Below are 56,751 nucleotides of genomic sequence, written 5' to 3'. Positions count from 1 at the left end.
AGCTTGAACAGATCGAAAAGACGATCGAGGAACTTGACCCCAAGGACTTCGAGACGTTCAGCAACTGGTTCCAAGCCCTCGTGGCCGAGCGCTGGGATAGGCAGCTGGAGGCAGATGCCGAAAGCGGAAAGCTCGACGATCTCGCAGCGCGGGCGCTCACCGCCCATCGCGCCGGCAAGACAACACGGATGTGAGACACTTCGCGACGCCAGACTTTTGGCATGCCTATGAGGCTTTGCCTGTATCGGTACAGAAACTGGCCGATCAGAATTTCGAACTGCTCAAGACCAACCCGAGACACCCCTCATTGCATTTCAAACGGGCGGGCCGCTTCTGGTCCGCACGCGTGGGGCTATCGTGGCGGGCCCTCGCGGTCGAGAACACCGACGCGATGATATGGTTCTGGATCGGTTCACACGCGGACTACGACAAACTCTTGCACTAACGGCTCTCCACCCGACCGCAAAACACATCCCTGCCCTCGAGCGTTACGGCCGTCGCCGTCGATTTCGGGTTGAAACCGGGCATCGGCACGACCTCCCTCACCGTCATCTCCTGCGGAAGCAGCATTTCAGCCGGCTCGCCGTCGAGATTGAAGATGAACAGCAGCGTCTCGCCGTTCTTCTCGCGGGTGAAGGCGAGCACGTCCTCGTTGGTCGGCAGAAACGTCAGGTCCCCGTCGAACAGCATCGGGTGCTGCCGGCGGAAGGCTAGCGTCTGGCGATAGTGGGCGAGAACGGAAGCACCGTCCTCCTCCTGCCGGTCGACCGCCAGCGTCGCATGCTGGTAGGGCACCGGCAGCCAGGACTTTTCCGCCGTGCTGAAGCCGGCATGGACGCGTGCGGCTTCCCAGGGCATCGGCGTGCGGCATCCGTCGCGGCCCTTGAAGGCCGGCCAAAAGCGGATGCCGTAGGGGTCGCGCAGATCCTCGAAGGCGAGATCAGCCTCCGGCAGGCCCAGTTCCTCACCCTGGTAGAGGCAGATCGAGCCGCGCAAGGTCGAGAGCAGCGAGATCGCCAGCTTTGCGACCCTTGCCCGCTCGGCTTCGGTCTCGGCAAAGCGGCTGGCATGGCGGACGACGTCGTGGTTGGAGAAGGCCCAGCAGACCCAGCCATCCGTCACGCTTTCCTGGAAGGAACTCACGCAGCGGCGGAAATGCGCCGGCGTGAACTCCGGTCCGAGCAGGTCGAAGGTGTAGCACATATGCAGCTTGTCGCCACCAGACGTATAGGCCGCCAGCGTCTGCAGCGAGCGTGCGCCATCGCCGACTTCGCCGACCGTGGCGCGGTTGTCATAGGTGTCGAGCAGCGCCCGTAGTCGCTTGAGGAAGCCGATGTTTTCCGGCTGCGTCTTGTCGTAGAGGTGGTTCTGCATGCCGTAGGGGTTGGTGTCTGGCGCATCAAGCCCGGACGCGTCGTCGCTCGGCAAGGCCGGTGGATTGTCGCGCAGCTGCTTGTCGCAGAAGTAATAATTGACCGTATCGAGACGAAAGCCGTCGACGCCGCGATCGAGCCAGAACTTGACGGCCGCCAGCACCGCGTCCTGAACGCGGGGATTGTGGAAATTGAGATCCGGCTGCGATGTCAGGAAATTGTGCTGGTAATACTGGCGGCGGATGCCGTCCCATTCCCAGCCGGGACCGCCGAAGATCGACAGCCAGTTGTTGGGCGCCGTGCCATCCCGCTTCGGGTTGGCCCAGACATACCAGTCGGCTTTCGGATTGTCGCGGCTCGCGCGGCTTTCGACGAACCAGGGATGAACGTCCGACGTGTGGGAGATGACCTGGTCGATGATGACCTTGATGCCGAGCGCATGGGCTGCCGTCATCATCTCGTCGAAATCGGCCAAGGTGCCGAAGATCGGGTCGACGTCGCAATAATCCGAGACATCGTAGCCCATGTCGGCCATCGGCGAGGTGAAGAACGGCGCGAGCCAGATGGCATCGACACCGAGCGACGCGATATAGGGCAAGCGCAGCGTGATGCCCTTGATATCGCCAAGGCCGTCGCTGTTGGTATCCTGGAAGGAGCGCGGATAGACCTGATAGATCACCGCGCCGCGCCACCAGTCCTTTGCCGCCGTCCCGCTCATTGAATTCATTTAATAAATCCGCCTTCGATTGAACACTTCCCTCGTGGCGCACACTAACCTGCGGACGGCAAATTTCAAATCGAAAGCGCCATGCCGTCGCAGAGTTTCTGCGGCCGGGTGTTTGCTTTGAAAGCAAACGCCGTCCACAGACAAATGCATGTCGTTTTCCATATCGCATTTTTTGGGGTTGAAACGCCGGATCGCTGCGGTAGGTTGCGCGTTGACTTTAACGTACAGGTCAACCCTGCGGGAACAAGAACGACCTTGGTCACAAGGCGAACACAGAAAGATTGGCATCCATGACATATCTCACCAAGGCATTTTACGCATCGGCGCTCGTCGGAACGCTGATGTCCTTCTCGGCGCATGCCGCCACGCTCAACGTTCAGAACGGTGGCGATCCCCAGTCGCTCGACCCGCAAAAAATGTCCAGCGACTACGAAAACCGTATCGCCGGCGATATCTTCGAAGGCCTCACCACTGAAGACGCCAAGGACAATGCAATTCCCGGCCAGGCCGAGAGCTGGACAATCTCTCCGGATGGCAAGGTTTATACGTTTAAGCTGCGCGACGGCATCAAGTGGTCCGATGGCCAGCCGGTCACCGCAGAGGACTTCGTCTTCGCCTTCCAGCGCCTCGTAGACCCGAAGAGCGCTGCCGAATATGCCTATCTGCAGTTCACCATCAAGAATGCCGAGAAGATCAACAAGGGCGAGATCACCGATTTCAGCCAGCTCGGCGTCAAGGCCATCGATCCGAAGACCCTCGAGATCACCCTCGACAACGCCACGCCCTATTTCCTCAATGCGCTGACGCACTACACCGCCTATCCGCTTCCCAAGCACCTGATCGATGCCAAGGGCGCCGACTGGGTCAAGATCGGCAATATCGTGACCAACGGCCCGTACAAGCCGACCGAATGGGTCCCGGGCTCCTATGTCACCACGGTCAAGAACGACCAGTACTGGGATGCCAAGAACGTCAAGATCGACGGCGTCAAGTTCTTCGTGATGGAAGACCAGTCGGCTGCTCTGAAGCGTTACCGCGCCGGCGAATTCGATATCCTGACGTCCTTCCCCGCCGACCAGTACCAGTGGCTGAAGACCAACATGCCGGGCCAGGCGCATGTCGTGCCGTTCCTCGGCACCTATTACTACGTCGTCAACGCCACCAAGCCGCCCTTCAACGACAAGCGCGTCCGCCAGGCCCTCTCGATGGCCGTCAACCGCGAAGTGATCGGCCCGAAGGTACTCGGCACCGGCGAACTGCCGATGTATTCCTGGGTCCCGCCGGGCACCGCCCATTACGGCGAGCCGGCCCAGATCAAGTGGAAGGACGAGCCCTACGCCCAGAAGGTCGAGGAAGCCAAGAAGCTGCTGAAGGAAGCAGGCTTCGGCCCCGACCATCCGCTGCACGCCCAGCTCCGCTACAATACCAACGACAACCACAAGCGCATCGCTGCCGCGATCGCCTCCATGTGGAAGCCGCTCGGCGTCGAAATCGAGCTCTACAACACCGAGACCAAGGTGCATTACGACGAGATGCAGCATGGCAAGGTGGAAATCGGCCGCGCCGGCTGGCTCGCCGACTACAACGACCCGATCAACTTCCTCAACCTTCTGTCGACCGGCGTCGACATGAACTACGGCCGCTGGAGCAATGCGCAGTACGACGCGCTCTTGAAGCAGGGCAACGAGGAAACCGATCTCAACAAGCGGGCCGCGCTCTTCAAGCAGGCCGAGCAGATCGCCCTCGACGACAGCGCCGCGATCCCGATCTACTACTATGTGTCGCAGAGCGTGGTGTCGCCGAAGATCGCTGGATATGAAGACAATATCCAGGACATCCACCGCACCCGCTGGCTGTCAATCAAAGAGTAAGGGACACGGGCTCCCTTCGGCCTTGCCGGAGGGAGCCTATCCACGCCCATGATCAAATATGCATTCCGTCGTCTCCTGTCGACAATCCCCGTGATGTGGATTGCCGTGACCTTGAGCTTTTTCGTCCTGCGCCTGGCGCCGGGCGGGCCTTTCGATGGCGAGCGGCCTTTGCCGCCGGTCATCCTGAAGAACCTGGCAGCGCACTACAATCTCGATAAGGCGTTGATCCAGCAATACTTCATCTACATGTACGATGTCGTCCACGGCGACCTCGGGCCCTCCTTTGCCAACCAGGACTTCACCGTCACCCAGCAGATCATGTCCGGCCTGCCGTACACGCTGACCATCGGCAGCGTCGCCTTCGTGGTGGCCGTGCTGGTCGGCGTTCTCGTCGGCTGTCTTGGGGCGCTGTATCAGAACCGCCAGGCGGATTACTGGCTCGGCGGCACCCTGCTGATCGGCCTTGTGCTGCCCGGCTTCCTGATCGCGCCGATCCTGCAATTGCTGTTCGGCATCAAGCTCGGCATCCTGCCCGTCGGCGGCTGGGGCGATGGCTCGATCAAGTTCCTGATCCTGCCGGTCACAGTGCTGGCCCTCCCCCATGCCGCCCGCATATCGCGGCTGATGCGCGGCTCGATGATCGAGGTCATGAACCAGAACTTCATCCGCACCGCCAAGGCCAAGGGCATCGGCCCCCGCCTGACGGTCATGCGCCATGCCTTGAAGCCTGCCCTGATGCCGGTCATTTCCTATCTCGGGCCGGCCGCCGGCTATCTGCTCACCGGCTCGCTGGTGGTCGAAAGCATTTTTGGTCTCCCCGGCATCGGCCGCTACTTCATTACGGCAGCCCTCAACCGGGATTACGGCATGGTCCTCGGCACGGTGATTTTCTACATGGCCCTGATCGTCTTCCTCAATCTCCTCGTCGACATCGTCTACGCCTGGCTCGATCCGAAAGTGAGAACCTGATGATCCTCAATCTCGCCCGTCGCGAACAGCTGGCCGAAGAACTCAAGGCAGCCGAAGGGCTCGCTCCCGAAAGCCGGTCGCTGACCCGCGACGCCATGCGCCGGCTGCTGCGCAACAAGGCCGCCGCGATTTCTCTCGTCGTCCTGGCGCTGCTCATCCTCGCCGCCCTGATCGCCCCCGCCCTCATTCCCTTCGGCTATGAGGATCCGGACTGGGCAGCCTTCCGCACGCCACCGGATTTCGCCAGCGGCCATTATTTCGGCACCGACCAGAACGGCCGCGACCTGCTTGCGCGCACCCTTTACGGCACCCGCGTCTCGCTCGCCGTCGCCCTCGTCGCCACCCTCGTCTCGGTGATCATCGGCGTCCTCTACGGCGCCGTTTCCGGCTATTTCGGCGGCAAGCTCGACAGCATCATGATGCGCTTCGTCGACATCATGTACGCCCTCCCCTACATCCTCTTCGTCATCCTCCTGATGGTGATCTTCGGCCGCAACGTCTACCTGCTGTTTGCCGCCATCGGCGCGCTGGAATGGCTGACCATGGCCCGCATCGTGCGCGGCCAGACGCTGTCGCTGAAGCATCGCGAATTCATCGAGGCAGCGCGGGCGTCGGGCCAGCGTCCGTTCAAAATCATACTGAAACACATCGTCCCCAACCTCGTCGGCCCCGTTGTCATCTACGCCGCCCTCACGGTTCCGGAAATCATCGCGACGGAGAGCTTTCTGTCCTATCTCGGCTTCGGCGTGCAGGAGCCGCTGACGTCGCTTGGAACGCTGATCGCCGACGGCACCAACTCCATGGAAACCGACCCGTGGCTGCTGGCCTTTCCCGCCGCCTTTCTCGTGGCGCTGCTGATGAGCCTGCTGTTCATCGGCGACGGCCTGCGCGACGCATTCGACCCGAAGGACCGCTGACATGTCGGACGCCGAAAAGAGCGAAACGCTGCTCGAACTCAAGGACTACTCCATCCGCTTCCAGACCCCGGAAGGCGATGTCGCCGCCGTCAACGGTCTCAACCTCACCATCCGCCGTGGCGAACGCATCGCCATCGTCGGCGAAAGCGGTTCCGGCAAGAGCCAGACCTTCCTGGGCCTGATGGGATTGCTGGCGAAGAACGGCCACACCAGCGGCCAGGCGCTGCTGGAAGGCCGCGACGTGCTTTCCCTAAAGCCCCGCGAGCTCGACCAGATCCGCGGCAAGGACATGGCGATGGTCTTCCAGGATCCGATGACCTCGCTCAATCCGACGCTGAAGATCTCGCGGCAATTGACGGAGCAGCTCGAGGTACACGGCGGACTGACGGCCCGCGCCGCCTCCGCCACCGCCCTCGACATGCTGAAGCGCGTCGGCATCCCCGACCCGGATCGCCGTTTCAATCTCTACCCGCACGAACTGTCGGGCGGCATGCGCCAGCGCATCGTCATCGCCATGGCGCTGCTCACCAAGCCGAAGCTGCTGATCGCCGACGAGCCGACGACGGCGCTCGACGTCACCATCCAGGCGCAGATCCTCGATCTCTTCAACGATCTGACGTCGGAGATGAACACCGCGCTGGTCATCATCACCCACGATCTCGGCGTCGTCGCCGGTCTGGCCGAACGGGTCGCCGTCATGTATGCGGGCCGCATCGTCGAGGACGCGCCGGTGGACGACCTGTTCGACGACCCGGCCCATCCCTATACCGCCGCGCTCCACGCCTCGATCCCGAGGCCCGACCAGGATGTCGACGATCTCGCCGTCATTCCCGGCCGGCCGCCGAACCTCAAGCACCTGCCGCGCGGCTGCAGCTTCTCGCCGCGTTGTGCCCATGTCGAGGACGATTGCGTCGATGCACCGCCGCCGCTGGGGCTTCTGGCACCGCAGCGCCGCGCCGCCTGCTTCCACCCCCTCCTTGGTCACCAGCAAAGGAGCCCCGTCCATGGCTGAACAGACCCTGCTCAAGGTCGAGCACCTGACGACCCAGTTCGAGATCCCGTCGAAATCCTTCTTCAAGCCGGCAACCATGCTGACGGCCGTCAACGACGTCAGCTTCGAGCTCAAGGCCGGGCGCACGCTCGGCATCGTCGGCGAATCCGGCTGCGGCAAGTCCACTCTCGGCCGCTCGATCCTGCGCCTGATCCACGCCCAGAAGGGCCGCATCCTCTGGCAGGGCAAGAGCCTGCTCGACCTGTCGAGCGAAGAGATGCGCGCCGCCCGCCGGGACATGCAGATCATCTTCCAGGACCCGATCGCCTCGCTCGATCCGCGCATGACCGTCGGCGATATCATTGCCGAGCCGCTGACCGTGTTCGAGCCGAAGCTCAGCCGCGCCGAGCGGCAGGACCGCGTCCGCGAGATCATGGCCGCCGTCGGCCTGGTCCCCGAGATGATCAACCGCTATCCGCATGAATTCTCCGGCGGACAGGCGCAGCGCATCGGCATTGCCCGCGCCGTCGTCACCCGCCCGAAGCTGATCATCTGCGACGAACCGGTCTCCGCCCTCGACGTCTCTATCCAGGGCCAGGTGATCTCGCTGCTGCGCAAACTGCGCAAGGAATTCGGCCTGACGCTGATCTTCATCAGCCACGACCTCTCCGTCGTCCGGCTGATCTCCGACGACGTGCTGGTCCTCTACCTCGGCCGCATCGTCGAAGCCGGCGATTGCGCCACGGTGTTCCAGAGCCCCGCCCATCCCTATACCCAGGCGCTGTTCTCGGCAGCCCCCGTGCCGGACCCGAAGGTCGCCCGCACCCGCAAACGCATCCGCCTGCAAGGCGATCCGCCCTCGCCGATGAACCCGCCGCCCGGTTGCGTCTTCGAGCCGCGCTGCTGGAAAGCCACCGACATCTGTCGCACCGCCATGCCGCCGATCGAGACCGTCCGCGCCGGCCAGACGGCCGCCTGCTACCACATGGACCGCCCGGAAAGCTGATACCGAGCGTCCCCTTCCAGTCCGGGGCGGTCTTGCCCGCCCGTTATCGAAGGCCTAAAGCAGTCGCAGGAATGCGATAAGGGAGAGTATCGTGGGCGGACGTTTTTTGTCGATCGGGGAGTGCATGGTGGAGCTTTCGCAGGCGGGCAATGGCCTCTTGCGCAAGGGCTTTGCAGGCGACACGTTCAACACCGCCTGGTACGCTCATGCCTGCCTGCCATCGGACTGGTCGGTCGATTATTTCACCGCCGTCGGCGATGACCCCATGTCGGAAGAGATGCTGGCTTTCATGGCGGATGCCGGCATCGGCACCTCCTATGTCAGGCGCATCCGCGGACGCACCCCCGGCCTCTATCTGATCAACCTGAAGGACGGCGAGCGGACCTTCAGCTATTGGCGCGATTCTTCGGCCGCTCGACAACTGGCCGTCGATGCCGACCGGCTGCGCGAGGCGATCGAAGCCTCCGACGTAATCTACTTCTCCGGGATCACCCTTGCCATCCTGTCGCATGACGGGGTCGAAACGCTGCTGTCGGAACTGCGCCGCGCCAAGGCGCTCGGCAAGCTGGTGGTGTTCGACCCCAATCTACGCCCGCGCCTCTGGCAAAGTCTCGACACGATGCATGCGACCATCAGCGAAGGCGCCCGCGCCTCGACCCTCGTCATGCCGAGCTTCGATGACGAGGCCGCGCATTTCGGCGATCCCTCGATATCGGCAACTATCCGGCGCTACCGACAGCTCGGCGCCGCCATGGTCGTCGTCAAGGATGGCCCCAACGGCGTGACAATAGGAACCGCGGCCGGCGAGACGCTGGTGGACGCCGAGGCCGTTCAGACGGTTGTCGATACGACCAGTGCTGGCGACAGCTTCAACGGCGGATTCCTCGCTGAATATCTCCAGTCCAAGGACCCCATTGCCGCAGCCCGCTTCGCCGTTAAAATCGCGGCCAGGGTGATCAGCGAGCATGGGGCGCTGGTCGCGCCGGAGAAGCTTGTGACCGCGACCGCCGAGTGAGAAGCTAACTGCCAAGCTGTGCTTCGATCGCCATCTTGTCGATCACCGACCACACCTGCCAGATCTTGCCATCCCGGAATTCATAGAAGACGTTTTCGACGAAAGATACTTTCTGTCCGTTGACGGGAAGGCCGAGGAACGTGCCCTTTGGTGTACAGTGGAACTGCAGGCGGGCAGCGATCACGGGTGGATCGCAGACGAGCGTGGCAATATGGAACCGAAGATCGGGGATGGAATCATAATCCCCTTCCAGCATCGATCGATAGCCCGGCAATCCGAACGGCCGGCCGTTGTGATGGGCATCTTCGCCGACGAACTGACCGAGTGCCGGCAGATCGCGCCGATTGAGGCATTCGATATAGGCTCGGTAGAGCATTTCCAGTTCAGCTTTCTCCATCCGTTTCAGCTCCCTGGGATCTTGTCACACGCACAAGGACATATAGAGGGCGGGCCGCATCCGCATACCCGCAGCTGTAATATTTCCATCATCGACAACAGTCACAATGGTTGTGCCCGGAATCAGCGGGAGGTGCGGGATGTCCCGTGCCGCTGTCGTCGAACGGGTGGAACAGTCGACAATGCTGCAACGTCTACCGGCCGAGGCCAACCAGACATCTCCGGCCTCGGAAGCCTCCCTGGGCGAACGGCTGCTGATCGTTACGGATGCCTGGCATCCGCAGGTCAACGGCGTGGTACGTTCGATCGAGAATACCAATCGCGAGCTGGCGCGAATGGGCGTCACAGTCTCGATGCTGACGCCGGAGGGGTTTCGCAGCATCCCCTGCCCCACCTATCCCGAGATCAGGCTTTCCCTGGCAAGCTATAGACGGGTCGCCGCCGCTATCGAGGCGACGCAGCCATCCTATGTCCACATCGCCACCGAAGGCCCTCTTGGGCTGACGGCTCGCCGCTGGTGCGTGCGCAACGGCATGCAGTTTTCCACCACTTACCATACCCGTTTCCCGGAATATGTCGCGGCCCGCCTGCCCATACCGAAATCCTGGCTCTACGCCTTCATCCGCTGGTTTCACAATGGCGGCTTCGGCTGCATGGTGGCAACGCCAAGCCTTGCAGCCGAACTCGCGGCAAAGGGTGTCAACAACCTGCTTGCCTGGTCGCGCGGCATCGATGCCAACCTGTTTCGCCCGCAAGGGCGGGAAGAGACACCGTTCGGCCTGCAGCGCCCGATCTTCATGACCGTTGGCCGCGTTGCCACGGAGAAAAACCTGCCGGCCTTCCTCGATCTCGACTTGCCCGGTTCCAAGGTCGTGGTGGGTGGCGGTCCCGACCTCGAAGACCTGAAGAAACGCTATCCGCACATCCTGTTCACCGGCGCCAAATTCGGCGAAGAGCTGGCGCAGGCCTACGCCCAGGGCGATGTCTTCGTCTTCCCGTCGGTGACGGACACGTTTGGAAATACCATCCTGGAGGCGCTGGCGAGCGGCGTGCCTGTGGCCGCCTATCCGGTCACCGGCCCGGCGGACATCCTCGGTGGGAACACGGACGCCGGCGCTGTCGATACGGATTTGAAAGCGGCCTGCATCAGGGCGCTATCCTGCTCACGCGAGGCTGCACGCGCGCTGGCGCTGACCTACTCCTGGGAATCGGCAACCCGGCAATTCCTTGACAACATCAGGATCGCCAACGGCAAGATCAAGCGCCGCTAAGCGGCACACCGGCGAACGATGTCTCGCCTGCGATCAGGCTGCTTTCAGTGCTGCTTCTTGCGCTTGCTCGGATAGGGGTTCTTCCGCTTGCGGTTTTCAAACGGGTTTTCCGACGCATGGAAGTGGATTCGGATCGGCACGCCCGGCATGTCGAAATCCTCGCGCAACCCATTGGTGAGATAGCGGATATAGGATTCCGGCAGGGAATCCGGACGCGTGCAGGAAATCATGAAGCCGGGCGGGCGAGCCTTGACCTGCGTCATGTATTTCAGCTTCAGGCGGCGACCGGACACGGCGGGTGGTGGATGCTGCACCTGGCGGGCATCGAGCCAGCGGTTGAGCTTGGCCGTCGCGATGCGCTTGTTCCAGACCTTGTCGGTATCGATGATCGACTGCATCAGCCGGTCGAGGCCATCGCCCGTCTGGCCGGCAATCGTCACCGCACGGATGCCACGGGCCTGCGGCAGCAGCCGGTCGGTCTTTTCGCGCAACTCGGCAAGCACTGCCTGGCGATCCTCGATCAGGTCCCACTTGTTGAAAGCGATGACTGCGGCACGGCCTTCGCGGATGACGAGATCGACGATCTGCAGGTCCTGCTTCTCGAACGGGATCGTCGCATCGAAGACGATGACGACTGTCTCGGCAAAGCGGATGGCGCGCAGCGTGTCGGCGACCGACAGCTTTTCGAGCTTCTCGGTGACACGCGCCTTGCGGCGCATGCCAGCGGTGTCGCACAGCTTGATGGTGCGGCCACGCCAGGCCCAGTCGACCGAGATGGAATCGCGGGTGATGCCGGCCTCCGGGCCGACGAGCAGCCGGTCCTCACCGAGGAAGCGGTTGATCAGCGTCGACTTGCCGGCATTCGGGCGACCGACGATGGCGACGCGCAGCGGCTTCGTCTCGTCGTATTCCGGCTCTTCTTCCTTCTCGTCGTCGAAGACATCGTCGCCATCGAGCGGCAGCAAGACGTCCGTCTCAGCGACGTCGTCTTCGTCTTCCTCGATCTCAGGCGGATAGGCCCGGTCCTGGCCGATGGCAGCGACGATCGCATCGTGGAGATCGATCATGCCCTGGCCGTGCTCGGCCGAGATCGGGCATGGGTCGCCGAGGCCGAGGGTGAAGGCATCGTAGAATCCGCCGTCGGAACCTTTGGCTTCGGATTTGTTGGCAACCAGCACGACCGGCTTGCCGCGGCGGCGCAGAAGCTCGCCGAATACCTTGTCGAGCGGCGTCAGTCCGTATTTGGCATCGACGACGAACAGCGTCAGGTCCGCCTCCTCGATGGCTGCTTCCGTCTGGGCGCGCATGCGGCCCTCGAGTGAATCCTCGTGCGCCTCTTCGAGACCGGCCGTATCGATGATGGTGAAATGCAGGTCCATCAGCTTGGCATCGCCCGGACGGCGGTCACGGGTGACGCCCGGCGTGTCATCGACGAGCGCCAGCTTCTTGCCAACCAGGCGGTTGAAAAGTGTGGACTTGCCGACATTCGGGCGACCGACGATCGCAACCGTGAAATTCATGGCGATTGGTGTTCCTTTAGCCCTGGGCTTGCGGGGCTTTGCCCGACGCCGCGATATTATCAAGCATCATCTGGGCACGATTGGCAACATTGCGGGGTGATTGCTGGTCGCTGACGATCGCCTGGAACCACTGCTTGGCCTTGGCGAAATCGCCGGCCTTGTAGGCGGCAAGGCCGAGAACCTCGCGGGCGGAATGGCGGAAGGCGTTGGCCGGTACGGCCAGTTCCTCGGCAAGCGCCGAGACCTGTTCGTAGGTGCCTGTCTCGACCAGCAGGAAGGCCGCGCGCAAGCGGGCGGCATCCCCGATCACGGCGGGAACGCCCGACTGCTTGCTGATTGCGGTAAAGGCGGAGACGGCACCCGCCGTATCGCCTTTCTGTGCCTGCAGCGAGGCGGCGCGCATGCTGGCGAGCAGCGGATACATGCCCTTGCCATCCTTCTCGATGGCCGTCAGGGCTGCAAGTGCCTCGTCGCTCTTGTTCTGATCGGCCAGCGCCAGTGCTGCGATGAACCGGTCGCCGTTGTCGCCGGCCTGATGGGTTGCCCAATAGCGATAGCCGACATAGCCGGCGGTTCCGAGCACGACGAGCACGGCAAAGCCGATGATCAGCCGGCCGAAACGGCGCCAGACGAACTGCATCCTGTCAGAGCGCAGTTCCTCGTTGACTTCGCGGATGAAGCTGTCGTCGTTGAATGCCATTCTCGTCTCCGGCGCCCGGCCAAACTCACATGCGTAAAAGGGAACGCGCCGGCAGGGTGCAGCGCATGAACGGGCCTTCTAGCGCATTTTGCGTCCGTTGTAAGGGGGAACGGCAGAAATCATATCATTGCCAGCGGCGAAACGCCGATAAGCCACTCATGCAGCTTCCAGATGATCGCGCCCCAGAGCAGGATACCGAGGACAACCGCAGCCGCGTCGTATCTTGCCGAGACGAAAGGACGCGGGGTAATCTCGCCCGCCCGTGCCCGGCGCTTCAGCGAAATACGCACGATCACGCCCCAGGCGAGGAATGACACGAACAGCAGCACGCCGGCACTGTCGCCATTGGCCAATAGATGCGCCAGCGCCCAAATCTTCACCGCCAGCACCGTCGGATGCTTGGTCTTGGCTGCGATATGTCCGGCCGGCAGCCAGCCGGAGACAAGACAGATGCAGGCGATCAGCATTAGCGTCAGGGTGATGTGCGAGGCCCAGGCCGGCGGCGAATAGAGAACCGTCGTCTCGTAGCGCGCGATGCTGAAGGCGTAGATCAGCAGCGCCAGCGTAACGATGCTGGCAATCGACTGGAGGACGATCCAGGCGGGGCGTCCGAGGCGGCCGATCATTGCCAGTCGAAAGCCGGGGGCCAGCGCCTGTATCAGGTGCACGCCGAGAAAAAGAATGATGCTGACGACAAGCAAAGCCATGGGGAATCCTCTGAACCAAGACCACCATCCCTATCGGCTCGGCTTGAAAATTGAAAGCAGCAACCCAGCTTCCACCCTATTCCTCGCCTATCAGACCATAAAGCAAGATTTCCAAGGTGCCTCTTTTGCATTTTATCCCGGCCTCGGCCCTCGCCCTTTGCCTGCTCCTGCCTACCCCCGCGAAGTCTGAGGACAAACCGAAACAGCTGGTGCTGATCTCGTTCGATGGCGCCCACGACAATGTCTTGTGGACGAAGAGCCGCGAGATGGCCCGGCGCAACGGCGCGCACTTCACTTACTTCCTGTCGTGCACCTTCCTGATGAACCACGAGCAGGCCAAGGCCTATCAGGGACCGGGTCACAGGCCCGGCAAGTCGAATGTCGGATTTGCTCATACCGACGAGGAGGTGCGGACGCGGATCGCCAACATCTGGGAGGCTCACCAGGAAGGTGCCGATATTTCCAGCCATGCCTGCGGCCACTTCGATGGCAAGAATTTCACAAAGGCGGATTGGACGCAGGAATTCGGCGCCGCGCGGGAGGCATTGCGCGACGCTTGGAAAAATTCTGGCGCCGCCGCCGAAGAACCGGCGGGATGGCAGGACTTCGCCACCCATGGCGTCAAGGGATTTCGCGCGCCCTATCTCTCCACCAACGACGGGCTTGTCGCCGCCGAAAAGGAAGCCGGCTTCGTCTACGATGCCAGCCTCGTGACGCGCGGTGCGATGCTGCCGAAGACGGTCGACGGCATCGCGCGCTTCGGGCTGCCGCTGATCCCGGAAGGTCCCGACCACAGACTGGTGATCGGCATGGACTACAATCTCTACGTCCGACATTCGAAAGGCATCGAGGATCCCGCCAATTCGAAGACATACGAAGAGCGTAGCTTTGGGGCCTACGAGTCGGCGTTCAAGACGCAGTATGACGGCGACCGCATCCCGCTGCAGCTCGGCTTCCATTTCGTCGAGATGAACGCCGGTGCCTATTGGCGGGCGCTCGACCGCTTCGTCAGCGATGTCTGCCACAAGCCCGACGTCGCCTGCGTCAGCTACTCCGAAGCCCTGCCGTTAATCGCCGGAAGGGCCACGGCCGCCTCCGGTCTCTGACTTCATCTCCGCAAGGAAACATGAAAAAGGCCCCGCCTCCGGAGCCTTTTCCCAGTTAACTACGCCGAATTTCAGGTGTCCGGATTATCATCCCGCGCCTGACGCTCGAGATAATGCCTGTCGATCGCCGGCAGGGGTTCGTCGTCGATGACGGCTTCGAAGGCCTTGAGGCGCTTGTGGATCGACAGCAGCTCGATGATCGTCGTCCACGAGCTGACGAGATACTGGAAGGAGTTTGCGACCTGACCAAAGGCGGTCGAGATCTGCTGAAAAATGCCGTAGGTGATGACGCCGGCGACAATCGTCGGAGCCATAAAGAAATATACAAAGAGGTTATCGGCCTGCAGATAGAAAGCGCGCGCGATATTGAAATAGAGGTAGTGAAAGTAAAGCGTGAAATAGTTCGTGCGGACGTTGGCAAACAGCTGCTTTACGGTCGGAGGTTGGGCACGGTCGGCATGATCCTCGCCGTAGACCAGTTCCTTGCGATAGGCAGCTTCGACACGCTGGTTCTTGAAGTTCAGTCCCGGCAGCTTTATCCCGGCCACAGCCAAGAGCACTGTGCCGAAAATCGACCAGAACAACGCGAGCCAAAACAGCGAATTTGGTATGTAACCGATGATTGGCAGCGCCGTGACGTAATGCGACAGGGCCAGCATGATCGGCAGGAAGACGACCAGGGTCATCACCGAGTTGATCAGGCTGATGCCTAGAGTCTCGAGCGTGCTGGAGAAACGCATTGTGTCTTCCTGCACACGCTGCGAGGCACCTTCGATATGGCGAAGCTTCTCCCACTTCGACATGTAGAAGTTGTTCATCGCCGTCCGCCAGCGGAAGATGTAGTGGCTGGTGAAGAAGTCGGTCAGGACGGAAACGAAGATGCTGAGGAAGGCGATCTGCGCGAAAATCGTAAACAGCTCGTAGAAATTCTCGACCGAAATGCCGGGCTTCTTCGACAGCGCATTCTGCAAGAGGTCACCGAACGGACGGCGCCAGTTGTTGATGACGACGCTGATCTGGACGCCGAAATAGGTGACGAAGATGATCAGTGCCGATCCCCAGACCGACCAAAGCTTCCAGGGGTGATTGATGGCCTTCAGGTGCCAGAATCCGCAGAACAGCAGTGCGGAAAGGAAGAAGTAGCCATAGAACCAGAGATTCTCACGCAGTAGAAAGAAGGACAGGTCGATCGGCTGCTGGTCCTCAGGCACAGGGCCGAAGCCGAGTGACAGGCCGAGATGGGCGGCGCCGAGGTACCAGCCGAAGATGGAAACCAATGTCCAGACAATCAGGGAGGTGAAGAAGATCTTGGGCTGAGGAAAGAAGGAATGGAACACAGAAATCGCTTTCCTGAAGGGGAATGGGAAGCATCAGCCTTTGCTGATTTTGCCGGAACCTAAGGCAGTTCCAAAGCAGCGGCAACGCCCTTCCCACTTTGTTACACATTTGTAACTGCTTATTCCCCGCTTATCAGGTGGTTGCTGAACGGAACTGATCAGCTAAGCCGCGAAGCGTCGCCAGGAGATGACGCCATCCCTCGCCGCACTTCCCCATTCCAGCGATATCGACCTGCGCCATCTTGCAATCAATTATCTTACGATATATATCGTACGTCATTACGAACGATAGTGTTCGTCAAAACACTGGAGAAGACCTATGAGAGGCTTTAGACAGGCAATGTTTGGCGGCGGCTTCGGCCGGGCCGAGGCACATATCCTGCGGCACGCGGATTGCGGCGACCAAGGGCATGCGCAAAGGAGAGAGTTTATGCGAGGCTTCAAGGGCGGCATATTCGGCGGCGGTTTCCGCACCGGCCGCAAGTTCGATGCCGCAGACCTGCAACTGATCATTCTGGCTTTGCTCGCCGAACAGCCGCGCCATGGCTATGAATTGATCAAGATCCTCGAAGAGCGGTCGGGCGGCTTTTATGTGCCGAGCCCGGGCGTCATCTACCCGGCCCTGACCTATCTCGAAGAGACAGGACTTGCCGATATCGAGGTCAGCGGCACCAAGAAGCTGTATCGGATCACCGAAACGGGCAAGGCCCGCGTCGAGGAGAACCGCGCGCTGATCGAAATCACGCTCGCCAAGCTCGGCCAGATCGGCGAGAAGATGGATCAGGTGAAGCGCATGTTCGGTGGCGAGGATGGTCCCGGCGAACATGGGCACGATGACGCTTTCGATCGGGATGCCAGCGAAGTGCGGGCCGCGCGCCATCTGCTGCGCTCGGCGTTGCGGATGAAACACCCATGGACCAAGAGCGAAGGTGCTCGCATCGCCGCGATCCTCGAAAACGCCGCCGCCGAGATCCTGCGGCCGAAAACAGACCCGAAAGACTGACGCTATGGCCGGCTAGTCGTCGGCCAGCGTCAGAATGACCGGTCCGTTGCGGGTTGCGATGACGGTGTGCTCGAACTGCACGGTCGGTGCGCGCGGATCGCTGTAGAGCGTCCAGGCGTCGTCGCCGCCTTCGGCCCAGGTGGCGCCGAGCGACAGGAAGGGTTCGACGGTGAACACCAGCCCGTCCTGCATGATCCGCGTCTCGCTCGGATCGGCCCAGGTCGAGACCTCGGCCGGCTCCTCGTGCAGCGAGCGGCCGATACCGTGGCTGGCGAGGTTGGCGATCAGCGTGTAGCGGTTCTTGGCGGCGAAAGCACCGACGGCCTTGCCGATCTGCAGGAAGGGTACGTCGCTGCGCACCTGGTTCAGCCCGACCCAGAGCGCCCTCTTGCCATCGCGGCAGAGCCGCTCGATCTTCGGCTTGACCGGCGGCACGGTGAAGGAAGCCCCCGTATCAGAAAAGAACCCGTCCTTCTCGGCAGACACGTCGAGATTGACGAGATCGCCGGCCGCTATGATCCGTGGGCCGGGTATTCCGTGCGCCACTTCCTCGTTGACACTGATGCAGGTAGCGCCGGGAAAACGGTAGACGGTTTCCGGTGCCGAACGCGCTCCGGCGTCCTCCAGCACCTTGCGGCCGATGGCATCGAGTTCCAGCGTGGTGATGCCGGGCTCGAGAGCCGCAGCCATCACCTTCAAGGCATTGGCGCAGATGCGCCCGATGTCCTTCATCTTGGAAAGTTCGTCGTCGTTGGAAATGATCATCGTAGAAAAGGCTTCCGGCTCTCGTGCCGACACACGGCTTTGACAGGTTTAGGCTTGGCTTTCGCCCCTTGTCGGTCATGCGTCAAGGCTATTTCACCGGCTGCGGCAGTTTACCTAAGGCGCGTCACAGGCTCGACGCCAGGGCGGCAAGTTGATCGGCGCACTGTCCCCAACCTTCGTGGAAGCCCATGGCCTCGTGCGTCTCGCGGTCTTCCGCGCTCCAGTGCAAGGCCCTTGCCGTATAGCGGGTCTGGCCTTCACCGATGGCATCGAAGGTAATGACGGCCGTCATGAACGGTTTGGCGGAGGGTATCCAGGCGCTGGTGAAGGCGTCGGTAAAGACCAGCTTTCGGCCCGGGATGATCTCGAGATAGACGCCGTGGTTCGGATATTCGACGCCATCCGGGCCGCGCATCACGATCAGGTTGGCGCCGCCCGGGCGCACATCGAGCTGCGCCGTGGTCGTGGTGAACGGCGATGGCGCGAACCATTGCTTCAGCAGCTCCGGCTCGGTCCAGGCACGATAGAGCTTGTCGGGCGACGCGGCGATGATGCGTGTCAGCGACAACTCGTGCCCAATGATGTCCGGCTCGCTCATAATCCTCACCTCCCCCTTGCTGGACCAGATATATGCAGCAGATCGGCAGCAGGGCAAGTCGCGCAGATCGCCAACAGGCGGCCTTTCGCCGCCGCACGCTTGCGCCTCTCCCCGTCCCGGGCGAGAAGGGGCCGAGATCGAATCGGATGGGACGATGACCAGGAAGCAGATTGCCATCATCGGCGGCGGGCCAGCCGGGCTCGCGGCCGCAGAGGTCCTGAGCCAGGCCGGTCACGCGATCACCGTCTATGACAGCATGCCGACCGTGGCGCGCAAATTCCTGCTGGCCGGAAAATCCGGCCTCAACATCACCCATGCCGAAGACTACCGGCAATTCGCGGATCGATACGGCACGTCCAACGCGCAGCTACGTCCGGCGCTGGATGGTTTCGGCCCGGCAGACGTCCGCGCCTGGGCTGCCGGCCTCGGCGTCGAGACCTTCGTCGGCTCCTCGGGCCGCGTCTTCCCCCGCGCCATGAAAGCCTCGCCGCTGCTGCGGGCCTGGCTGAAGCGGCTTCAGGCGGCCGGTGTCACCGTCCTCACCCGCCATAGGTGGATCGGCTTTGACGATGGCGGCCACCTGTTCGAGACGCCCGAGGGCGAGCGCAGGATCGCCTGCGACGCGACGCTTCTGGCGTTCGGCGGCGCCAGCTGGCCAAGGCTCGGCTCGGACGGCCACTGGACGGCGGCACTATCCGGCAAGGGTATCGGGATTGCTCCGTTTCGCCCCGCCAATTGCGGCTTTGACGTCGCCTGGAGCGAAATCTTCTCTGAGCGCTATGCAGGGGCACCGCTGAAATCGGTGACTGCCACATCGGATGCCGGCACCGTGCCGGGCGAATTCGTCATCAGCAGACACGGCATCGAGGGTAGCCTCGTCTATGCCCATGCCGCCGCCCTGAGGGACCGTCTCGAAACCACGGGCAAAGCCAGCCTGCTGGTCGACCTTGCGCCCGGGCGCAGCGCCAACCGTCTCGCCAAGGATTTGGCGCGGCAGGATGCCAAGGCGAGCCTCTCGACGCGGCTGCGCAAGGCGGCCGGTCTCGAAGGCGTCAAGACTGCCCTGTTGCGCGAGCTTGTCCCCGCCGGAGATCTCGGAAATGCCGATAGCCTGTCGCACTGGATCAAGGCCCTGCCGATCCCCCTGCTCCGGCCACGGCCAATTGCCGAAGCGATTTCCTCGGCCGGCGGCATCACCTGGGATAGCGTCGACGAGACCTACATGCTGAAAGCCATGCCTGGCACCTTCGTCGCCGGTGAAATGCTCGACTGGGAGGCGCCCACGGGCGGCTACCTTCTGACCGCCTGCTTTGCCAGCGGCCGGGCCGCCGCAGAGGGCCTCTCCGCCTGGCTCAAGCGCTGAATGAAGCGGTTGAATCAAGGCTCCCGCGGATCGCTGTAAACCCTTCGATCGATTCAATATAGTGGCAGCCGACCATTGCGGTCGAAGCGGCAAGCAGTCCGCAGCCTATCGCGCGCTGAGCGTCCGGCGCACCGCATCCTTCCAGCCCTTCAGCTTGGCGGACCGGGTCTTCTCGTCCATCGACGGGACGAACTGCCGATCGATCGCCCATGCCCTGGCAAAGTCCTCGCATTGCGGCCAGACGCCGGCCCTGCTGCCGGCAAGCCAGGCGGCACCGAGCGCCGTCGTCTCGAGGATGGTCGGCCGGTCCACGGGCGCATCGAGCAGATCGGCCAACCGCTGCATCGTCCAGTCGGATGCGACCATGCCGCCGTCGACCCTGAGCACCGTCGCGTCGGGACCTCTCTTCCAGTCCTTGTGCATGGCGTCGAGCAGGTCCCGCGTCTGGTAGCAGACCGCCTCGAGCGCGGCATGGGCAAACTCCGCCGGACCGGTGTTGCGCGTCAGCCCGAAGATCGCGCCGCGCGCATGCGCATCCCAGTGAGGAGCACCGAGCCCAGTGAAGGCCGGCACCAGATAGAGCGGCTGCTCCGGATCGGCCTTCAGCGCCAGTCTGCCCGATTCCGCCGCGCTGCTGATCAGCCCCATGCCGTCCCGCAGCCATTGCACGGCAGCACCGGCTATGAAGATCGAGCCCTCGAGCGCATAGGTGGTCTTGCCGTCGAGCCGGTAGGCGATGGTCGTCAACAGCCGGTTTTTCGATCGGACCATGTCGGAGCCGGTGTTCAGCAGGGCAAAGCAACCGGTTCCATAAGTGGACTTCATCATTCCGGGTTCGAAACAGGCCTGTCCAATGACAGCCGCATGCTGATCGCCGGCAACGCCGAGAATAGGTATGGCAGCCCCGAAGAGGGCAGGATCGGTCACGCCGAAATCGGCTGCGCAATCCTTGACCTCGGGCAACATTGCCTTCGGCACGCGCAGGATCTCGAGCAGTTCATCGTCCCATTGATTGTCCGCTATATTGAACATCAGCGTGCGCGAGGCATTGGTGGCGTCGGTGACGAAGCTCTTGCCGCCCGTCAGCCGCCAAATCAGGAACGTGTCGATCGTCCCGAAGCAAAGCTCGCCCTTGGCGGCACGGGCGGCAGCACCTTCGACGTTTTCAAGCATCCACGAAAGCTTGGTGCCGGAAAAGTAGGGATCGAGCAACAGGCCGGTGCGCCGCGTGAACAGTGTCTCAAGATCCTCCCGCTTCAGCTTTTCGCAAGCGTCTGCCGTTCGACGGTCCTGCCAGACGATGGCGTTCTGGACAGGCTTTCCGCTCTCCCGTTCCCAGACGACCACGGTCTCCCGCTGATTGGTGATGCCGATCGCGGCGATCTGTCGAGCCTCGATGCCGGCAGCACTGATGGCCTTGCGCACGGTGGTAAGCACGCTCTGCCAGATATCCTCGGGATCGTGCTCGACCCAGCCGGGCTGCGGGTAGATCTGCGGAAATTCCATCTGACCGATGCCGGCAACCTTCATCTTTTTATCGAAGATGATCGCCCGCGTCGACGTCGTGCCCTGGTCGATTGCCAGAATATAGCCGCTCATATGTCCTCCGTCCCTCTCCCTATGTCTCACCAATAGGACAGGCCGGCGCGTCTGAACAGGAAGCAGGCACTAAAATTTCGCAGGGCGCGCAGCCGATTGCCAGTCTTGTGTCTTTGGCGCTAACCTCGGTCAAAAATCAGCAGCAGCCACGCGCAGGCGGACGGAAGGCAGAGCATGACCAGAACAGTTGTCGTCACCGGTTCCACCAGCGGCATCGGCCTTGCGATCGCCACGGCTTTCGCGGCCAGGGCCGACAACGTCGTCATCAACGGCTTTGGCGACAGCGCTGAAATCGAGGCCATCCGGACGTCGCTCGAAGCTGCGGGCGGCAAGGTGCTGTATCATCCGGCCGACATGACCAGGCCGGAAGAGATCGCCGACCTGATCTCGACGGCCGCTGATCGTTTCGGCGGCCTCGACGTATTGGTGAACAATGCCGGCATCCAGCACGTCTCGCCGATCGAGACGTTCCCGCTGGACCAGTGGGACCGGATCATCGCCATCAATCTCTCCAGCGCCTTCCACACCATGCGGGCGGCCATCCCCCTCATGAAAGCGAAAAGTTACGGCCGTATCGTCAACATTGCGTCGGCCCACGCGCTGGTCGCGTCGCCTTTCAAAAGCGCCTATGTCGCGGCCAAGCACGGCATTCTCGGGCTGACGAAGACCGCAGCTCTTGAGCTCGCGGAATTCGGTGTCACCGTCAACGCCATCTGTCCCGGTTACGTCATGACGCCGCTGGTCGCGCGGCAAATTCCCGATACGGCAAAGGCACGCGGCATGACCGAGGCGCAGGTAAAGACCGACGTTCTCCTCAAGGCGCAGCCGACGCGTGAGTTCGTCAAGGCCGAAGAAGTCGCCGCCCTGACCCTCTATCTGACCAGCGACGAGGCGCGTCAGGTCACGGGAACCCACGTCTCGATTGACGGAGGATGGACAGCGGCCTAACCATGCTTGGTTGAAAGACTGTGATAGCACGGCAAGGGGCACCATGAACGACACGATCCGGTTCATCCTGAATGGCGAGGACATCGCCCTGTCGAGCTTGCGGCCGACCGAGACGCTGCTCGATTTCCTGCGGATCGGCAGGCATCTGACAGGCACCAAGGAAGGGTGCGCGGAGGGCGACTGCGGCGCCTGCACGGTGCTGGTCGGGCGGCTGATCGACGGTGGGCTGCACTACGAATCGGTCAATGCCTGCATCCGCCTCGTCGGATCGTTGCAGGCCACCCATGTCGTGACGATTGAGCATCTCGCCGAAAGGGATGGTGCTCTGCATCCGGTCCAACAGGCCATGGTCGATTGTCATGGTTCGCAGTGCGGCTTCTGCACGCCCGGCTTTGTCATGTCGCTTTATGGCCTGTGGCTTGCAAACGAGAAGCCCAGCCGTGCCGCGATCGAAAAGGCCCTGCAGGGCAATCTCTGTCGCTGCACCGGCTACGAGCCGATCGTCAAGGCGGCCGAGCAGGTCAGCCTGACCCGCCCGAGCACGCTGTTCGACCCGCTGGAAAAAACCCGCGCGGACATCATGGCCCGCCTTTGGGCGCTGCAGAGCAATGAGACCATTGTCGTGTCCTCCGGCGAGGAGCGCGTGATCGTCCCCGGCTCTCTGGACGAACTCGCCCGCATCCTCGCCGACGAGCCGACCGCGACCGTGGTCGCCGGCTCGACGGATGTCGGCCTCTGGGTCACCAAGCAGATGCGAACCCTGAACCCGGTCGTTTTCATCGGTCACCTCACCGAAATGCAGTCGATCACATCTGGCGACGGCGGCTTCACCATCGGCGCCGGCGTCACCTACACGCGCGCCTTCGAGACGATTGCAGCACGCGTACCCACGCTTGGCCGGCTGATCGACCGCATCGGCGGCGACCAGGTCCGCAACATGGGCACGATCGGCGGCAATATCGCCAATGGTTCGCCAATCGGCGACAGCCCACCGCCGCTGATCGCGCTCGGTGCCATCGTCAAGCTCCGTTCGGCCTCCGGCACGCGCCAGTTGCGGCTGGAAGACTTCTTCATCAGCTACGGCAAGCAGGACCGCAATCGCGACGAATTCGTCGAAAGCATCTTTGTGCCCTACCCCGCCGACGAGGCGGATTTTGCAGTCTACAAAGTGACCAAGCGGCGGGACGAAGACATAACGGCCGTCCTCGGCGCCTTCTACCTGACGCTCGACGGCAACAACGATGTCCACGACATCCGCATAGCCTTCGGCGGCATGGCCGGCACGCCCAAGCGTGCCCGCAGCGTCGAGGCGGAGCTGATCGGCAAGCCCTGGACGGAGGCCACGGTGGAGGCGGCCCGCGCTGCCTTCGACGCAGACTTCCAGCCGCTGACCGACTGGCGCGCCACAGCCGAATACCGGCAACTGGCCGCCAAGAACCTGCTCCTGCGATTCTATCTTGAAACCACGGGCACACCCCAGGAACTCAGGCGCTTCGAGGAGATGGCGTGATGGACAAGTCCACCTTCGAGCAGCGCAAGATCATCAGCGGCGCCATGCACGCCTCGTTGAAGCACGATTCCGCCCATAAGCACGTGACGGGTACCGCCGACTACATCGACGACATTCCCGAGCCCGCCAACCTGCTGCACGGGGCGCTTGGCCTGTCCGATCGCGCCCATGCCGACATAGCCGGTATCGATCTCTCCGACGTTGCCGCTTATCCCGGCGTGGTCTGGGTCATGACCGGCGCCGATGTGCCCGGCGTCAACGATGTCAGCTCCAACGGCATGCATGACGAACCGCTGCTGGCGGAGACAAAGGTCGAGTTCCACGGCCAGCCGATCTTTGCCGTGATCGCCACGACGCGCGACATTGCCCGCCGAGCCGCTCGCCTTGCCAAGGTCGAGTATCGAGACCTGCCGCACTGGAGCGACATCGACGGAGCCCTCGCCAATGGCGGCGCTGTAGTCTACGACCCGATGACCCTCAAGCGCGGCGAGCCCGAGAGCGAGATGGCCAAGGCCCCGCGACGGCTGAAGGGGCAGATGCGCATTGGCGGCCAGGAGCATTTCTATCTCGAAAGCCATATCGCCATGGCGATCCCCGGCGAGGACGACGAGGTGACCGTCTGGTCTTCGACCCAGCATCCGACCGAAATCCAGCATATCGTCGGCCATGTCCTCAACATCCCGTCCAACGCCGTCACCGTCAACGTCCGCCGCATGGGCGGCGGTTTTGGTGGCAAGGAGACGCAGGGCAACCAGTTTGCAGCGCTCGCCGCCATCGCCGCGAAGAAGCTCAACCGCGCCGTCAAGTTCCGCCCCGACCGCGACGAGGACATGATCGCGACAGGCAAGCGGCACGATTTCCTGGTGGACTACGAGGTTGGCTTCGATGAAGACGGTCGCATCCATGCGCTGGATGCCACCTATGCGGCGCGCTGCGGCTTTTCCTCCGACCTGTCCGGCCCGGTCACAGACCGTGCGCTGTTTCACGCCGATTCCAGCTACTTCTATCCGCACGTCCACCTGGTCTCCAAGCCACTGAAGACCCACACCGTCTCAAACACCGCCTTTCGCGGCTTTGGAGGGCCACAGGGCATGGTCGGCGCCGAGCGGATCATCGAGGAGATCGGCTACGCGCTCGGCAAGGACCCGCTGGAGATCCGCAAGTTGAACTTCTACGGCCAGCCGGGTTTCGGCCGCACGCTGACCCCCTATCACCAGGAGGTCGAGGACAATATCATCGGCCGCATCGTCGACGAGCTCGAAGCCTCTGCCGACTACCAGGCCCGCCGCCAGGCGATCATCGAATTCAACCGCAACAGCCGCTACATTCGCAAGGGTATAGCGCTCAATCCGGTGAAGTTCGGCATCTCCTTCACCATGACCGCCTTCAACCAGGCCGGCGCCCTCGTGCACGTCTATCAGGACGGCTCGATCCACTTGAACCACGGCGGCACTGAAATGGGCCAAGGCCTCTACACCAAGGTCGCCCAAGTATTGGCCGACGCTTTCCAGGTTGACATCGAGCGCGTGAAGATCACCGCGACGACGACGGCGAAGGTCCCGAACACCTCAGCCACCGCCGCCTCATCCGGCTCCGACCTCAACGGCATGGCAGCCTTCGATGCAGCCCGGCAGATCAAGGAGCGGCTGGTGGCCTTTGCCGCCGCCAAATGGGACGTCGAGCCGGCTGAGGTCATCTTCCTTCCCAACCGGGTCCGCGTCGGCGACATCGAGATCCCCTTCCCCGACCTTGTCAACCAGGCCTATTTCGCCCGCGTCCAGCTCTCTGCGGCCGGCTTCTACAAGACCCCGAAGATTCACTGGGACCGCAAGGCGGGGCGCGGCACGCCCTTCTACTACTTCTCCTATGGCGCCTCCTGCTCCGAAGTGTCGATCGACACGCTGACCGGCGAGTACCTGATCGACCGCACGGACATCCTGCACGATGTCGGCCGGTCGCTGAACCCGGCGATCGACATCGGCCAGATCGAGGGCGCCTTCGTACAGGGGATGGGCTGGCTGACCACCGAGGAACTTTGGTGGGACGCCAAGGGCCGGCTGCGTACCCACGCGCCCTCCACCTACAAGATACCGCTTGCCTCCGATCGTCCGAAGATCTTCAACGTGCGGCTGGCGGAATGGTCGGAGAATGCCGAGCCGACCATCGGCCGCTCCAAAGCGGTCGGCGAGCCGCCCTTCATGCTCGGCATCTCGGTGCTCGAGGCCCTGTCGATGGCCGTCGCCAGCGTCGCTGACTACCGCCTCTGCCCCAAGCTCGACGCCCCGGCCACGCCCGAGCGGGTGCTGATGGCGGTCGAGCGACTGAAGGGCATGTGAGGACGGGCAGGCGATGCCGAACGACCGACACCCATCACGCCCTCATTCCTGTGCCCGTAACAGGAATCCAGCCAGGGCGCGTTTGCGCCGTGAGAAGACTCCCGGGGGGCCAGCAAGCCTCCCGCGCCCAAGGATTTGGGCGCAATGGAGTCCTGTGACAAGCACAGGAATAAGGGTGGTGAGTATTGACTGCGCTCGGCAAGTCACCACTCTGAGGGACGCCCCATGACATCGTCCCTCGCCGTCTTCCTCCCGCAAAACCCGGCGTCCGTCCTCGTTGAGATCATCGGCACGCAAGGGTCGACGCCGCGTGAGGCCGGGACCTTTATGCTCGTTTCTGCAGACGATATCTGGGGCACGATCGGGGGTGGGCAGTTCGAGTTCATGGCGATCGCCAATGCCCGGGCGATGCTGGAGGGTGGCGGCCTCGCGGTCATGGATATTCCGCTTGGCCCCGAGATCGGGCAGTGCTGCGGCGGACGGACGCAGCTCAGCTGCCGCGTGGCGAGCGCGGAGATCATCGCCGATCTCCGCCGGCGGCTGGAGGGCGAGGCGCAGGCGTTTCCGCAGGTGACGTTGTTCGGTGCCGGCCATGTCGGACGCGCACTGGCGGTAGCCCTGAAACCGCTGCCGGTGACGACGCTCGTCGTGGAAACCCGGCAGGCGGAACTCGACGTACTGCCCGATGGCATCGAGAGGCGGCTGGTTGCCATGCCGGAAGCGCTGATCGCGGACCTTCCGTCCGGCAGCGTCGTGCTGATCCTCACCCACGACCACGCTCTCGATTTCCTGATCGCCTGGGAGGCGCTGGCACGAAGCGACCTTGCCTATGTCGGCATGATCGGCTCGGCCACCAAGCGCGCCACCTTTGCCCATTGGCTGGCGCGCGAGGGTGGCGCGCCGTCCTTGATGGAGCGCCTGACGCTGCCCATCGGCGGCACCACCGTCAAGGACAAACGCCCCGAGGTGATCGCCGCCATGACCGCCGCCGAGATCCTGACAACACTTGCCGCCTATCGCGTCCGCTCATCGACATGACGCGGATCGCGACCGTCGAGAAACCCGAGGTCGCGCTTGACCCGGTCGGGCATGGCTTCGAGATCGAGCTTTCCCATAGGAAGCGACTTTCGCGTGATAATCGCGAGTAGACGGGCGAAGAGACGGCTGCCCTGCTCCGCCGGTGACGACGTTTCGGCGATACTGCGGGTCATCGGCTTTCCTCTGATTTATTGATCCTGAGGATTGCAGTGTGCGACCGGAAATGCTGCGATTCCAATCGAACAACCGTCTGCATGCATAAAGAGATTTGATCCATGGGACTATCGAGGCAGTTTCCGCTCAACGCCCTGCGCGTGTTTGAAGCGGTGGCCCGGCTGGGCAGCTTCACCCGGGCCGGCGAGGAAATCGGCATGACGCAGACGGCCGTCAGCTATCAGATCAAGCTGCTGGAGGAGAATATCGGCGAGCAACTGTTCCTGCGACGGCCCCGACAGATCAGCCTGACCGAGACCGGGGAGCGGCTAATCCCCAAAGTCGTGGAAGCCTTTGCGATCCTTCAGGAGGCGATGGCGTCCGTCCGGGAGGCGACCGAGGAGACGCTGATCATTCACTCGACGGCCACCTTCGCGCAGCAATGGCTGGCGCGCAATCTCGGTTCGTTCCAGGTGCTCCATCCGAATATCGCAGTTCGGCTGAGGACATCGGACGATGTGATCGCCTTCACCCGCGAAGCGGTCGACGTCGCAATCCGGAGCGGAAACGGGCAATGGCCTGGACTTGTTGCCGACCGACTGATGATCGTCGATTTCACCCCGATGCTCAGTCCCCGCCTGGCAGAGGAGATGGGCGGCATCCACGCGCCGGAAGACCTGCTGAAACTGCGGATCATCGATGCCGGCGATCCCTGGTGGGCCGAATGGTTCAAGGCGGCGGGCGTAGAGAACCCGGATCTTGCCAGCCGCCCTCGCTCCCGGCTGGGTGCGCAGGCCTTCGAGGCGAGTGCGGCGATTGCCGGCCAGGGCGTGGCCATCCTGACCCCGGAATTCTACCGGGACGACCTTGCCTCCGGACGGCTGCTACAACCCTTTCCGCTCGTCTGCGACGAAGGCCGAAACTACTGGCTGGCCTATCCCGAGAGCCGGCGCAACATCCCGAAGATCAGGGCTTTCCGCAACTGGATCACAGCTGCGATCAAGGGCCAAACCCCGTGACCGACGGCGCAGTTCTGGCCCGAGCTTTCCCCGTCGGCACGGCCAACTGTAACCGAACCGTCACATCTCTCCACCGCGTGTTCGCAGGCGCAACAAACAGCGCCGGATTTGCCGCTGTCCCCTTCCCTCCGGGCTGAAAATTTTTCAATGTGACGGGGACGACGACAGGGGACGCACATGTATGAATACGCCATCGCGTGGGAATGGCTGGCCTTTGCGGCCCGCTGGTTTCACGTCATCACCGCCATCGCCTGGATCGGCTCGTCCTTCTATTTCATCGCGCTGGATCTCGGCCTGGTGAAGCATGCCAACCTGCCGGCCGGCGCCTATGGCGAGGAGTGGCAGGTGCATGGCGGCGGCTTCTATCACGTGCAGAAATACCTGGTGGCACCGGCCAGCATGCCGGAGCACCTGACCTGGTTCAAATATGAGAGCTATTTCACCTGGCTCTCCGGCTTCCTGATGCTGGCGATCGTCTATTACGGCGGCGCCGACCTGTTCCTGATCGACCGCCATGTGCTCGATGTGAGCGCCCCCGTCGCCATCCTGATCTCGCTGGCCTCCCTCGCCGTCGGCTGGATCGTTTACGACCAGCTCTGCAAATCGCCGCTGGGCCGCAACACCTGGGTGCTGATGGGCCTGCTCTACGTCGTGCTTGTTTTCATGGCCTGGGGCTACACCCACCTCTTCACCGGCCGCGCCGCCTTCCTGCATCTCGGCGCCTTCACCGCGACGATCATGTCGGCCAACGTCTTCTTCATCATCATGCCGAACCAGCGCGTCGTCGTCGCCGATCTGATTGCCGGGCGGACCCCCGATGCGAAATATGGCGTCATCGCCAAGCAGCGTTCGCTGCACAACAACTACCTGACCCTGCCGGTCATCTTCTTCATGCTGTCGAACCACTATCCGCTGGCCTTCGGTACGGCCTACAACTGGATCATCGCCGCCCTGGTGTTCCTGATGGGCGTCACCATCCGCCACTGGTTCAACACCACCCATGCCCGCAAGGGGCGTCCGACCTGGACATGGCTCGTCACCGTTATCCTGTTCATCGTCATCATGTGGCTGTCGACCGTGCCGAAGATCCTCTCCGGTGAGAAGGATGCGGCTGTCGTTGCCCCGGCCTTCCAGCAATTCGCCAGCGACGCGCATTTCCCGGCAGCAAAAGCCATCGTCTCCACGCGCTGTTTGATGTGCCATGCGGCCGAACCGGCCTATGACGGCATCGTCCGGGCACCGAAGGGCGTGCTGTTCGAGACCGATGCCGAGATTGCCATGCATGCCCGCGAGATCTATATCCAGGCCGGCCGCAGCCATGCCATGCCGCCCGGAAACGTCACCGACGTGACACCCGAGGAGCGCAAGGTGCTGGTCGCCTGGTTCGAAAGCTCCGTCAATCAAGGCAAGACCCAATGACTTCCACACTTCTGCGCGGCCGACTGCTCTCCTTCACCCGCGCACCGCACGACCTCACAGACACCGGCAGCTATGTCTATGAAAGCGACGGCGGCCTGCTGCTGGCCGATGGTCTGATCGTCGCCAGCGGCCCCTATGCCGAGATCAAGGCGCAGGCCGCAGCGGACGTTGTGGAATTCGACCACCGGCCGCACCTGATCATGCCGGGCTTCATCGACACCCATCTGCATTTTCCGCAGATGCAGGTCATCGCCTCCTATGCCGCCAACCTGCTGGAATGGCTGAACACCTACACCTTTCCCGAGGAGTGCCGTTTCGTCGAAAGCGCCCATGCCGCGCGGATCGCGACGCATTTCTACGACGAACTGATCCGCCACGGCACGACGACGGCGGTTGCCTACTGCTCGGTCCACAAGACCTCCGCCGATGCCTTCTTCGCCGAAGCCCTCAGGCGCAACATGCGCATGGTCGGCGGCAAGGTGATGATGGACCGCAACGCACCGCAGGGCCTGCTCGATACCGCACAGCTCGGCTATGACGAGACCCGCGCCGTGATCGCGGAATGGCATGGCAAGGGCCGCAACCACGTCGCCATCACCCCTCGCTTCGCCATCACCTCGACCCCTGAGCAAATGCAAGCAGCCGGCACGCTCGCCCGCGAATTCCCCGACCTGCACATCCAGACCCATCTGTCGGAAAACCACGACGAGATCAGGTTCACCGGCGAACTCTACCCGGAGGCCATCGACTATACCGACATCTACGCCCGCTATGGCCTCCTCGGTGACAAGACGCTGTTCGGCCATTGCATCCATCTGTCCGAACGCGAGGCAAACGCGATGAGCGAGGCCGGCGCGATCGCCGTCCATTGCCCGACCTCGAACCTCTTCCTCGGCTCCGGCCTGTTCCCGCTGAATGCACTGGCGCGGCGCGATAAACCGGTGCGCATCGGCGTCGCCACCGACATCGGCGGCGGCTCGAGCTACTCGATGCTGCGCACCATGGACGAGGCCTATAAGATCCAGCAGCTGCTCGGCGAGCGCCTGAACCCGCTGGAAAGCTACTATCACATGACGCTCGGCAACGCCGAAGCCCTGTCGCTGGCCGACCGCATCGGAACGCTGGCGCCAGGCAGCGACGCCGATCTTGTCGTCCTCGACGCCGCAGCGACCCCTGCCATGGCATTGAAGTTGGAGGTCGTACACAGCCTCGTCGAGGAGCTTTTCCTGCTGCAGACGATGGGTGATGATCGTGCGATTGCGGAGACCTATGTCGCAGGCGTCGCCATGAAAAAGTCGCTCTGACCGCCCTTCGTGGTGACCACAAGGTGATCGGCAAAAGTGTGGGGCTTAATCCTATTTAAACCATGCGTCCCTAACACTCAGGTCGACAAAGTATTTCTGGCAGCCATGACGGCGCTTTCCGTTTGTCATTTATCTTATCATCTCGCCGGATCCCCCGCATTCCGAGGTTGTACAGCTTGGTAGGCATTGCCTGCCATCGCCTGTGAATGCGTCGAATTCGTTGCCACCGCATTCACCAGAGGTCAGATGTCATTTCTGAAGAACGCCAGCATTCGCACAAAGATACTGTCGCTTATCATCCCGCTTTGCTTGGTCGGTGCGGGGTCGATGGCGTTCGTTGCAAGCCGCTACAAGGCGGCCGACACCGCCTACTCCGATTTTATCGCCAATGACAACGTCGCCGCCGTTGAGATGGCGCGGGCAAACCGAAACCTCGTTGCGACCGCCTACGGCGCTTATGAGGCAATGGTTTATTCCGCAAAGGACCCGAGTTTCAAAAAGGCACAGAGCTTCTACGAGACCAGCAAGACACAACTGTTTGGACGGATGGACCATGTAAAGGCAAGCATTCCGGATCGGGCGAACGAAATGGACGCGCTGATCGGCCGGGTAAAGGAGATCATAGCCCTTACCGACGAGTCCGTCCGGTTGAGCGCTTCCGACCAGGATGACAATGCGAAGGCACTGTTGGTCAAGGCCGATGCGTTGATCCTGCCCCTGACACTCGATACCGCAGCGCTTCTCGACGAGATCACCAAGGCCGTCGGGGCCAAGAGCGACGACCTGTCGGATCAAACGAATTCTACCATCGTCTCGTCGCTCATTGTCGTCGGAATCGCCTTCGCTCTTGGCATTCTCGCCTCTCTGTTCGTGGCATCGAGGGGCATTACCACGCCGATCGTGCGGCTGCGCGACCGCATGACATCGCTGGCCCAGGGCCAGACGGAAGCCATCGTCGAAGGCCAGGACCGTCGCGACGAAGTCGGCCAGATGGCCGCGGCAGTTTCGGTTTTCCGTGACAATGCAATCGAACGACTTCGTCTCGAAAATGAAGCGGAAAGCAATCGCAGCTTGACCGATCGCGAACGCATGGCGCGCGAGAACCAAAAGGCCGAAGAAGCGGCAAACACCAAATTCGCCGTCGACCATCTGGCCGCGGCACTCGACCGCCTGTCGAACGGCGATGTTGCTCATCGTATCGAGACACCGTTTGTCAGCCACCTCGACGGGCTCCGCACCAACTTCAACGGCTCGGTTGCCAACCTGCAGGAAGCCCTGCGCGCGGTCGGCGAGAATGCACGCGGCATCGATGCCGGCGCCAACGAGATCCGGTCAGCGGCGGACGACCTGTCGAAGCGGACGGAACAGCAGGCAGCCTCCGTCGAGGAAACTGCGGCTGCGCTCGAGGAAATCACCACCACGGTGAAGGATTCCAGCCGGCGGGCCGAAGAAGTTGGCGGCCTCGTCGCAAGGGCACGCGAAGGCGCCGAAAAATCCGGCTCCGTCGTCCGGCAAGCTGTGACTGCGATGAACGAGATCGAAAAATCGTCGGGCGAGATCACCAACATCATCAGCGTCATCGACGAGATTGCCTTCCAAACGAACCTGCTCGCTCTTAACGCCGGCGTCGAGGCCGCACGTGCAGGTGAGGCCGGCAAGGGCTTTGCGGTGGTCGCGCAGGAGGTTCGCGAATTGGCCCAGCGCTCCGCCAAGGCCGCAAAGGAGATCAAGGCGCTGATTACAGCCTCCGGCGAGCATGTCCGCTCCGGCGTGCAGCTCGTCGGCCAGACTGGCAAGGCGCTCGAGGTCATTGTCACAGAAGTCCAGGACATCAACCGGCACATCCACGCAATTGTCGAATCCTCGCGCGAACAGGCGGTCGGGCTCCAGGAGATCAACACAGCCGTCAACACGATGGATCAGGGGACGCAGCAGAATGCCGCCATGGTCGAGCAATCGACGGCCGCAAGCCACAGCCTTGCGCGCGAGGCAGCGTCGCTGAACACGCTGCTGTCCCGCTTCAACATCGGCCGCAGCGAGGCTGTCGCAGCACCTGCGGTTCGGACGGCGTCAGCTGCTTCACGCCCAGCTCCTTCGCCAGCCCACGCCCTCGGCCGCAAGGTCGCCAAAGCCTTTGGCGGCGGTGCGACGGCAGCTGCCCAGAGTGCATCCTGGGAAGAGTTCTGATCCAGGGAAAAGCAGCGGGCAGCGGGCACCACATTGCCCGCTGCCCGCGCCGCAAACTATGAACGTGCAGCGGACAAACGACCAATGATCCTATCTTGCCACCCGTCCTCGGCGTGGCCGATCGGGACGTCAACTGACCTTGACGGGATCTCCGGAGCCGCCGAAACTCGGTGACAATGCCTGCCATTCCATGTCATAGGCAAAGACCGTTTTCACCCCTGAAGGCACCCCCAATGTCCACACCGCTTACGATCGCCGACCTCAAGGCTTTGGCGAAGCGCCGCGTTCCAAAAATGTTTTTCGACTACGCCGATTCCGGCGCCTGGACGCAGTCGACCTACGACGCCAACGAGAGCGACTTCCAGAAAATCAAGCTGCGTCAGCGCGTTCTGGTCGACATGACCGACCGCACGCTTGAGACGACAATGGTCGGCCAGCCCGTATCGATGCCGGTGGCGCTGGCGCCCACCGGCCTCACCGGCATGCAGCATGCGGACGGCGAGATGCTGGCGGCAATCGCAGCGGAAGAATTCGGTGTGCCCTTCACGCTCTCGACCATGAGCATCTGCTCGATCGAGGACGTCGCCTCGGTAACGACAAAGCCCTTCTGGTTTCAGCTCTACGTGATGCGGGACAAGGACTTCGTGATGAACCTCATCCACCGCGCCAAGGCTGCCAATTGCGGCGCCCTGGTCCTGACGGCAGATCTGCAGATCCTCGGCCAGCGCCACAAGGACCTGCGCAACGGCCTTTCAGCGCCACCGAAATTCACGCCCAAGCACATCTACCAGATGGCAACACGACCGATGTGGTGCCTGGGCATGGCGCGCACCAAGCGTCGTTCCTTCGGCAATATTGTTGGGCATGCGAAGAATGTCTCCGACCTTTCCTCGCTTTCCTCCTGGACGGCGGAGCAATTCGACCCGAAGCTGTCCTGGGACGATGTCGCCTGGATCAAGAAGCAATGGGGCGGCAAGCTGATTATCAAGGGCATTCTCGATGTGGAGGACGCCCGCTCGGCGGCGGCAACGGGAGCCGACGCCATCGTCGTCTCCAACCACGGCGGGCGGCAGCTCGATGGCGCGCCCTCGACCATCTCGATGCTGCCGCGCATCGTCGACGCCGTCGGCGACAAGATCGAAGTCCACCTCGACAGCGGCATCCGCTCGGGCCAGGATGTGTTGAAGGCGATCGCACTGGGTGCCAAGGGCACCTATATCGGCCGCCCCTTCCTCTACGGCCTCGGCGCCATGGGCAAGGAAGGCGTCTCGCTGGCGCTCGCTATCCTGCGCAAGGAAATGGATGTCACCATGGCGCTGTGCGGCAAGCGTGATATCAACAACGTCGATTTGTCGATTATTTCAGACGTCGCCTGAGGTCACACGCTACCGGAGCCAGCCCGTCGCCAGACCACTTGCCCAATCCTCGCGGCCGTTGCGCGCCGCGAGATCGGAAGCGGCCATGTGGTCATAAGCGACCGTGCGGAATGTCGCCGTCCAGTCCGCGCCGCTTTTATCCAGGATTGCATAGGATGCCATCGGATGGCCGGCTTCGACCTTATGAGGATAAGGCGCGTCGTCATCATAGGCGGGGCAGCCGACGCTGCCGGGATTGACGATCAGCCGCCCGTCGCCCAGCCGGACCATCCTTGGAATATGGCTATGGGCACAGAGGATCAAGCCGTGCTCGATCCCCTTCGCAAGGCCCTCGATCGCTTCCAGTGGCTTCAGCGACACGGTGCCATCGGGAGATACCTGCTCCAGCCAATAGTGATTATCGTCTCCAGGTGTCGCATGGCAGAGATAGGCCTCGTTACGATAAACGAGGCTTGAAGGCAGGCGACGCAACCATTCGAGATGACGCGCCGACATCTGGCGAAAGGCGAAACTGTCCGAGACCTCCATGTCAGAGACATCGCGGTCGATTAGGTAACGGTCGTGGTTGCCGCGGACGGTCACCATATCCCGCTCGAGCAGCACGTCGCCCACCCGATCCGCTTCGAGCGGTCCGCTGAAGCAGTCGCCGAGATTGACGATGTCATCGATGCCCAGTGCGCTGATATCGGCAAGCACCGCCTGCAGAGCCTGAAAGTTGCCGTGGATATCGGCGATCGCCGCGAACCGCATGATCAACTGCCGCGATAGGTGGAATAGCCGTAGGGCGAGATCAGCAGCGGCACGTGATAATGCGCGCTCGTATCGGCAATGCCGAACCGGATGGGCACCTGATCCAGGAAAGCCGGCTCCGGCAGGGACGCGCCCGTCCGGCGCAGATAATCGCCGGCCTGAAACAGCAACTCGTAGGTCCCGACAACGAAACTGTCACCGGCCAATATCGGTCCGCCATCGACGCGCCCGTCGGCGTTGGTGACCAGTGTCTTCAACAACATCCGCGCCTCCCCGTCGATCCGGAAAAGGGCAATGGTCAGACCCTCGGCCGGCTTGCCGAGGGCGGTGTCGAGCACATGGGTTGTCAGTCCTGTCATGGCGTCGGCGCTCCGATGGTGTAGGGAATGTCGAAGAAGAATTCCTGCAGATTGTTGCCGGGGCCGTCACGGTCGACGACAAGGAAGTCGCTAACCTCGCCCAGCGCCATCAGCGGATGATGCCAGACATTCCGGCGATAGTTGACCCCCTGGTCGCCGCGCGCAAGAAACACCTGCGGCTGCCGCGGCCGGCCATCCTCATCCTCGGAGACGACGACCAGATAGGGTCGTCCGGACAGCGGCGAAAAGCTCTGGCTACCATGGGGATGCCGCTCCATCATGTCGACCTTGTAGGGAAACGAGCGAGGCTGGCCGCGGAACAGGTTGATGATCACCCGTGCGCCATCGCCAGCCGCTTCCGGGGCCGCCAGTGCATGGAAGCGCTCCGTTGTGCCGCCATTGATCAACCGCATCCGAGCGGGATCGGCTTCGATCACATCGCCATAGGCTGAGAAGGCGGACTGGCTGAGGGGGTGGATGGTAAGGGAATTGGTGATTGCCATTATTCGCCTTGAGCCCGCCAATGGCGAATTGCATCAATTTTATCGACGATATCCATAGCCTCGATTTGAGCCGTCGCCCACACCTTCTCCAGATCAATGTCGAAATATCCGTGCGCGATCCTGTTGCGCATGCCGCGCATGGAATCCCAGGGAAACTCAGGATGCTCCTCGAGAAATTCCGGATACTTCGTAATCAACTGAACCGTGAGTTCCGACGTCATCAGCAGGCTCATGCCCACAGCGCGCTGAAGAATGACATCCTGCATAAAAGCCGTCTTTTCGGCGCCCGCCACGAAGCGGTGGGCATCGAATGCTGCCTCCCGCATGCGGTCGAGCATAAAGGCTGCACGGTCCCCACTCATATCGGCTTGGCTTCCGCGAGCACCCTTGCGCGCACTGTTTCAGGGAAGTCGCCGGGCGTGAGAAGATGTACGGGAGTTCCATGCATCATCTGCTCCAGCGCAGCCTGCAGCCCTCCGAGCGAAAGCAGGGTGCTGCCCGGCAGCGCGTCCACGAGGATATCGAGATCACTGTCGGAGCGATCTTCTCCGCGCGCGACCGAGCCGAAGACCCTCGGATTCGCAGCATTGAAGCGCCCCGCCACGTCGCGGATCGCCTGCCTGTTTCTCTCCAGCACGTCCGATGGCTTCATCGTCAATACCCCTGGTGAAGCGACCCTACAAAGTTAGAGCGTCGGAGCCGACAACTCAAGCCTTTGTCCCGAACAGACGCATCCGCATGATGCCACCATCCGGATGCATCGCGAGGCGGACATGGGTGATCGGGCCGATGTCGGAAAGTGCCTCGCTGCCGAACGGATGGATGTGATCCATCTGCAGCTTGGTGCGGGGCAGCAGCGGCTTCCACTGTTCGGAAGCATCGATATCGGCCCTGGTCAGCACGTCGCCGAGATCGGGCAGATAGGCGCCGAGGATCTCGCAGCTGTCCGGAAAATTGCCCTTGTAGAAAGCCGTATCGACGATGGCCCGCTGGATTCTGCCGGCATGACCTAGGCGGATAATCGCCCAGTCGTGGCCGGGGCCGCGACGGCGCTTGGTCTCCCAGCCATCGCCCATGTTCTGACCGCGACCCGGGCCCAGAACTTTGTCGGGATGACCGTAGTGGGCGTCCGACCAGGCCAGCGCCTTGGCGCCATGGAAAACATAGGCCAGATCGATCTCCTCGTCCGCGCCGACCTTCGACCAGTCGAAAAAGGCGGCCCCATAGACCCGCAAGCGGGCAATGCCGCCATCCGGGTAGATGTGCAGGCGCAGATGGCTCCAGACCTTCTCCTTGTCCTGCAACTCGAAGAAATGGTGAGCGCTCGCGCCGAGCGGCGACTTTGCCAGCACTTCCGTCCACACCGTCTCGGCCGTCGGATCGCCGGCGTCCACGAAGGCGGCTTCGATGGAGCAATGGGGAGGATAGTTGCCGGTGAAATAGGCGGTGTCGACGTCGAAACCGAAGATGCGGCCCGGCATCGCTAGGCGAATGATCGACCAGTCATGGCCCGGAACGCGCTTGCGGCGGCTTTCCCAGCCATCCATCCACTTGCCGTTGTCGTCGTAGGCCGTCGCATCCCAATGCGGCGGCTCGTCCTGCAGCATGCGGCTGAGAGGGGCGAAGAAATCGTCGGAGACATCGATGCCCTTGGCGCCGAGCCGCGCAGAGGCGAGATTGATGGCGCCCTCGGTGAAGGACGGCATTTCGATCAGGTCGGTATAGGTCATTCAAGTCTCCGGAAGCATGGTTTTCAGGCGCAGCAGAGCGATCTTTTCCACCTGCGCGGTGGCCGTCGCAAACTCTGTCTCGCGGTCGTTGTTGATCCGCAATTCAAACGCCTCAAGGATGTCATCCTTGCTGAGGCCTTTGACGGCGATGATGAAGGGAAAGCCGAACTTCGACACATAGGCGCCGTTCAATTCCGTGAATCGGGCATGCTCCTGCGGGCTGAGACGGTCGAGCCCTGCCCCGGCCTGCTCCTGCCTGCTCTCCACCGTCAATTTGCCGGCGATGGCAAGCTTGCCGGCAAGGTCAGGATGCGCCCGCAGCACGGCCAGTCGCTCGGCGGCCGTGGCGGCACGAAAGACCGATACCATGGCTGTGTGGATGCCGCTCGCCGTCAGCGGCTCCTTGATGAGGCCCGCATCGACAGCACGTTCGGCGATATAGGGTGAATGCTCGAAGACACCGCCGAAGCGCGTTACGAAATCATAGCGCATGATCATCTAAAGTACGCCCGGCTGGTGATGCTGATGCCAGTGGCGAGCGATCTCGAGCCGCTGCGGGATCCACACCTTCTCATGCGAGAGAACATATTCCATGAACCGTTTCAGCGCCGCCGCGCGAGCCGGCCGACCGACCAGCCGACAATGCAGCCCGACCGACATCATCTTGGCGCTGCCGGCCTTGCCTTCCGCATAGAGCGTATCGAAGGCGTCCTTCAGATAGGTGAAGAACTGGTCACCGGAGTTGAAGCCCTGCGGGGTGGCGAAGCGCATGTCGTTGGTGTCGAGCGTGTAAGGGATGATGAGGAAGGGTTTACTGTCGGCACCCTTCACCCAGTAGGGAAGATCGTCGGCATAGGAGTCGGAGGAATAGAGAAAGCCGCCCTCCTCCATGACAAGCCTCAGCGTGTTGTCCGACGGCTTGCCCTGGTACATGCCGTAAGGACGCTCGCCGGTGAGTTCGGTGTGCAGGCGCACCGCCTCGAGGATATGCTTGCGCTCGAGCTCCTCAGGAAAATCCTTGTATTCGAGCCAGCGGTAACCGTGGCTGGCGACCTCCCAACCGGCTTCCTTCATCGCCGCCACGGCTTCCAAATTGCGGGCCATGGCTAGGGTCACGCCATAGACCGTCGCCTGGACCTTCAAATCCGTGAACAGCCGCCACAGCCGCCAGAAGCCGGCGCGCGAACCATACTCGTAGATCGATTCCATATTGAGATTGCGCTGGTTAGGCCAGGCGGCGGCACCGACGATCTCCGACAGAAGGTTCTCGGAGGCCGGATCGCCGTCGAGAATGGAGCTTTCCCCGCCTTCTTCATAATTGATGACGAACTGCACGGCGATGCGCGCATCGCCAGGCCATTTGGGATCGGGCGTGTTCCGGCCGTAGCCGGTGAGATCGCGCGGATAGATATCGGATACCATCGAACCACCTGTTAAAGTCGGTCAGACGGTAAGCATCGCAAGCAGCGTTGTCGAGACGGAAAGTGCGCGTTGAAGAATGCCGCCCTCAGGCGGATTTCCGGGCACTGACCTTGCCCATGGGATGCAGCGAATGAACCCGGAACGGTCCGTCGCTGCTCTCCTCCATCATCAGGGCAATATTGGAGACCGTGATAGGTTCGCAGAGCACCGGCTCGAACAGATCGCGCAGCACCCGCTCCATGCGCGGCAGGTCGGTCGAATGCACCGGTCCCGTCAGCTGCATCTGGAATCGGAATTCGTCCATGACATTGGCGCAGCCCCAGCGATGCAGGTTGGCAAACTGCGTTGCCGACAGCAGGTCAGGATCGCAACGGTCGATTTCAGCCTCGGTCAGTTGCGCGCGAAAGTGGTCAAACTCTTGGGTGAGCACAGAGGCGAGATAGTTGACGGCCGCAAGAGGGTAGGATGGCACCAGACCGAAGGTATTCCCGAGCCGAGCGACCTCCAGACGCGGGATCTGGAAAGGCTCGAGAGTACCCGAATAGCGCATCAAATCACGCAACAAGGCCGCTTCGGCTGTCGGCTCGGCGAGCCGGAAAGGTCCCTTCAGCGCAGCGTGGAAACCGTAGCGACGCGGCAGCGCAGTGTGGAAGGCAACCTCCCGCAAGCCCAAACCACCAGTCTCTGATTCGTCGACGCGCTCGCCGGTGTAGACATTGCGGCCAAGCCAGCTGGCAGCCACCATTGTCAGCGGATCGCGCGGAGGGGGTGTGAATCCAATGATATAGCGCATGATCCCTCCTCCGGTATGCGGCGCGCACGAACCGGTTCATGCACGACGATGCAGATAAGCGATTTGCGTGACAGAATGACGAACGCGGTAGCGGAAACCTCACGCTTTACGCGAAGCCACGCGAATGTGGCTCGTCAGAGTAAAGCTTTCAGGCATCCTCGAGGCAAACAAAGCCTGGCCAGATATTTCTCCAACGGCAATGGCGGCCAGGCGATGAGCGAGCCCGAACGTGATCTTGAAGCCACCCGTCAGCGCAATCACCGACGGATGATCGGGGTGGCAACCGACCATCGGATCCCGGTCGATAGCCTTTGGCCGCAGCCCCGCCCAGCGCTCTACGACATCGGCTCTGGCCAACGCCGGCACCATGATTCGGACCGCATCCAGCAGCGCATCGAGCAGCCCATCCGTCGACAACGGCGCGTCGAAATGATTTTCGCTGGTGCTGCCAACGGCGACATGGCCGCCCTCGTGCGGAACGATATAAAGCCCATCGCGAAAAATAACCGGCAAATCCGGGTCTACATCCGCCTTGAGGCGTGCCGCCTGCCCCTTGACTGCCTGCCCCAATGGCTTTTGCAGATCCGCCGTGAGCTTACCCAGCAACGGAAAACTCGAATGCCCGGCCGACATGATGCAGTGGCCGAAGCGGATGTCACCAGCGTCTGTCCGTGCCACGCCGAGTGTCGGCTCAAGGCCGAGCAGCGCCACGCCTTCGACGATTCGAACGTGCCGTGCCCTTTGCAGGAAGGCCGACAGCACAGCGATCAGCCCACGCGGCGCGACCCTTGCGGCAAGCGTATCGTGAACGAAGCCGCTTTCGCCGGACGATGGGTCGATCCAACCGGCACCAGGCTCGTCGATCACATTCCAGTGAAACTGCCGGCCCTTTTCCCGCCAATGGGCTTCGGCATCCCGTGAATGTCCTCCGGCAATCCGCCGCAGATGCGGCTTTGGCAACGGGATGAGGCGTCCTGAACGGCGATATCCGGCGGAAAGCCCCGTCTCCAGCGCGAGTTCCGCGATATCGTCCTCAAGTGCGACAAGCGATTCCAGCTGGAACTGCTTCTTGTTGTCCCAGCGGTCGGGCATGTAGGGCATCAGTGCGCCCAGCACGCCGCCGCTTGCACCATGGCCCAAGCGACCGGCATCGATGAGCAGCGTATCGATACCCCGCCGTTCGGCATGGACCGCGGCCCACAAGCCCATGATGCCGCCGCCGACGATCAGGAGTGCTGCAGACGATTGACCGGCAGGCTTTGCCGGATTAACGGCTGTTGGCATGACAGATCCAGTTTCCGATAACGCGCCAGGGACGATGAGCCAGCCGCTCGAATGGCGCGACGGCGATATGCCCTATTCGACCGCTTTTGGCGATCATTTTTATTGCCAGACCGATGGCCGCCTGGAGTGCAGCCACGTCTTTCTCGACGGCAACGGCCTGCCCGCCCGCTGGAGCCGACAAGCGAAATTCACGATCGGCGAGCTCGGCTTCGGGACCGCCTTGAATTTCTGCGAGACGTGGCGGCAATGGAAGAGCGAGCGCACTGAGGGTGCGACGCTGCATTTCATGTCGTTCGAACTCTATCCGATGCATGCCGACGAGATCGACCGGGCTCTGTCGCACTGGCCGGAGATCGATGAGGAGCGCAAGGCCCTCGTTGCTCTGTGGCCTGCGGTGCCGCAGGGTATCGTATCGCTGCAGCTGGACCAACAGACGCAGCTGAGCGTCGTCTGCGGGCCTGCCTTCGATGGCGTAGCCGCTGCCGATCCGATCTTCGATGCATGGTTCCTCGACGGGTTTGCACCATCCCGCAACAGCGAGATGTGGTCGCCGGAACTGATGCAGTCGGTTTATCAGAAGACCGTGCCGGGCGGCACATTCGCCACCTATGCCGCAGCCGGCTTCGTGCGCCGCAATCTGCAGGCGGCCGGCTTCATCGTCGAGCGTCGCCAGGGATTTGCCGGCAAGCGGGAAATGCTCTGCGGTGTCAAACCTGCCTTATGATCCTGACCGGCTCTGCAGATCGTCCCTGTCGAGCCACAGGCGGATCTTGCTCTCCAGCAACTCCGGGCTGACGGGCTTGGACATGTAGTCGTCCATTCCGGATTCGATGCAAAGATCGTGATCGCTTGCGAGCGCATGGGCGGTAACGCCGATGATTGCGACCGGGCGATCGATCTGCCCTCCGGCCTCGATCTGACGGATCTCCCGGGTCGCCTGCAGACCATTCATCACAGGCATGGAGACATCCATCATAATCATAGCCGGCAAATACCGCCTGTAGGCCTTAACGGCTTCCTCGCCGTTCCCGACGATCATGAAGCGCACGCCCATGGTCTGCAGGATCTGCGTGAAGACGATCTGGTTCACCTCATTGTCTTCGGCCACCAGAATATCGACAGGGCGATCCATCGCTTCGGCTTCATCGGGCATCGCGATAGCTGAGGCGTGCTCGAATCGTTTGACGCCGGGTGACGTCTGCACCTGGTGAACGTCCTCACCAGTTGCCAGACGCTGGCGGGCAGCGCGCACTACCTCGATCACCGTGTTGCGCAGCACATTGGCCCGCGCGGGCTTCATCAGATGCGCATCGCCGCTCCGGGTCCACGCGGCATCCTTGCTGGCGATGTCGATCGATGTGAGGAAAATCAACGGAACTCGATCGAACCGGCTGTCCCGCCGCATGGCGCCCGCCACCTCCGCGCCGTTCATGTCCGGCATGTGATAATCGAGAATGACGGCGTCGATGGAGACAGCCATGTCGGCTGCCGCTTCGAGTATGGCGAGGCCCGCCGGACCGTCGGCGACGGCAACACTGTCGAATCCCCACATCCGCAGCTGTTCCGTCAGGATCTGGCGGTTGGTAGGATTGTCGTCGATGACGAGGATCTGCGCGCCCTTGACGTTGACAGGAATGGCTGCCTGCTCACGTCGCGCGGCTGTCGCCGGCAATGGCAGATGGACCTTGAACGCGGACCCGCTGCCGAGGACGCTTTCGACCTCGAGATAGCCACCAAACAGATCGACCAGGCCTGCGGTTATCGCCAACCCGAGGCCGGTGCCCTCGTGCCGCCGCGTCGAGGACGAATCGACCTGGGAAAACTTGTCGAAGATCGTTTCCAAACGCTTCTTGGAGATGCCGATACCAGTATCGGAAACAACAACGGAGACCATTTCACCGCCATCGACGCTTCGCCCGGCATCGATCTCGACGAGCACGTGGCCGTGCTCGGTGAACTTGACGGCGTTGCCGACGATATTGGTGAGAATCTGGCGGAATCGGCCGGCGTCGCCAAGCACCATCGGCGACAGGCGCGGCGAACCACGCACCAGCAGCTCCAGGTTCTTTTCCCTCGCCTGCGACGACAGCAGTGTCGCGACATCCTCGGCAGCCTCGAGCGGATCGAACGGAGCCCTGCGCAACTGCATCTGGCCGGCGTCGATCTTGGAGAAGTCGAGGATGTCGTTGATGATCGTGAGCAGCGCGTTTCCGGATTTGACGATGATGTCGACAAAAGCCTTCTGACGCGCATCGAGACCGGTCCGCGCCAATAGCTCCGCCATGCCGAGCACGCCATTCATCGGCGTGCGGATCTCATGGCTCATATTCGCAAGGAATTCCGACTTCGCCCGGTCTGCGGCCTCGCTTCGGTCCAGAAGGCGCCGAAGCTCCTTCTCGCGCGTCTTCATCTCGGTGATGTCGGTGACGACCACAAGCCAGCGGTCGGCGGCACTCATGGAGGCGTCCAGCTGTAGCCAGACGTCCTCGCCGATGCGGAAGGCCGCGGAGATCGGCTGCCGCTGGCGAATTTTGTCGGCCCACTCGGCAAGAACGGCAGTTGGGTCGGGGCCGAGATCGCCGCGTGCTGCACATGTCTGGAGAACCCGAAGCCAGCTGTTGCCGGCAGCAAGCGCCGCCGGCTCCATGCGCAGCATCCCCGCCAGCGCCTCGTTCGACAGAAGGATAATGCCGTCCTTGACGATCATCAGCCCCTGCGACATCGCATGGGTGGCATCCTTCATGAGTTCGCCCAGGCGTTCGAGTGCCTGGCGTCCTTCCGACAACTGCCGGGCCTGCCGGCGGAGCGACGATATGTCGGAATAAGACAGGAGAACGCGCCCATCGGACATCCGTCGTCCATCGACCAGGACACATCGGTCATCGCCGAATAGGATTTCAAACTGAAGATCGACTTCGGGATTGCGCAGTGCCTCCACCCGCGCGCGATAGAGGGCGTCGAAATCGCCGGCTTCGGCGCCGTAGTGTCCGCGCATGTAGTTGCGGTGCATCAGTTCATGCAAAGTCAGGGCTTCGCGACGATCGACCTCGGACAGCTGCCAGATCTCGTAAAAGGCATCGTTGGTATATTCGACGTCGAGATTGCGGTCGATGATCAGGATACCGGCAGGCATGGAGCCGATCATGGTTTCCAGATCTAGACGCAACTTCTCGGCCTGCGTCCTAGCCTCGATCAGTTGCGTCGCTCGCTGCTTGATTGTCGAGACGTCGACCAGGGAGCCGACGAGGTATCGCTGACCATCGGAATCGGACACGCCCTTGATACGGGTTACAAGCGCATGCTGACGCCCGCCCGGATTGAGGATCTCGTGCTCATATTCGGAAAGCCCGTCGGTCTGCAGCGAGTTGTCGTTCTGGGCAAACAGAAGCGCGCCCTGGGCAGGGCCGTACATTTCCTCTTCCGTCTTGCCGAGCGCGTCCTCTCTGCTCATGCCCATCATGGTGAAGTAGGCATCATTGCCATAGATCAGTCGATGATCTTGTCCGCGTACGAAGGCCGGGACCGGCAGGTCCTGCAAGATGGTGAGGTACAGCCTCGTCTCGTCGAGGTGCTGGCGCAACAGCACTTCCTGGTTCTTCATCGACGTCACGTCGATGCGCAACGATATCACCAACCCGTCAGGCAGTCGTTTGTTGACACACCGCAACCAATCGCCACCGGGCAGTTGCTGGATCGAATCGTTAAACCCGTCCGAAAGCGTCTTCAGGCGCGATGCTACCCAGCTCTGTTGATCGGCAGGCTCCGAGCCTTGCGTCGACAGGGAAGCAAACATTCGATTGTAGATATCGCGTGCCGTCATACCGACCGGCGCCTCTCCCACCAGCGGCCGGTAGAGCTGAAGCCAGCGTTGATTGCAGTAGACAAGCGTCAGATCGGCATCATAGACCCCAACGCCTATATCGATGAGATTGAGGATGTCCTCGGCGATCGGCGACTGCAGTCCCGACACTTCCAAGCGCGGCAACGGCTCCTTGCCGGCACGCTGCTGGCGAAACAACGCGTTCTCGACGAGCGGGCGGCCGTCCTCGGCGAAGATGCCGACAGGATAGGGCGCCAGCTCGAGCTCGGCCCGAATCAGCGCGAGATCGGCATTGTGAGCCTGCGAAATTTCTGGGCGTGACGCAGGCATGGCCACCGGCGGCTCGGCAAAGATACCAAACACATAGGCTCTGTCCGCCGAAGGCATGAAGCTTTCGATCTGCACCTCGAAGGCCGACAGATGATCGGCATCGAAGCAGCGCGACGTCTCCTCCGTGCCGAAGACGATAGCCCGCCGCTCCTTGTCTTCACGCTCCGCAGCGTCCTGGCTGGTGGAAAGCTCGTGGCTGCGAAATCCGATGAAGTCCGAGATCTCGCGGCCGAAAAACCGCGCATAGGCGTCGTTCACCGCGACGTATCTGAGATCGCTGTTTTTGACATAGGCCGGCCGGTCGGTCTGGGTGATCCGATGACAGGCCGTTTCCAGCAACTCGTTGCGGCTCTCCGACAAAGCCTCTCCCATACGACGCATTGGCATATCGGTAGTAATATCAATAGGGGCGCTAAGAAGACGTTAACCATAGCGACCAGGGCTTGCCTCAGCCTCGCCTGCCATCGGAAGACGAAATCCGCCGCGGCTAGAGGCGCTTTCTCGTGCCATGCCGTTGACTTCGGTCGCGAATAGGACCATATGCCCCTCAGCTTTCACCTTCCCGGCCGCCGCGTGAGCGTGCCCTGCGAAAAAAGACGACCCGCAAGAGAAGGACAAAAGCGCTCGAAAAAACGACTGCCCAAAGGCGGCAGTCTCATGCGCTGGAAAGCTATTTTCCAACTTACAAGTTCCCACTTCACGCGGGGTTCTTGACGCCAAAGACCGACCGGACCGCAAGACGCGTTCCGGCGAACTCGTTTTTGGCGCCTCGAAAGGCAATTGAATTGACCACTTTTAGCGATCTTGGCTTGTCCGAACAGATTGTGACGTCTCTGACCCAGCAGGGATATTCGACCCCGACCCCGATCCAGGCGGAAGCCATTCCCTTGGTTCTTCAGGGCCGCGACCTCGTCGGCCTCGCCCAGACCGGCACTGGCAAGACGGCCGCTTTCGGCCTGCCTATCATCGAAATGCTGATGAAGGACGGCAAGCGTCCTGAACATCGCAGCACGCGCACGCTGATCCTCGCGCCGACCCGCGAACTGGTGAACCAGATCGCCGCCAGCCTGAAGGAATACACCCGCAAGACGCAGCTGAAGATCGGCCTCGTCGTCGGCGGCGCCTCGATCAACAAGCAGCAGATGCAGATGGAACGCGGCGTCGACATCCTCGTAGCAACCCCCGGCCGCCTGCTCGACCTGATCGCCCGTCGCGCCCTGACGCTCGGCCACGTCTCCTACCTCGTCCTCGACGAAGCAGACCAGATGCTCGACCTCGGCTTTGTGCATGACCTGCGCAAGATCTCGAAGATGGTGCCTGCCAAGCGCCAGACGCTGCTGTTCTCGGCCACCATGCCGAAGGCCATCGCCGATCTCGCCGCCGACTTCCTGAGCAATCCGGCCCGTGTCGAAGTCTCGCCTCCCGGCAAGGCTGCCGACAAGGTCGAACAGTTTGTTCACTTCGTCTCCGGCCAGAACCACAAGACCGAGCTCCTCAAGGAATCGATGAACGCCAACCCGGACGGCCGCGCGATGGTCTTCCTGCGCACCAAGCACGGCGCCGAGAAGCTGATGAAGCATCTTGAGCATGTCGGCTTTGCGGCCGCCTCGATCCACGGCAACAAGAGCCAGGGCCAGCGCGAGCGCGCTCTGAAGTCCTTCAAGGACGGTGAAACACGCGTTCTCGTCGCCACCGACGTCGCTGCCCGCGGCATCGACATCCCCGGCGTCAGCCACGTCTATAACTACGACCTGCCGGAAGTGCCTGACGCCTACGTTCACCGCATCGGCCGTACGGCCCGTGCCGGTCGCGACGGCATCGCCATCGCCTTCTGCGCACCCGACGAAATCCGTCTTCTGCGCGACATCGAGCGCCTGATGGCGATCGACATCCAGGTCGCCAGCGGCGAAGCGCCTGCCGACCGGGCTCGTCCTCCCCGTGGCGGTGGTGGCAATCGCTCCGGCGCCGGTGGCAACCGTGGCGGTCAGAGCCAGGGTCGCGGTGGTGCAGGATCGGGTGCCGGTCGCGGCGAAGGCCGTCCGGCCCGTCGTCCGCGCCCGGACGGTGATTTCCGCAGCGAAACCCGTGGCGATCGCCCGGCAGCCGCCCGCGAGAACAACCGCAACGCCGACTTCCGTGGCCAGCGCACCGCAGAACGTGCGCCCCGCGAAATCGACAACGATCTCGCTTCGACCTCGGACTTCCGCCCAGCCAAGGCGCCGCAGCGCCACAGCCCGGCTGGCGACAACGGCGCACCGCGCAGCCGTCCTCCGCATGGCCGCCCAGCCCACAAGGCTGGCGACAACCGTGGCCGTACGGACGCCCGCAAGCCGGCCGGTGGCCGCCCAGGCCCCCGGCGCGAACAGGCATAAGCCAAAACCATCGATTGACGACAAGCGGCGGGAGCAATCCTGCCGCTTTTTTTTGTTCATTTGAGACTGAGAACCGATGCGCCGCCATAGGCAATGCGGCAAAATTCATCAGCTGCGCAAATTAGCAGCACCCGCCCACGATGACGAAGATCCGGTAGATATTAGCTATTTACGCAATGCCGGGTTTTTCAGCGCCTCTGGCGCTTTCCGTCTGGTTTCAAATTTCTATCTTGAACTGCGCATGCTTCTTGCATTGCTTCCGCCATTGTATTCAAATGAGAAAAAACGGGGACCGCAGCTTTGGCATTTGACGAAATGATAACGGCCGGTGAAAGCCCGCGCGCGCCTTATCAAACCTATTCGGAATGGTTCAACAACCAAGATCGCGCCCATCTGATTGCCAAGTCCCGCGACGCAGAAAACATCTTTCGCAAGACCGGCATTACCTTCGCGGTCTACGGACACGAGGACTCCTCGGAAAAGCTCATCCCCTTCGACATCATCCCGCGCATCATCTCCGGGCGCGAGTGGCGCAAGCTGGCGCAGGGCATCGAGCAGCGGGTGATCGCGCTGAATGCCTTCCTCGACGACATCTACCACAAGCAGGAGATCATCCGCGCCGGCCGTGTGCCGCGCGAGCTGATCGAGAAGAACATCGCTTTCATCCCCGAGATGATCGGCTTCCGGCCGCCGGGCGGCGTTTACACCCACATCGTCGGCACCGACATCGTGCGGACAGGCGAAGACCAGTTCTACGTGCTGGAGGACAATGCCCGCACGCCGTCTGGTGTCAGCTACATGCTGGAAAACCGCGAAACCATGATGCAGATGTTTCCGGAGCTGTTCCACCAGAACAAGGTGCGCCCGGTCGAGGACTATCCGAACCTCCTGCGCCAGAGTCTCGCCTCGCTCGCCCCTCCCGGCTGTTCGGGCAAGCCGCGCGTCGCGGTCCTCACCCCCGGCATCTACAATTCCGCCTATTACGAGCACTCGTTCCTCGCCGACATGATGGGCGTCGAACTGGTCGAGGGCTCCGACCTTCGCGTCATCGACGGCAAGGTCAAGATGCGCACCACGCGCGGCTACGAGGCAATCGACGTGCTCTACCGCCGCGTCGACGACGACTACCTCGACCCCCTCACCTTCCGGCCGGATTCGGCACTCGGCATCCCCGGCATCATGGACGTCTACCGCGCCGGCCACATCACCATCGCCAACGCGCCCGGCACCGGCATCTCCGACGACAAGGCGATCTATTCCTACATGCCCGAGATCGTCGAGTTCTACACCGGCCGCAAGCCCCTGCTCGAGAACGTGCCGACCTGGCGCTGCTCGGAAGCCGACAGCCTCAAATACGTGCTGGAGCACCTCTCCGAACTGGTTGTGAAGGAAGTCCACGGCTCCGGCGGGTACGGCATGCTGGTCGGCCCGACCGCCTCCAAGAAGGAATGCGCCGAATTTGCCGAGAAGCTGAAGGCCCGGCCGAACAACTATATCGCCCAGCCGACCCTGTCGCTGTCGACCGTGCCGATCATGGTCAACAAGGGGATCGCCCCGCGTCACGTCGACCTCAGGCCCTATGTGCTTGTGTCGGATAAAGTGCAGATCATTCCCGGCGGTCTTACCCGCGTGGCGCTGAAGGAAGGCTCGCTGGTGGTCAACTCCAGCCAGGGCGGCGGCACCAAGGATACCTGGGTACTGGAGGACTGATACGGACATGTTGGGAAGAACCGCCAATGGCCTCTACTGGATGTTCCGTTACATCGAGCGCGCCGAAAATATAGCCCGTCTGGTCGATGCCGGGATGCGCATGTCGCTGACCCGCATGGGCGCTGTCGAAGACGATTGGGACGGCGTGCTGCAAAGCGCCGGCGTCCGCGAAGCCTATGACGCCGGCCATGCCAAGCTGACCGGCGCCGACGCCATCGACTACCTGCTGCGCGACCGCAACAATCCGTCGAGCGTCATGTCCTGCATCGACGCCGGCCGCAACAATGCCCGCATGGTGCGCACCGCCCTAACGCGCGAGACCTGGGAGGCCACAAACGAGTGCTGGATCGACCTCAAGACGCTGCTCGGCAAGCGGCTGAAGGCGGCGGAAATGCCTGAGGTCATCGATGCCATCAAGCGTCGCGCCGGCCTCATCCGCGGCGCCTTCCACGGCTCGATGCTGCGCAACGAGTTGTACAACTTTGCCCGCATCGGCACGTTCATCGAGCGCGCCGACAACACGGCTCGTATCCTTGACGTCAAATATTACGTCCTGCTGCCATCGGTCTCGGCGGTCGGTTCCTCGCTCGACAACGTGCAGTGGGAATCCATCCTGCGCTCGGTCTCGGCCCATCGCTCCTACAGCTGGGTCTATGACGCGGAATACAAGCCTTCGAACATCGCCGACTTCCTCATCCTCAACGGCCAGATGCCGCGCTCGCTCGCTTATTGCTACGAGAAAATCGTCAGCAATCTCGGCTATCTCGCCCATGATGGCGAACGCCTCGCCGCCCACGATACCAGCGACGGCATCCGCAAGATGCTGCAGACGCTGGCGATCAAGGATATCATGCACAATGGCCTGCACGAGTTCCTGGAGGATTTCGTCTGGCGCAATAACCAGCTCGGCCAGGAAATCTCCGACGGTTATCGTTTCAATCAGTAAGCGGGTTTGATCATGAGACTGAAAATTAGTCACATCACGGAATACCGCTATGACGAGCCGTCGCAATTCTCGCTTCAGCGCCTGCGCCTGACACCGCTGACTGGCCCCGGCCAGACGGTCCGCGACTGGTCTCTGACCGTCGAGGGCGCGAAGACCGAAGTCGAGTACGACGACCAGTTCGGCAACCGCACCAACCTGATGTCGCTCGACGGCGCGCAGGATCGCACCCGCATCGTGGCAACGGGTGAAATAGAGACCCATGAACTGAACGGCGTCATCGGCCCCCATTCCGGCTATTGCCCGCTGTGGCTGTTCCAGCGCGACACGCCGCTGACAAAGCCCGGCAAACTGACCCGTGAACTGGTGAAATCGGCCACCGGCGAAAGCGAGATCGGCCGCATGCACGCGCTGATGGGCGCGATTAACCAGACCGTCGAGTATATCCAGGGCACCAGCGACACCGAGACGACAGCCGAGCAGGCGCTGGAGCGCAAGAGCGGCGTCTGCCAGGACCACGCCCATATCTTCATCGCCGCAGCCCACGCCATGCGCATCCCGGCCCGCTACGTCTCGGGCTACCTGATGATGGAAGGGATCACCGAGCAGACCGCAACCCATGCCTGGGCGGAAGCCCATATGCCGGGCCTCGGATGGGTTGGCTTCGACCCCGCCAACGACATCTGCCCGGACGAGCGCTATGTCCGGATTGCGACAGGCCTCAGCTACCGCGACGCCGCCCCCGTCTCCGGCATGCGCATCGGCACGCCGGGCGAGAGCCTGACGGTCAAGGTGACGGTCGAGCCCGAGCAGATGCAGAGCCAGTCGCAGAGCTGAATGCTAAGGCCCATCTCAGACTGATTTGATTACCATTTTAGTCTTTCGGTTCAGAAGTCGCTTTCGTTTTGCATGCATAGATTGTCCCGCGCAATTAAGCGTTGGGGCTAGCTCGTATGATCAGGTTTGGTGCCGTCGTGGCTCTTTGCTCTGTGGCTGCATTTTCTGCGCCTGCCATCTTCACCACGGTTGCGCCACAGGTTCTTCCCGCCCTCACCCAAGCTGCAGACTGCAATATCAAAGGCAATGTCAGCATTAACACCGGTGAGCATATCTATCACATGCCCGGTCAGACCCACTACATCGAGACAAAGATCTCGCCCGACTATGGTGAGAGATGGTTCTGCACTGAAGCTGAGGCTCAGGCTGCCGGCTGGCGTAAGTCGCGCAGCTGAAACAGCCGAAACCACCGCTGCCTGCCGATCGCAGAGCATCCGCCGTCCCCGCTGGTCGTGGCGCATTTTGATAATGTCGCAGACAGGCTTCAGTCGCGTCGCCTCTTGTTCTAAAGTCGCCGCAAAACACGAAGCGGAGTGGCATTCATGGCAGAGTTCCCGAACAAGGCGAAGGTCGTTATCATCGGTCTCGGAGGCATCGTCGGCGCCTCCATCGTCCACCACCTGATCGAACGGGGATGGGACGATATCGTCGGGATCGACAAGTCGGGCGTGCCGACAGACATCGGCTCGACCGCCCACGCTTCGGACTTCTGTTACGCCACCAGCCACGATTTCCTCTCCTGCTGGACGACGCTCTACTCGATCGATTTCTATGAGAAGATGGGCCACTACGCCCGCGTCGGCGGCATCGAGGTGGCGCGCGTCGGCGACGACAGCCGCATGGACGAGATCAAGCGCAAGGTCGCCTCGGGCAAGGCCTTCGGCACCCGCGCAGAACTCATCGGCCCCGCTGAAATCAAGGAAAAATTCCCGCTGATCGAGGAAGACCTTGTGCAGGGCGGCCTCTGGGACCCGGATGCCGGCCTCGTCATTCCGCGCTCGCAGACCGTCGCCGGCAAGCTGGTCGACCAGGCCGAGGCCTCCGGCAAGCTCAAGGTGTTCGCCAACACCTCCGCTCGCTCGCTGGTCGTAGAGGGCGGTCGCATCAAGGCCGTCGTCACCGACCGCGGCACAGTCGAGGCCGATTACGTCGTCGTCTGCGCTGGCATCTGGGGTCGCCTGATCGCCGAAATGGTCGGCGAAGACCTGCCGGTCATGCCGATCGACCACCCGCTGACCTTCTTCGGCCCCTACACGGAATTTGCCGGCACCGGCAAGGAAATCGGCTGGCCGCTGATGCGCGACCAGGGCAACTCCGCCTATATGCGCGACACCGGCGACCCGAAGACCGCCGAAGGCGGCCAGATCGAGTGGGGCTACTACGAGGAAACCAATCCCCGCCTATGCCATCCCCGCGAGCTGCTCGAAAAGCACCAGACCCGCCAGTCGCCGTCGCAGCGCGATCTCGACCTGGAGCAGGTGCTGGCACCGCTGGAGCGCGCCATGGAGCTGACGCCGATCCTGGCCGAACTCGGCTACAACGAAAGCCATTCCTTCAACGGCCTGCTGCAGGTGACCTCCGACGGCGGCCCCTCGATGGGCGAGAGCCAGAAGGTACGCGGTCTCTGGTATGCGGTTGCCATCTGGGTCAAGGACGGCCCGGGCATGGGCAAATTGATCGCCGACTGGATGACCGACGGCCGCACCTCCATCGACCATCATGCCATCGACTATTCGCGCTTCTATCCGCACCAGATGGAAGAGCAGATGATCTGGGATCGCTGCTCGGAAACGGCGACGAAAGTCTACAATCCCGCCGTCCACCCGCGCGAGCCCTTCTCCAAGGGCCGCAACGTCCGCCGCTCGCCCTTCTGGGAGCGCGAGCAGGAACTCGGCGGCCACTTCATGGAACTGGGCGGCTGGGAACGTGCCCATGGCTACGCCGCCAACGAGCACCTGCTGGAGAAATACGCCGACCGCGTGCCCGTGCGCGAGAACGAATGGGACAACCGCCACTTCTGGCGGGTCTCCAACGCCGAGCACCTTGCGATGTCAGACGATTGCGGCATCGTCAACCTCAGCCATTTCGCCATGTTCGACATCGAAGGCCCGGATCATGTCGAACTGATGGAATGGCTCTGCGCCGCCAAGATCGGTGGCGACGGCAACATCGGCAAGGGCATCTACACCCACTTCCTCGACGAGGAAGGCATGGTCCGCGCCGACTTTACCGTCATCCGCATGGCCGATCGCTGCCGGATGATCGATGGCGCCGATGCCGGCCCGCGCGATTTCCACTACATGCGCCGCGTCGCCGAGGACAAAGGCTTCGACGTCACCATCACCGATGTGACGGAGAAGTACATCACCATCGGCATCTGGGGACCGAACGCCCGCGAAACGCTGCAGAAGGTGGTCGAGGACGCATCAGCCCTCGCGCCGGAAAACTTCCCCTTCGCGGCCATCAAGCCGCTCAAGATCGGCGGCAAGCCGGTCACGGCCTTCCGGATCTCCTATGTCGGCGAACAGGGCTGGGAGCTGCACATGGCCTATGACGACGGCCTGGCGGTCTGGGATGCGTTGCGCGCCACCGGCGTCATGGCCTTCGGTGTCGAGACCTACGCCAACACCCGCCGCATGGAAAAAAGCCTGCGCCTGCAGAACGCCGATCTGCTCACCGAGTATAACCTGCTCGAGGCCGACCTCGCGCGTCCAAAGGTCAAGGAAGCCGATTTCGTCGGCAAGGCGAAGCACCTCGAATACCGTGCCCGGGAACACCAGCCCGCCATGCTGTGCACCCTCGTGATGACCGACAACGTCGACGCCAAGGGCGTTGCCCGCTATCCCGTCGGCATCCTGCCCGTCATGGACCCGGAAACCGGCGAGACCCTCATCGACGACCTCGGCCGCCGCTCCTTCACGACCTCAATCGCCTACGGCCCGACCATCGGCAAGAACATCGCCCTCGCCTACCTGCCATGGTCTTATGCTGAGATGGGGCGCAAGCTGATCGTCGAATATTTCGGCGAGACCTATCCGGTCGAGGTTGCAGCGGTCGGCTACAAGCCGCTCTACGACCCGGACAATCTCAAGCTCCGGAGCTGACGTTCTGGCGCAACGCCAGGGATGACCAACCACAAAGCCCACCGTCGAGAAGCCGGTGGGCTTTTTTCTTAGTGGCGCCTGGAGATCAACTCTGCTTCATCGATGTCGAAGTGCTCGAGCAGCAGCAGCATGTTGCGCCTGTTGGCCTTGAAATAAATGTCGAACATGTCGCCGATCAAAGGCACGCTGCCGGTCAAGGTATCGAGCCCGATATTGCCCAGCATTTTCAGAAGCACCTGGTTGGACGCGCCGAGCCTGCGGGCCTCGTTGACGATGAAGAGGCTGATCAGCGCTCCACCGGCATCGCCGATGCCGGGTATGAGGCCGATGATCGAATCCGCGCCGAAGCGGAAACGCGTGCCGGGGATGCCGACGGCTGTGTCCATCAACCGCGCGATCCCGTGGGCACGGCGCAATCGCCGCATCAGTTCGTGCCGTTCGATGGCGTGGTCGGCTGTCGTTTCTGTCATGAAAATTCCTGTCAATGGCCGGATGATCGGCAGAGGGAGAACGGCTCAGTTGGCGCCTGCATGGGGTGCCGGCTCTTCCGTCGAAATGGCGTCGGTCGTCCGCCCCGGTTTCTCGGGCGAGCCATCGGCATGCTCGATAGTGATCTTCACCGGGCCGGGCTCCATTTCGCCAAAGGGCGAGGCAAAGGCGATCTCCGCCGCATCCCGACCGACGCCGATCCGCACCAGGCCATCGAGATTGGCCTGCCGCGTGCCGTCGAATAGCCACCAGCGTCCGTCGAGATAGGCCTCGAACACGGCATGAAAATCGCGCGGCTCCAATCCGTAGGCATAGCAGGAGACGAAGCGCGCCGGGATATTCAGGGCACGACAGAAGGCGATGCCGATATGCGCGAAATCACGGCACACGCCGGCGCGCAGGATGAGGCTCTCATCGGCCGTGGTCTGCTCGTTGGAGGAACCCCGCCTGTATTCGATATTTTCATAGAGCCAGTTGCAGATTGCCGTGACGCGCTGGTGGCCCTTCGGCAGCGCACCAAACTCGCGGTTGGCAAAGCCAGCCAGCCGGTCGGACGAGACGAAGCGCGACGGAAGCAGGAAGGGCATGATGTCGAGCGGAACCTGCGACAGCGGGGTCTCGTGCACCGTCTGGGGATCGGCCCTGAAGACGTCGAGCGTCACCTCTGCCTCGTAAAGGACGTTGAGCGGTCCGGGTGCCGCCTCGACGCTGAAATAGCGGTTGTTGATATCGGGGACGACATAGGTGCGCCGTTCCAGGTCGGGCGTCACCGTTAGCCGCTCCGTCACGCTCTGGTGGCGAAGAAGCCGCGCCAGCTCGATGTTGAAGATGAACACGGTCGGCGCCTTGACGTCGTACGACAATTCGCATCCGAGTTTGTAGCGTACGGTCATCTTGGCATCCTCGATGTCTGGAAATGTGTTGTGCCGCCCAAACTGTTTCAGCGGCACTTTGTTCCCGTTGGGCTGCCTTCCCTCTCTCACCGCGCGCTCGCAAAACAAGCAGTATTCGCGCGCATGGAGTCTCCCACGAACATTTTCAAGATCTGGCAAAGAACGATTTAAGCGATTTAAAACAACGGGCTACAGGAACAAATAAGCAGCCGGTGAATTACCCTTTTGCAACTGACGGACACATCGTCTGTCACATCCATCACAGGGAGTCTTTGATGAAAATTCGTTCGCTCGTAGCCGGTCTGGCCCTCACCCTCGCAAGCGGTGCAGCCTTTGCGCAGACACCAGCAGCAACCGGCGCCGACGCCACGATGGCCGGCCCAGGCATGACCATGGGCAAGATGGCGAGCGGCCCCCTGAAGTACGTCAACATCCAGGACACCGACCTCGTCACCTCGAAGCTCGTCGGCGTCAACATCTACAACAAGCAGAATGACGATATCGGCGAAATCTCGGATGTCGTCATCGGCGGCGGCAAGTCGGTCATCGGCATCGTCGCCAGCGTCGGCGGCTTCCTCGGCATGGGCGAAAGCTACGTCGTCCTCGACCCGTCGTCCGTCGCTCTGGCTGACGACAACGGCACCTGGAAGGCCTATGTCGACACATCGAAGGAAGACCTCTCGAAGGCTCCTAAGCTCGACTACTCCAAGTTCAAGAAGTAATCGCCAAGAAATAGACGGATCGGGCCAGCCAAAAGCTGGCCCTTTTCACATCTCCGTCCAACCCGAAACGCAGCAGGAGACCAAGCCCATGACATACAAGACCCTGATACTCGCCACCGTCGCCGCTGCCGTTCTGGTGACGCCGGCATTTGCGCAGACCAAGGAA

54 protein-coding genes (2 of these 54 running past the window's edge) are annotated in these 56,751 nt (G+C 62.1%); 31 read left to right on the top strand and 23 right to left on the bottom strand.

Annotated features, from left to right (window positions below; genetic code table 11):
- Window positions 1-194, top strand: partial view of a hypothetical protein gene (locus tag VH564_RS09435; protein WP_423339570.1) — the 3' portion only. 7 nt of this gene lie to the left of the window's left edge; 194 of the gene's 201 nt are visible here — the last part of the coding sequence; its start codon lies off the left edge, out of view; the stop codon is at window positions 192-194.
- Window positions 191-445, top strand: coding sequence for a hypothetical protein (locus VH564_RS09430; protein WP_423339569.1), 255 nt, complete (start codon window positions 191-193; stop codon window positions 443-445). Before VH564_RS09435 ends, VH564_RS09430 begins: the two co-directional genes overlap by 4 nt.
- Here VH564_RS09430 and VH564_RS09425 read toward each other — a convergent pair.
- Window positions 442-2,091, bottom strand: a complete 1,650-nt coding sequence (locus VH564_RS09425; RefSeq protein WP_423339978.1) for an alpha-glucosidase family protein — start codon at window positions 2,089-2,091, stop codon at window positions 442-444. The two genes, VH564_RS09430 and VH564_RS09425, sit on opposite strands and share 4 nt — an antisense overlap.
- Window positions 2,092-2,390: 299 nt before the next feature.
- Between VH564_RS09425 and VH564_RS09420 the strand changes: the two genes are divergently transcribed.
- The 6 genes from VH564_RS09420 (at window position 2,391) to VH564_RS09395 (ending at window position 8,869) form a co-directional block, all read left to right on the top strand.
- Complete coding sequence (locus VH564_RS09420; RefSeq protein ID WP_423339568.1) at window positions 2,391-3,971, top strand: peptide ABC transporter substrate-binding protein; 1,581 nt, start codon at window positions 2,391-2,393, stop codon at window positions 3,969-3,971.
- 48 nt (window positions 3,972-4,019) lie between these two features.
- Complete coding sequence (locus tag VH564_RS09415; protein ID WP_423339567.1) at window positions 4,020-4,940, top strand: ABC transporter permease subunit; 921 nt, start codon at window positions 4,020-4,022, stop codon at window positions 4,938-4,940.
- Window positions 4,940-5,857, top strand: coding sequence for an ABC transporter permease subunit (locus tag VH564_RS09410; RefSeq protein ID WP_423339566.1), 918 nt, complete (start codon window positions 4,940-4,942; stop codon window positions 5,855-5,857). Before VH564_RS09415 ends, VH564_RS09410 begins: the two co-directional genes overlap by 1 nt.
- 1 nt (window position 5,858) lies before the next feature.
- Window positions 5,859-6,869, top strand: coding sequence for an ABC transporter ATP-binding protein (locus tag VH564_RS09405; RefSeq protein WP_423339565.1), 1,011 nt, complete (start codon window positions 5,859-5,861; stop codon window positions 6,867-6,869).
- Window positions 6,862-7,854, top strand: a complete 993-nt coding sequence (locus tag VH564_RS09400; RefSeq protein ID WP_423339564.1) for an ABC transporter ATP-binding protein — start codon at window positions 6,862-6,864, stop codon at window positions 7,852-7,854. The genes VH564_RS09405 and VH564_RS09400 overlap by 8 nt, the downstream gene beginning before the upstream one ends.
- 91 nt (window positions 7,855-7,945) lie before the next feature.
- A complete protein-coding gene (locus VH564_RS09395; protein WP_423339563.1) occupies window positions 7,946-8,869 on the top strand; it encodes a sugar kinase in 924 nt (307 codons plus the stop codon).
- 4 nt (window positions 8,870-8,873) lie between these two features.
- Here VH564_RS09395 and VH564_RS09390 read toward each other — a convergent pair whose 3' ends face one another.
- On the bottom strand, window positions 8,874-9,266 hold the full coding sequence (locus VH564_RS09390; RefSeq protein ID WP_423339562.1) for an ester cyclase: 393 nt from the start codon (window positions 9,264-9,266) through the stop codon (window positions 8,874-8,876).
- Between the two features lie 181 nt (window positions 9,267-9,447).
- On the opposite strand from VH564_RS09390, the gene VH564_RS09385 reads away from it, so the two are divergent.
- Window positions 9,448-10,536 (top strand): glycosyltransferase family 4 protein, encoded by a 1,089-nt coding sequence (locus tag VH564_RS09385; RefSeq protein ID WP_423339977.1) that lies wholly within the window; start codon window positions 9,448-9,450, stop codon window positions 10,534-10,536.
- A 44-nt stretch (window positions 10,537-10,580) separates the two neighbouring features.
- Here the strand turns inward: VH564_RS09385 and der are convergent, their stop codons facing one another.
- The 3 genes from der to VH564_RS09370 form a co-directional block, all read right to left on the bottom strand.
- Window positions 10,581-12,056 (bottom strand): ribosome biogenesis GTPase Der, encoded by a 1,476-nt coding sequence (der, locus tag VH564_RS09380; protein WP_423339561.1) that lies wholly within the window; start codon window positions 12,054-12,056, stop codon window positions 10,581-10,583.
- 16 nt (window positions 12,057-12,072) lie between these two features.
- The gene (locus tag VH564_RS09375; protein ID WP_423339560.1) at window positions 12,073-12,756 is read right to left on the bottom strand and encodes a tetratricopeptide repeat protein; all 684 of its coding nucleotides are present in this window, start codon (window positions 12,754-12,756) and stop codon (window positions 12,073-12,075) included.
- A gap of 119 nt (window positions 12,757-12,875) precedes the next feature.
- Window positions 12,876-13,463: an NnrU family protein gene (locus VH564_RS09370; RefSeq protein ID WP_423339559.1), complete on the bottom strand. Its 588-nt coding sequence runs from the start codon at window positions 13,461-13,463 to the stop codon at window positions 12,876-12,878.
- Between the two features lie 125 nt (window positions 13,464-13,588).
- On the opposite strand from VH564_RS09370, the gene VH564_RS09365 reads away from it, so the two are divergent.
- Window positions 13,589-14,569 carry a polysaccharide deacetylase gene (locus tag VH564_RS09365; protein WP_423339976.1) on the top strand — a complete coding sequence of 327 codons (981 nt, stop codon included), beginning with the start codon at window positions 13,589-13,591 and terminating at the stop codon, window positions 14,567-14,569.
- 71 nt (window positions 14,570-14,640) lie between these two features.
- On the opposite strand, the gene sbmA is transcribed toward VH564_RS09365, so the two are convergent.
- On the bottom strand, window positions 14,641-15,906 hold the full coding sequence (gene sbmA / locus VH564_RS09360; protein ID WP_423339558.1) for a peptide antibiotic transporter SbmA: 1,266 nt from the start codon (window positions 15,904-15,906) through the stop codon (window positions 14,641-14,643).
- Window positions 15,907-16,336: 430 nt separating this feature from the next.
- Between sbmA and VH564_RS09355 the strand changes: the two genes are divergently transcribed.
- Window positions 16,337-16,909, top strand: coding sequence for a PadR family transcriptional regulator (locus tag VH564_RS09355; RefSeq protein WP_423339557.1), 573 nt, complete (start codon window positions 16,337-16,339; stop codon window positions 16,907-16,909).
- Between the two features lie 12 nt (window positions 16,910-16,921).
- On the opposite strand, the gene map is transcribed toward VH564_RS09355, so the two are convergent.
- Both map and VH564_RS09345 read right to left on the bottom strand, forming a co-directional pair.
- Window positions 16,922-17,674, bottom strand: coding sequence for a type I methionyl aminopeptidase (gene map / locus VH564_RS09350; protein ID WP_423339556.1), 753 nt, complete (start codon window positions 17,672-17,674; stop codon window positions 16,922-16,924).
- Between the two features lie 124 nt (window positions 17,675-17,798).
- The gene (locus VH564_RS09345) at window positions 17,799-18,272 is read right to left on the bottom strand and encodes an SRPBCC family protein (protein WP_423339555.1); all 474 of its coding nucleotides are present in this window, start codon (window positions 18,270-18,272) and stop codon (window positions 17,799-17,801) included.
- A 154-nt stretch (window positions 18,273-18,426) separates the two neighbouring features.
- On the opposite strand from VH564_RS09345, the gene VH564_RS09340 reads away from it, so the two are divergent.
- Complete coding sequence (locus tag VH564_RS09340; RefSeq protein ID WP_423339554.1) at window positions 18,427-19,635, top strand: TIGR03862 family flavoprotein; 1,209 nt, start codon at window positions 18,427-18,429, stop codon at window positions 19,633-19,635.
- 105 nt (window positions 19,636-19,740) lie between these two features.
- On the opposite strand, the gene glpK is transcribed toward VH564_RS09340, so the two are convergent.
- The gene (glpK, locus tag VH564_RS09335) at window positions 19,741-21,234 is read right to left on the bottom strand and encodes a glycerol kinase GlpK (protein WP_423339553.1); all 1,494 of its coding nucleotides are present in this window, start codon (window positions 21,232-21,234) and stop codon (window positions 19,741-19,743) included.
- A gap of 174 nt (window positions 21,235-21,408) precedes the next feature.
- On the opposite strand from glpK, the gene VH564_RS09330 reads away from it, so the two are divergent.
- From VH564_RS09330 to xdhC, 4 genes are all read left to right on the top strand, one after another.
- On the top strand, window positions 21,409-22,182 hold the full coding sequence (locus tag VH564_RS09330) for a 3-hydroxybutyrate dehydrogenase (protein WP_423339552.1): 774 nt from the start codon (window positions 21,409-21,411) through the stop codon (window positions 22,180-22,182).
- A 43-nt stretch (window positions 22,183-22,225) separates the two neighbouring features.
- Complete coding sequence (gene xdhA / locus VH564_RS09325; RefSeq protein ID WP_423339551.1) at window positions 22,226-23,692, top strand: xanthine dehydrogenase small subunit; 1,467 nt, start codon at window positions 22,226-22,228, stop codon at window positions 23,690-23,692.
- Entirely contained in the window at window positions 23,692-26,028 is a 2,337-nt protein-coding gene (xdhB, locus tag VH564_RS09320) for a xanthine dehydrogenase molybdopterin binding subunit (protein WP_423339550.1), read from the top strand. The genes xdhA and xdhB overlap by 1 nt, the downstream gene beginning before the upstream one ends.
- Window positions 26,029-26,253: 225 nt before the next feature.
- Entirely contained in the window at window positions 26,254-27,066 is an 813-nt protein-coding gene (xdhC, locus tag VH564_RS09315; RefSeq protein WP_423339549.1) for a xanthine dehydrogenase accessory protein XdhC, read from the top strand.
- Here xdhC and VH564_RS09310 read toward each other — a convergent pair.
- Window positions 27,042-27,239: a hypothetical protein gene (locus tag VH564_RS09310; RefSeq protein ID WP_423339548.1), complete on the bottom strand. Its 198-nt coding sequence runs from the start codon at window positions 27,237-27,239 to the stop codon at window positions 27,042-27,044. The two genes, xdhC and VH564_RS09310, sit on opposite strands and share 25 nt — an antisense overlap.
- Window positions 27,240-27,341: 102 nt before the next feature.
- On the opposite strand from VH564_RS09310, the gene VH564_RS09305 reads away from it, so the two are divergent.
- The 5 genes from VH564_RS09305 (at window position 27,342) to VH564_RS09285 (ending at window position 34,524) form a co-directional block, all read left to right on the top strand.
- The gene (locus tag VH564_RS09305; RefSeq protein ID WP_423339547.1) at window positions 27,342-28,238 is read left to right on the top strand and encodes a LysR substrate-binding domain-containing protein; all 897 of its coding nucleotides are present in this window, start codon (window positions 27,342-27,344) and stop codon (window positions 28,236-28,238) included.
- Window positions 28,239-28,415: 177 nt separating this feature from the next.
- Window positions 28,416-29,657, top strand: coding sequence for a urate hydroxylase PuuD (locus tag VH564_RS09300; protein WP_423339546.1), 1,242 nt, complete (start codon window positions 28,416-28,418; stop codon window positions 29,655-29,657).
- Window positions 29,654-30,961, top strand: a complete 1,308-nt coding sequence (gene guaD, locus VH564_RS09295; RefSeq protein ID WP_423339545.1) for a guanine deaminase — start codon at window positions 29,654-29,656, stop codon at window positions 30,959-30,961. Before VH564_RS09300 ends, guaD begins: the two co-directional genes overlap by 4 nt.
- A gap of 246 nt (window positions 30,962-31,207) precedes the next feature.
- A complete protein-coding gene (locus VH564_RS09290; protein WP_423339544.1) occupies window positions 31,208-33,148 on the top strand; it encodes a methyl-accepting chemotaxis protein in 1,941 nt (646 codons plus the stop codon).
- A 233-nt stretch (window positions 33,149-33,381) separates the two neighbouring features.
- Window positions 33,382-34,524: an alpha-hydroxy acid oxidase gene (locus VH564_RS09285; protein ID WP_423339543.1), complete on the top strand. Its 1,143-nt coding sequence runs from the start codon at window positions 33,382-33,384 to the stop codon at window positions 34,522-34,524.
- A gap of 9 nt (window positions 34,525-34,533) precedes the next feature.
- Here VH564_RS09285 and VH564_RS09280 read toward each other — a convergent pair whose 3' ends face one another.
- The 10 genes from VH564_RS09280 to VH564_RS09235 all read right to left on the bottom strand — a co-directional run bounded on the left by VH564_RS09280 (window position 34,534) and on the right by VH564_RS09235 (window position 41,365).
- Window positions 34,534-35,274: a metallophosphoesterase family protein gene (locus VH564_RS09280; RefSeq protein WP_423339542.1), complete on the bottom strand. Its 741-nt coding sequence runs from the start codon at window positions 35,272-35,274 to the stop codon at window positions 34,534-34,536.
- Between the two features lie 2 nt (window positions 35,275-35,276).
- Entirely contained in the window at window positions 35,277-35,633 is a 357-nt protein-coding gene (gene uraH / locus VH564_RS09275) for a hydroxyisourate hydrolase (RefSeq protein ID WP_423339541.1), read from the bottom strand.
- Window positions 35,630-36,136, bottom strand: coding sequence for an ureidoglycolate lyase (locus VH564_RS09270; protein ID WP_423339540.1), 507 nt, complete (start codon window positions 36,134-36,136; stop codon window positions 35,630-35,632). Before VH564_RS09270 ends, uraH begins: the two co-directional genes overlap by 4 nt.
- Window positions 36,136-36,498 (bottom strand): DUF86 domain-containing protein, encoded by a 363-nt coding sequence (locus tag VH564_RS09265; protein WP_423339539.1) that lies wholly within the window; start codon window positions 36,496-36,498, stop codon window positions 36,136-36,138. The genes VH564_RS09270 and VH564_RS09265 overlap by 1 nt, the downstream gene beginning before the upstream one ends.
- The gene (locus VH564_RS09260) at window positions 36,495-36,788 is read right to left on the bottom strand and encodes a nucleotidyltransferase family protein (protein ID WP_423339538.1); all 294 of its coding nucleotides are present in this window, start codon (window positions 36,786-36,788) and stop codon (window positions 36,495-36,497) included. Before VH564_RS09260 ends, VH564_RS09265 begins: the two co-directional genes overlap by 4 nt.
- Before the next feature lie 55 nt (window positions 36,789-36,843).
- On the bottom strand, window positions 36,844-37,866 hold the full coding sequence (gene alc, locus VH564_RS09255) for an allantoicase (RefSeq protein WP_423339537.1): 1,023 nt from the start codon (window positions 37,864-37,866) through the stop codon (window positions 36,844-36,846).
- Window positions 37,867-38,364 carry a 2-oxo-4-hydroxy-4-carboxy-5-ureidoimidazoline decarboxylase gene (uraD, locus tag VH564_RS09250; protein ID WP_423339536.1) on the bottom strand — a complete coding sequence of 166 codons (498 nt, stop codon included), beginning with the start codon at window positions 38,362-38,364 and terminating at the stop codon, window positions 37,867-37,869.
- Complete coding sequence (puuE, locus tag VH564_RS09245) at window positions 38,365-39,288, bottom strand: allantoinase PuuE (RefSeq protein WP_423339535.1); 924 nt, start codon at window positions 39,286-39,288, stop codon at window positions 38,365-38,367.
- An 85-nt stretch (window positions 39,289-39,373) separates the two neighbouring features.
- A complete protein-coding gene (locus tag VH564_RS09240) occupies window positions 39,374-40,081 on the bottom strand; it encodes a DUF1045 domain-containing protein (RefSeq protein ID WP_423339534.1) in 708 nt (235 codons plus the stop codon).
- A 99-nt stretch (window positions 40,082-40,180) separates the two neighbouring features.
- Window positions 40,181-41,365 carry an NAD(P)/FAD-dependent oxidoreductase gene (locus VH564_RS09235; protein ID WP_423339533.1) on the bottom strand — a complete coding sequence of 395 codons (1,185 nt, stop codon included), beginning with the start codon at window positions 41,363-41,365 and terminating at the stop codon, window positions 40,181-40,183.
- Between VH564_RS09235 and mnmD the strand changes: the two genes are divergently transcribed.
- Entirely contained in the window at window positions 41,364-42,089 is a 726-nt protein-coding gene (mnmD, locus tag VH564_RS09230; protein WP_423339532.1) for a tRNA (5-methylaminomethyl-2-thiouridine)(34)-methyltransferase MnmD, read from the top strand. The two genes, VH564_RS09235 and mnmD, sit on opposite strands and share 2 nt — an antisense overlap.
- Here the strand turns inward: mnmD and VH564_RS09225 are convergent.
- Entirely contained in the window at window positions 42,084-45,896 is a 3,813-nt protein-coding gene (locus VH564_RS09225) for a PAS-domain containing protein (RefSeq protein WP_423339531.1), read from the bottom strand. The two genes, mnmD and VH564_RS09225, sit on opposite strands and share 6 nt — an antisense overlap.
- 404 nt (window positions 45,897-46,300) lie before the next feature.
- Between VH564_RS09225 and VH564_RS09220 the strand changes: the two genes are divergently transcribed.
- The 7 genes from VH564_RS09220 to VH564_RS09190 all read left to right on the top strand — a co-directional run bounded on the left by VH564_RS09220 (window position 46,301) and on the right by VH564_RS09190 (window position 54,481).
- Window positions 46,301-47,887, top strand: a complete 1,587-nt coding sequence (locus VH564_RS09220; protein WP_423339530.1) for a DEAD/DEAH box helicase — start codon at window positions 46,301-46,303, stop codon at window positions 47,885-47,887.
- 76 nt (window positions 47,888-47,963) lie between these two features.
- Window positions 47,964-48,206 (top strand): hypothetical protein, encoded by a 243-nt coding sequence (locus VH564_RS09215; RefSeq protein WP_423339529.1) that lies wholly within the window; start codon window positions 47,964-47,966, stop codon window positions 48,204-48,206.
- Window positions 48,188-49,597, top strand: coding sequence for a circularly permuted type 2 ATP-grasp protein (locus tag VH564_RS09210; protein WP_423339528.1), 1,410 nt, complete (start codon window positions 48,188-48,190; stop codon window positions 49,595-49,597). Before VH564_RS09215 ends, VH564_RS09210 begins: the two co-directional genes overlap by 19 nt.
- A gap of 7 nt (window positions 49,598-49,604) precedes the next feature.
- Window positions 49,605-50,543 carry an alpha-E domain-containing protein gene (locus VH564_RS09205; protein ID WP_423339527.1) on the top strand — a complete coding sequence of 313 codons (939 nt, stop codon included), beginning with the start codon at window positions 49,605-49,607 and terminating at the stop codon, window positions 50,541-50,543.
- A gap of 12 nt (window positions 50,544-50,555) precedes the next feature.
- Complete coding sequence (locus VH564_RS09200; protein WP_423339526.1) at window positions 50,556-51,377, top strand: transglutaminase family protein; 822 nt, start codon at window positions 50,556-50,558, stop codon at window positions 51,375-51,377.
- Window positions 51,378-51,493: 116 nt separating this feature from the next.
- Window positions 51,494-51,772 (top strand): hypothetical protein, encoded by a 279-nt coding sequence (locus tag VH564_RS09195; protein ID WP_423339525.1) that lies wholly within the window; start codon window positions 51,494-51,496, stop codon window positions 51,770-51,772.
- A gap of 147 nt (window positions 51,773-51,919) precedes the next feature.
- Entirely contained in the window at window positions 51,920-54,481 is a 2,562-nt protein-coding gene (locus VH564_RS09190; protein WP_423339524.1) for a GcvT family protein, read from the top strand.
- Between the two features lie 68 nt (window positions 54,482-54,549).
- On the opposite strand, the gene VH564_RS09185 is transcribed toward VH564_RS09190, so the two are convergent.
- Window positions 54,550-54,951, bottom strand: coding sequence for a DUF4112 domain-containing protein (locus tag VH564_RS09185; RefSeq protein ID WP_423339523.1), 402 nt, complete (start codon window positions 54,949-54,951; stop codon window positions 54,550-54,552).
- 45 nt (window positions 54,952-54,996) lie between these two features.
- Window positions 54,997-55,863, bottom strand: coding sequence for a transglutaminase-like domain-containing protein (locus VH564_RS09180; protein WP_423339522.1), 867 nt, complete (start codon window positions 55,861-55,863; stop codon window positions 54,997-54,999).
- A gap of 275 nt (window positions 55,864-56,138) precedes the next feature.
- Between VH564_RS09180 and VH564_RS09175 the strand changes: the two genes are divergently transcribed.
- Window positions 56,139-56,585 (top strand): PRC-barrel domain-containing protein, encoded by a 447-nt coding sequence (locus VH564_RS09175; protein WP_423339521.1) that lies wholly within the window; start codon window positions 56,139-56,141, stop codon window positions 56,583-56,585.
- Between the two features lie 88 nt (window positions 56,586-56,673).
- Window positions 56,674-56,751, top strand: partial view of a hypothetical protein gene (locus VH564_RS09170; RefSeq protein ID WP_423339520.1) — the beginning only. It continues 261 nt past the right edge of the window; only the first 78 of its 339 coding nucleotides appear in the window; its start codon is at window positions 56,674-56,676; the stop codon falls past the right edge of the window.

Origin of the sequence: Rhizobium sp. HT1-10 (genome assembly GCF_049472505.1) — a bacterium.
Lineage (GTDB): Bacteria > Pseudomonadota > Alphaproteobacteria > Rhizobiales > Rhizobiaceae > Rhizobium.
The sequence above is the reverse complement of the archived record's forward strand: the minus strand, read 5'-3'. Positions and strand labels throughout refer to the sequence as shown.

What these genes read in the sequence shown, in the direction of transcription:
- VH564_RS09285 (WP_423339543.1), top strand. Translation starts at nt 33,382, where the DNA reads ATGTCCACACCGCTTACGATCGCCGACCTCAAGGCTTTGGCGAAGCGC.
- VH564_RS09305 (WP_423339547.1), top strand. Translation starts at nt 27,342, where the DNA reads ATGGGACTATCGAGGCAGTTTCCGCTCAACGCCCTGCGCGTGTTTGAA.
- VH564_RS09200 (WP_423339526.1), top strand. Translation starts at nt 50,556, where the DNA reads ATGAGACTGAAAATTAGTCACATCACGGAATACCGCTATGACGAGCCG.
- VH564_RS09240 (WP_423339534.1), bottom strand. Translation starts at nt 40,081, where the DNA reads ATGCGCTATATCATTGGATTCACACCCCCTCCGCGCGATCCGCTGACA.
- VH564_RS09215 (WP_423339529.1), top strand. Translation starts at nt 47,964, where the DNA reads ATGCGCCGCCATAGGCAATGCGGCAAAATTCATCAGCTGCGCAAATTA.
- VH564_RS09175 (WP_423339521.1), top strand. Translation starts at nt 56,139, where the DNA reads ATGAAAATTCGTTCGCTCGTAGCCGGTCTGGCCCTCACCCTCGCAAGC.
- alc (WP_423339537.1), bottom strand. Translation starts at nt 37,866, where the DNA reads ATGACCTATACCGACCTGATCGAAATGCCGTCCTTCACCGAGGGCGCC.
- glpK (WP_423339553.1), bottom strand. Translation starts at nt 21,234, where the DNA reads ATGAGCGGCTATATTCTGGCAATCGACCAGGGCACGACGTCGACGCGG.
- VH564_RS09375 (WP_423339560.1), bottom strand. Translation starts at nt 12,756, where the DNA reads ATGGCATTCAACGACGACAGCTTCATCCGCGAAGTCAACGAGGAACTG.
- VH564_RS09405 (WP_423339565.1), top strand. Translation starts at nt 5,859, where the DNA reads ATGTCGGACGCCGAAAAGAGCGAAACGCTGCTCGAACTCAAGGACTAC.
- uraD (WP_423339536.1), bottom strand. Translation starts at nt 38,364, where the DNA reads ATGATCATGCGCTATGATTTCGTAACGCGCTTCGGCGGTGTCTTCGAG.
- VH564_RS09370 (WP_423339559.1), bottom strand. Translation starts at nt 13,463, where the DNA reads ATGGCTTTGCTTGTCGTCAGCATCATTCTTTTTCTCGGCGTGCACCTG.
- VH564_RS09400 (WP_423339564.1), top strand. Translation starts at nt 6,862, where the DNA reads ATGGCTGAACAGACCCTGCTCAAGGTCGAGCACCTGACGACCCAGTTC.
- VH564_RS09265 (WP_423339539.1), bottom strand. Translation starts at nt 36,498, where the DNA reads ATGAGTGGGGACCGTGCAGCCTTTATGCTCGACCGCATGCGGGAGGCA.
- VH564_RS09330 (WP_423339552.1), top strand. Translation starts at nt 21,409, where the DNA reads ATGACCAGAACAGTTGTCGTCACCGGTTCCACCAGCGGCATCGGCCTT.
- VH564_RS09195 (WP_423339525.1), top strand. Translation starts at nt 51,494, where the DNA reads ATGATCAGGTTTGGTGCCGTCGTGGCTCTTTGCTCTGTGGCTGCATTT.
- VH564_RS09310 (WP_423339548.1), bottom strand. Translation starts at nt 27,239, where the DNA reads ATGACCCGCAGTATCGCCGAAACGTCGTCACCGGCGGAGCAGGGCAGC.
- guaD (WP_423339545.1), top strand. Translation starts at nt 29,654, where the DNA reads ATGACTTCCACACTTCTGCGCGGCCGACTGCTCTCCTTCACCCGCGCA.
- der (WP_423339561.1), bottom strand. Translation starts at nt 12,056, where the DNA reads ATGAATTTCACGGTTGCGATCGTCGGTCGCCCGAATGTCGGCAAGTCC.
- VH564_RS09390 (WP_423339562.1), bottom strand. Translation starts at nt 9,266, where the DNA reads ATGGAGAAAGCTGAACTGGAAATGCTCTACCGAGCCTATATCGAATGC.
- VH564_RS09420 (WP_423339568.1), top strand. Translation starts at nt 2,391, where the DNA reads ATGACATATCTCACCAAGGCATTTTACGCATCGGCGCTCGTCGGAACG.
- puuE (WP_423339535.1), bottom strand. Translation starts at nt 39,288, where the DNA reads ATGGTATCCGATATCTATCCGCGCGATCTCACCGGCTACGGCCGGAAC.
- xdhB (WP_423339550.1), top strand. Translation starts at nt 23,692, where the DNA reads ATGGACAAGTCCACCTTCGAGCAGCGCAAGATCATCAGCGGCGCCATG.
- VH564_RS09180 (WP_423339522.1), bottom strand. Translation starts at nt 55,863, where the DNA reads ATGACCGTACGCTACAAACTCGGATGCGAATTGTCGTACGACGTCAAG.
- VH564_RS09270 (WP_423339540.1), bottom strand. Translation starts at nt 36,136, where the DNA reads ATGGCAATCACCAATTCCCTTACCATCCACCCCCTCAGCCAGTCCGCC.
- xdhC (WP_423339549.1), top strand. Translation starts at nt 26,254, where the DNA reads ATGACATCGTCCCTCGCCGTCTTCCTCCCGCAAAACCCGGCGTCCGTC.
- VH564_RS09425 (WP_423339978.1), bottom strand. Translation starts at nt 2,091, where the DNA reads ATGAGCGGGACGGCGGCAAAGGACTGGTGGCGCGGCGCGGTGATCTAT.
- mnmD (WP_423339532.1), top strand. Translation starts at nt 41,364, where the DNA reads ATGACAGATCCAGTTTCCGATAACGCGCCAGGGACGATGAGCCAGCCG.
- VH564_RS09410 (WP_423339566.1), top strand. Translation starts at nt 4,940, where the DNA reads ATGATCCTCAATCTCGCCCGTCGCGAACAGCTGGCCGAAGAACTCAAG.
- VH564_RS09385 (WP_423339977.1), top strand. Translation starts at nt 9,448, where the DNA reads ATGCTGCAACGTCTACCGGCCGAGGCCAACCAGACATCTCCGGCCTCG.
- VH564_RS09280 (WP_423339542.1), bottom strand. Translation starts at nt 35,274, where the DNA reads ATGCGGTTCGCGGCGATCGCCGATATCCACGGCAACTTTCAGGCTCTG.
- uraH (WP_423339541.1), bottom strand. Translation starts at nt 35,633, where the DNA reads ATGACAGGACTGACAACCCATGTGCTCGACACCGCCCTCGGCAAGCCG.
- VH564_RS09235 (WP_423339533.1), bottom strand. Translation starts at nt 41,365, where the DNA reads ATGCCAACAGCCGTTAATCCGGCAAAGCCTGCCGGTCAATCGTCTGCA.
- map (WP_423339556.1), bottom strand. Translation starts at nt 17,674, where the DNA reads ATGATCATTTCCAACGACGACGAACTTTCCAAGATGAAGGACATCGGG.
- VH564_RS09190 (WP_423339524.1), top strand. Translation starts at nt 51,920, where the DNA reads ATGGCAGAGTTCCCGAACAAGGCGAAGGTCGTTATCATCGGTCTCGGA.
- VH564_RS09340 (WP_423339554.1), top strand. Translation starts at nt 18,427, where the DNA reads ATGACCAGGAAGCAGATTGCCATCATCGGCGGCGGGCCAGCCGGGCTC.
- VH564_RS09205 (WP_423339527.1), top strand. Translation starts at nt 49,605, where the DNA reads ATGTTGGGAAGAACCGCCAATGGCCTCTACTGGATGTTCCGTTACATC.
- VH564_RS09300 (WP_423339546.1), top strand. Translation starts at nt 28,416, where the DNA reads ATGTATGAATACGCCATCGCGTGGGAATGGCTGGCCTTTGCGGCCCGC.
- VH564_RS09355 (WP_423339557.1), top strand. Translation starts at nt 16,337, where the DNA reads ATGCGAGGCTTCAAGGGCGGCATATTCGGCGGCGGTTTCCGCACCGGC.
- VH564_RS09290 (WP_423339544.1), top strand. Translation starts at nt 31,208, where the DNA reads ATGTCATTTCTGAAGAACGCCAGCATTCGCACAAAGATACTGTCGCTT.
- VH564_RS09345 (WP_423339555.1), bottom strand. Translation starts at nt 18,272, where the DNA reads ATGAGCGAGCCGGACATCATTGGGCACGAGTTGTCGCTGACACGCATC.
- VH564_RS09260 (WP_423339538.1), bottom strand. Translation starts at nt 36,788, where the DNA reads ATGAAGCCATCGGACGTGCTGGAGAGAAACAGGCAGGCGATCCGCGAC.
- xdhA (WP_423339551.1), top strand. Translation starts at nt 22,226, where the DNA reads ATGAACGACACGATCCGGTTCATCCTGAATGGCGAGGACATCGCCCTG.
- VH564_RS09185 (WP_423339523.1), bottom strand. Translation starts at nt 54,951, where the DNA reads ATGACAGAAACGACAGCCGACCACGCCATCGAACGGCACGAACTGATG.
- VH564_RS09415 (WP_423339567.1), top strand. Translation starts at nt 4,020, where the DNA reads ATGATCAAATATGCATTCCGTCGTCTCCTGTCGACAATCCCCGTGATG.
- VH564_RS09225 (WP_423339531.1), bottom strand. Translation starts at nt 45,896, where the DNA reads ATGCGTCGTATGGGAGAGGCTTTGTCGGAGAGCCGCAACGAGTTGCTG.